This is a genomic window from Kribbella sp. C-35, assembly GCF_046549195.1.
Classification (GTDB): Bacteria; Actinomycetota; Actinomycetes; order Propionibacteriales; family Kribbellaceae; genus Kribbella.
On record NZ_JAJPWG010000006.1, the window covers coordinates 56,850 to 113,148 of the forward strand.

A 56,299-nucleotide genomic window follows, 5' to 3' on the forward strand; every position below is an offset into this window, starting at 1 on the left:
TGCGCATCGAGACCGCCCGGAACCTTGCGAAGTCCGCGCCCGACGAGGCGGACCGGATCCTGGTCCAGGCAACGACCGAGATGGCCGCCGCGGTGGCCGACGTACGGCGGCTCGTCCACGACCTGCGACCGCCGGCCTTGGACGAGCTGGGTCTGGTGCGGGCGATCCAGCAACAAGCCGAGCCTTTCCGGCTCGCGGGACTCTCGGTGTCCGTCGACGCGGACCCGCTCGGAACGTTGCCGGCCGGCGTGGAGGTGGCGGCGTACCGGATCGCGTCGGAGGCGCTGACGAACGTCGCCCGGCACGCCGCGGCATCCCGGTGCGCTATCGCCCTCCGGGTGGACGAGGCGGCGCTGGAGCTGTCGGTGCAGGACGACGGGATCGGGATCGGCGACGAAGTCGCGGCAGGCGTGGGGATGTTGTCGGTGCGGGAACGAGTGGCCGAACTCGGCGGAGTCTGTAGTGTCACGTGTCCACCGAGCGGCGGCACCGTCGTCCACGTGAGGTTGCCGCTGGACGCCGTACCGGAGGTTGCTCATGGATGAGCCAGTGCGCGTGCTGCTGGCCGACGATCACCCCGTCTACCGCGACGGGCTCGCCGCATTGCTCGGTTCGCTGGACGGCGTCGAGGTCGTCGGTACGGCGGCCGACGGGGTGGAGGCCGTGGACGGAGCGCGGGAGTTGCAGCCGGACGTCGTGGTGATGGACGTGCAGATGCCGCGGCTCGACGGGATCGAGGCGACGCGTGCGATCACCGCCGACAGTCCGCACATCGGCGTCGTCGTCCTCACGATGGCCGAGGAGGACCAGACGCTGTTCGCCGCGATGCGGGCCGGCGCTCGCGGCTATCTGTTGAAAGGCGCGAATCAGGGTGAGATCGTGCGGGCGATCACCGCGGTCGCCCAGGGCGAGGCGATCTTCGGTCCGGCGATCGCGCGCAGGGTGGCCGAATTCTTCGCCGCCGCGCCGGCTGCCACGCGCGGCAGTCCATTCCCGCAGCTCACCTCGCGTGAGCACGAGATCCTCGCCCTGGTTGCCGCGGGCCGCTCGAACGCCCAGATCGCGAGCGAGCTCTACCTGTCCCCGAAGACGGTCCGGAACAATGTCTCGAACATCTTCACCAAGCTTCATGTCGCCGACCGGGCCGAAGCCATCGTCCGGGCTCGCGAGGCGGGGCTCGGTCGCTGAGTCGTCAGTCTGATCTGGACCGAGTACGGCGGGCGTAGGCGCGGGCGGCTCGGACTCGGTCGCCGCAGCGGGTGGAGCACCAGTGGCGGCGGCCGTGGCGGATGAGGTAGCGGTTGCAGGGGGTGGATTCGCAGGCGGTGAGGGCCTCGGCGTCCTCGCTGGTGAGGAGGTCGGCTGCGCTGGCGGAGATGGTGGCCAGTGCGTGTTCGAGGATCTCGTTGGTGGGGCAGGAAGGTGCCCGGTACGGGCCGGTCTTGTCGTCCCAGCGCAGGAGCGCGGTGGTCGGGACGCGCGTGAGGGCGTCGTTGACGGCGTCGAGGGCCGCGGGGAGAGCGGGCGCTCCGGTGACTCGGGCGGCGAAGAGCGAGCGGACGTGTTCGCGGAGGGCGCGGAGCTGGGTCGCGCACATCTCCTGTACGTCGGCGTTCTCGGGCGCGAGGCCGCGTGTGGTGAGCCAGTTGTTGACGGCGGCGGGACTCCCGAGCAGGTCGACGTACTGACCGCCGGGGAGCGCGATCGCGGTATTCGCGAACTGCAGTGCGAGCCAGGCGTCGGCGCCGGGGGCAGGTGGCAGCGGCGAGGCGTCGGCAGCAGACGGAGCTGCGATCGGGTCCGGCATGGTTCTCATGGTACAGGTTGCGTCCATCCGTGAGAACGATCTACTGTCTCTCACGGATAGAATGCCACTTAACCGTGAGGATGAGATGAAGCTGACGGCGTTGCTGGTGTGCGTGTTCGGAGTGACCACGGGGGAGTTCGTGGTGGCCGGGATCCTGCCGGCCGTGGCGGGGGATCTGGGGGTCTCGATTCCGGCGGCGGGGCTGCTCGTCACGGCGTACGCGCTGGGCATGATCGTCGGCGGTCCGTTGCTGACGGCAATCACCGCGGGACGGCCGCGAAAACCTCTGGTCCTTGGGCTGCTCGCGATCGCGGTGACCGGCAACCTGCTGTCGACGGTCGCTCCCGGGTACGGCGTTTTGTTCGCGGCACGGATTGTGACGGCGCTGGTCACGTCCACGTTCTTCGCGAACGCGATCGTGATCGCGACCACCTCCGCGCCGCCGGACAAGAAGGCGTCCACCGTCGCGAAGCTTGCCCTCGGCATGAACCTGGCGATGATTCTCGGCGCACCGCTCGGTACCTGGATCGGCGACGTGTTCGGCTGGCGTACGACGTTCGCCGCGATCACAGCCTGCTGCGCGGCCGGCCTGATCCTGGTCGCCCGGTACATCCCGAACGATCAGCTCGGCGTGCGCACCCGCGCGCTGGGGGAGTTCGCCGTCTTCCGCAACCGTGAGCTGCTCCTCGCGATCGCCATCACCGCCGTCGCGAACATCGGCGTACTGATGGTGTTCATCTACCTCGCGCCACTGTTGACCGGCCCCGCGTCGTTCCCCGCGGAGGCGATCGCCCCGATGCTGCTGGTGTACGGCGTGGGCGCGACGATCGGCAACCTGGTGGGCGGCCGCCTGGCCGACCGTGCCCTGCTGCGTTCGCAACTCGGCGCGCTAGCACTGCTGGTTCTGCTGCTGACCGCTCTCCGACTCAGCCCGGCCGCGATCCTGACCGGTGTGCTCATCTTCGCCCTCGGAGCGGTCGGCTTCTCCGTGATCCCCGGCATGCAGGCCCATGTCCTCTCCACGGCCGCCGGGGCTCCGACGTTGGCGATCGCCGTCAACGCCTCGTCGTACCAGGTCGCGGCCGCGTTCGCAGGCTGGTTGGGCGGCCGGGTCGTCGCCGGTCCCGGCCTGCCCACGATCTACCTGGTCGCCGCAGCGACGACGGTCCTCGGACTCGCCCTCACCGGGCTGGCCTTAGCGCGCGAGACGACGTACGGCGAGCTCCGCCAGTAGGGCTGCGCCGTCGGGGAGGACCGAGTCGTCGAAGTTCGCCAGCGGGCTGTGGTTGTCGGCGGCTGCGTCGGGGTCGGGTGAGGCGCAGGCGCTGAGGTTGAGGTAGACGCCGGGGACCTCCTGCAGGATGTAGGAGAAGTCCTCGGCGCCGCAGCGTGGGTTCGGGCGTTCGCGGAACCGATCCGCGCCGAAGACGTCGACGATGGTCTCGCGGGCGAAGTTGTACTCCGCCTCGTTGTTGACCGTCACCGGGTACCCGACCCGGTACTCCGCCTCGACCTGCAGCCCATGTGCGGCCGCGAGCCCCTCGACCAGCTGGATCGACGCCTCCTGGATCTTCGCCTGGGCCGCCGCGGAGAACGTCCGTACGGTCGCGTCGAAGAACGCGTCGTCCGGGATGATGTTCTCCTTCGTGCCGCCCGCGATCCGGCCGACGGTCAGCACGACCGGGTCGAACACGTCGAACTGCCGCGTGACCATCATCTGCAGCGCGGTCACGATCTCGCAGAGCACGGGGATCGGGTCCTTACCGCGGTACGGCGTGGAGCCGTGCGTGCCCGCCCCGATGACGCGAACGCTGAGCTGGTCGGCCGCAGCCATGAACGACCCGGGCTTGCTGCTCCACATCCCCAACGGCTGCGACGACGACCCGACGTGCAGTCCGTACGCCGCATCCGCCCGCCGGCCGGCCGCGTCGAGAACCCCTTCGCGGATCATGATCGGCGCGCCGCCGGTCGTCTCCTCGCCCGGCTGGAACATGAACACCACGTCACCCGCGAGCTCGTCCCGCATCGCACTCAGCACCTTCGCGGCGCCGACGAGCCCCGCGACGTGCAGGTCGTGACCGCAGGCGTGCATCATCCCGGGATGCTGGGACGCGAACGGTACGTCGGTCCGCTCGGTCACCGGCAGTGCGTCCATGTCGCCGCGCAGGAGCACGACGGGACCAGGTCCGCCACCACCCCGCAGTACGGCGGTCACCGACGACAGCTCCTTGCCGAGCGTGATCTCCAGCGGCAACCCTTCGAGCGCGTCGAGGATCAGCTGCTGCGTCTTCGGCAGGTCGAGGTCGTACTCCGGGACCTGGTGCAGCGCCCGGCGCAACGTGACGATCTGCTCGCGGAACTGCTCCGCCAGCTCACGGGTCCTCACGCTTTCGGGCCCAGGTCGAGCGCCGCCATGACGCGTTGGGCGCTGCTGCCGAGCTCGAGCAGTTCGACGAGGTCCAGCCAGCGTTCCGGGTCCTTGATCTCCCGCGGCAGCGTCGCGTCGTACGTCCCGACCGGCGCGTCCTTCGCCACCGCGACCACCTTCGGCGCGACGTCGAGGTAGTCGGCCGCGGCCACGATCTTCTTCTTCACCCCTGGCGCCATCGGCGTACTCGGGTCGGCGGCCGCGGCGCGGATCGCGTCCAGATCGCCGTACGCCGTGACGAGCGAGGCGGCCGTCTTCTCGCCGACGCCCTTCACGCCGGGCAGGCCGTCGGACGCGTCACCACGCAGCGTCGCGAAATCGGCGTACCGCTGCGCGGGGACCTCGTACTTCGCGAGCAGCGCCTTCTCGTCGTACACCTCGGCCCGGCCGACGCCGCGGGCGGCCGTGTAGACGACCCGGATGCCGCGGCTGTCGTCGATCAGCTGGAACAGGTCGCGGTCCCCGGTGACGACGTCGACCGGCATCGTCGCCTGGTGGGACAGCGTGCCGATCACGTCGTCGGCCTCGTGGTCCGGCGCGCCGACGACGGTGATCCCGATCGCCTCGAGGCAAGCCCGGATGTACGGGATCTGCGCCTCCAGGCGGTCCGGCACGTCCTCGACCTGCTCGCCCTTCGCCGACACGAACTCGACCCGCTGCGCCTTGTACGACGGAATCAGCGCGACCCGCCACGACGGCCGCCAGTTGTCGTCCCAGCACGCGACCAGGTGGGTCGGGCGGTGGTTCTCGGCCAGCCGCGCGATGAAGTCGAGCAATCCGCGGATCGCGTTGGTCGGCGTACCGTCGGCGGCCTTCATGGTGTCCGGCACGCCGAAGAACGCACGGAAATAGAGCGACGCGGTATCGAGCAGCATCAAGCGCTGGGGTCTGTCGGCCATGCCCAGATGCTTTCACAGCCCACGGACAGCCCGCGAGATCGCATGCGGCGGGGGCGCTTGCTCCAGTAATGTCTTCAAGATGGAGGACCTGGACCGCAAGATCGTCGGGCTGCTCGCGTCCGACGGCAGGATGAGCTTCACCGACCTGGGCAAGGCGACCGGCCTGTCCACGTCGGCCGTACACCAGCGGGTGAAGCGGCTCGAGCAGCGCGGGATCGTCCAGGGGTACGCCGCCACCGTCGACCACACCGCGCTGGGTCTGCCGCTGACCGCGCTGATCTCGATCCGGCCGATCGACCCGTCGCAGCCGGACGACTCACCGGAGCGGCTCCGGGAGGTCCCGGAGATCGAGTCCTGCTACTCGGTCGCCGGCGATTCCAGCTACATCCTGGTCGTCCGGGTCGCGTCACCGGCCGCGTTGGAGAACCTGCTGGCCGTGATCAGGGCGCGCGCGAACGTCTCCACAACCACGACGATCGTGCTCAGCACGCCGTACGAACGCCGCCCACCGGCCCTGTGAAGGTCCTGCTCAGCGACCTGTTCAGCACACTGATCTCGGGCGGGGACGCTTCTCGGGACCTGGTGAACGCTCAGATGGGTGCTGTGCTGGGCGTCGACCCGGCCGCGTTCCAGGCGGCCTTCGACGCATCGTCGTACGAGCGATTCATCGGAGCGTACGGCGACCTGCCGAGCACACTGCGCGTGATTGCCGAGCGGTGCGGTGGCACACCGACCGACGAACAGGTGCAGGAGGCAACGGGCCTGCGCCGCGCCCTCGCCCAACGGCTGCTCGGCCGGGTGCCTGCGGCGACGCTCGAGACGTTGGCCGCGTTCAAGGCGGCGGGCTGGCGGATCGGGCTGGTCAGCAACATCACCGCCGAAACCCAACTCCAGTGGCCCACCAGCCCGCTCGCGCAGTACTTCGACGCGACCGCTTTCTCCGCGGAGGTCGGCGCCGCCAAACCGTCGCCCGCGATCTACGAGACCGCCTGCGCCGCCCTCGGCGCCGACCCCAGCGACTGCATCTACGTTGGCGACGGCAACGACAACGAGCTCCCGGCCGCCGCGTCCCTCGGTATGCACGCGATCCGCACCACCGAACACGCCGACAACGCCCCGACCTGGTCCGGCCCGACAATCACGACGTACGCCGAGCTCACGACGTACCTGATTCAGTAGCCGCCCGCGTCGACGACCTGGGACTCGAAGGACGCGACCTGGATCTTGCCCTTGCCCGTCGGCGGGATCAGTAGCACCGCGTCGTGGATCGTCTCCGAGGTCAGACGGTTGTAGTACTTGACGGACTTCGGGCTGAACGCGGTCTCCGGCATCCCGTCCCACCAGAAGTGCCAGTTGGGCCCCGGCACCAGCGTGTACTCGTGGGTGAGCGAGACGAACACCACCGCCGTACCGGATTTGGTCACGAACGCGGGCGACTGCGGCGGGGCCGTGAACACGTCGGTCATGCTGCGGGTCGATCCGCGCATCTTCGCCTTCTCGGCCCTGTTGCTCACGATGCCCGTGAGCATCTTCGTGATGTCAGCGTTCGGCTCGAAGGCGGCGGCGCGCGGTGATTTGGCGCCGCCGGTCAGGTACGTCGCCAGGCTGGTCGCGGCGACCTGTGGGGCGGCCGCGAGCTTGGTGTCGTCGGACTTGGTCGCCGCGCGGAGGCCGGTGACGTCCGGGAGCTTGACGGTCGTCTTCACACCGGCGGCGAACGTGATCATCCACGGGCTGCCGGCGGTGGCGCGCTCCCAGACGCCGAGGTGGCGGTAGGCCTTGTTGGTGGAGATCCCGGAGTTGCTGACGAAGCGCATCGGGTAGCTCGCGGACTGCGGCGCGCCGATCACCGGGTTGGTGTAGACGAACGGTCCCGTCGGCTTGTCCTTGGCGACGCGGTCGATCTCGTATCCGGCCTGGCTCTCACGGACAAGGTTGCCGCCTTCAACAGTCGCGATCAGCTTGTCGTCACGGATGCTGTTCGCCTTGTTGTTGACGACGTTGTAGTGCTTGATCACCCCCACCGCGGCCGCGTCACCGATCGCCGGGCGAGTCAGAGCCGACACACTGTCCGCCTCCGGAACCGCCGCACAACCAGACACCAACCCGAACGCCAGCCCACCAACCACCACCCGCCGAACCGCCCCACCACCCGAAGGCCGCTGAGGTGCCTGCTGCTGACCGGAGACGGGTGGGTACTGGACTGGCTGGCCTTGGCCCGGTTGGCCTTTGACAGGCGGGTGCTGGGTCGGTGGGTACTGCGGCTGCGGGAATCGCGGGTCGTTCTGTGGCTGCGGATGATGCCACTCCGAGCTGGCCGTCTCGCCCTGCTGGGGTGTGGTGGGGCGGCGGCGGATGAGGATAAGGAGGATGCCTAGGGCAAGGAGGACGAGGCCGGCGGCGAACACGCCCAGTGCGGTCGCGAACGCCTTCGGGATCTCGATGCCCAGGTCGACCTGTACGTCGGGAGCCGTCTTCCCGTCCGCGTTCATGATGACCACGTCGTACGGCCCGTCCTCGATCGGCCACGCGATCGACTGTGTACCGGCGCCGTTCGCCTTCGCGACCCACCAGTCGAGCGTGTCCGGCGCGGCGAGCGGACCCGCCGTACCCTTCTCGTCCTGCGTCGACAGCGCGATCGGGAACTGCACCTGTACGAGCTTCGTGTGCGCGATGCCCTTCAGATAACTGCTGACGTCGAAGTCCCGAGCCACCCCGACGAACACCGGCTGACCCTTCGTCGACCGTACGTCGACATGCAGCACCGGACCATGCCGGTTCAGCAGCTCCGGCGTACTCGCGATCGCCAGTCCTTTGCTCGCGAGATGCTGCTCACCGGACTGAACCGTGTCGTCCGGCCCGATCAACCAGAACGCCGCGGCCCCACCGACGACCGCGACGATCAACCCGATCAAAGCCAGCAGTACGCCGAATATCCTGCGGATCACCCGCACAAGAACTCCCGAGATCGCGGCATGCCCCAGACAAACCGCCCGACAAAGAGAGCCGTGATGCTAACCCCACCCCGAGCCACCGAACGCCCCGGGCCCCGCCACCTCCCACAAAAGCCCAGCCTCAGTACCCGCCCGCGTCGACGAGTTGGGAGCCGACGGCAAGGATCCGGACCTTCCCCGAGCCCTTCGGCGGGATGACGAGAACGACGTCGTGGAGGCTGACGTTCGTGAGGGCGTTCTCGTAGTACTTGGTCGCGGGACTGAAGGCGGAGAGTTCAGGCGACGTCCACGACACCTGGTAGCCCGAGCCGATGTCCACGCGGTACTCGTCGTTGAGGGTGAGCAGGACGAGCGCCTCACCGGACGGTGTCGCGAAACTCACGGGTTGACCCGTGACGGTGAAGGTGTTGCTGACCTTCCGGTACTGCTTCGGCTGCTGGACGGCCATCGACTTGGCGTCCGCGACCTGGGCGAGGATGTCGCTGATCGGCTTCGACGGCGCGAAGGTCGTGGCATCCGGCGACTTAGCGCCGATGGTGAGATAGCTGGCCAACTGATTCGCGACGGTGCCGGGTGCTGCACTCCATCGGGAGGCGTCGGTCGGTCCGATTTCCCGCAGACCGTTGAGGTCCGGAAGCTTGGTCGCCGTCGGGACCCATTGGGTGAAGGTGTGCATCCAGGGCTCGCCGGCGCTCCTGCGTTCCCACACCCCGACCTGAACGTAGTCATTGGAATTCGACGCCGCTGACTTGGTGACGAACCGCATCGGGTAGGTGCCGTAGGCCGGCGCGCCGACCACCGAGTCGGTGAGGAAGAACGGCTTGAAGTTCTTGTTCGCCTTGTCGACTGCGCGCTCGATCGTGAAGGCGGCGCGACTCTGCCGTAACAGGTTGCCGCCCTCGACCGTGGCGATGAGCATGTCGTCGCGACGGCGGTTGGCCGCGTTGTTGACGTCGTTGTAGTGCTTGACGACGGATTGGGCGGATTCGGTGGTGATGGCTGGGCGGGTGAGGGACTCGACGGTGTCTGCTTGGGGGATTGCGGAGCAGGCGGTCAGTAGGGCTGTGGTGGCGGCGAGGGGCCAGGGGGCAACACGCACTTTGCGGTCTCCGGATCGGGTGGGTGGTCGATCGGAGATGTTAACGGTTGCCGTGTGCATCTAGTGGGTCACGAAGAGCGAATTGCAGGAAGTTGCAGGCCTTCGGTGCCATCCCCTGCGTTGGTGGCACCGAAGGCGGATTGGGGTTAGTTGATGTCGAGGAGTTTTTGGGCCTCGGCTGCGGTGCGGGAGGCGGCGGCTCGGGCTTCGGCTTCGGCTAGGTGGTTGCCGGCGTGTTGGGTCCACCAGTTCTGGCCTTCGACGGGCAGGGTGTCGATCGGGTCGTAGTACTCGTAGGTGCGGTTCAGCGCCTCGGGGTCCTGCTGTTCGATGCCGGTGCGGTAGTTCTTCTTCCAGTACGAGATGCCGCGGACCTCGTCGTACTCGGACAGCTGGTGCACCCAGCGCTTGCCGACGTACGGGACGTCGCACACGATGCGCGGCGTCGCGAAGCCAGGCAGGTACCCGAGGATCCCGTGCTGCAGGTGCTGCGCGTCGCGGACCGAGACCCGCCAGTGCTCCGAGAAGGGGATCATGTCGCACATGTAGAAGTAGTACGGCGTGATGTTCGCGCCGTCGAGCAACGCGAAGGACAGGTCGAGCAGCTGCGGGATCGAGTCGTTGACGCCGCGCATCAGGACGCCCTGGTTCCGCACGTCCCGCAGACCGGCCTCGAGCATCGCCTTCGACGCCTCGGCGACCAGCGGCGTCATAGACTGCGCCGCGTTCACGTGGGTGTGCATCGCGAGCATCACACCTCGGCTGCGAGCGATCCCCGCGACTCGCTCGACACCCGACCGGACGTCGTCGGACAGCCAGTGTTGCGGCATACCCATCAAGGCTTTGGTGGCCAAGCGGATGTCGCGGATGTTCTCGATCTCCAGCAGGCTGGTGAGGAACGCCTCGAGCCGCGGCCAGGGCATGTTCGCCACGTCGCCGCCGGAGACGACGACGTCCCGGACGCCCGGCGTACGGCGCAGGTAGTCGAGCATGTCGTCGAGCCGGGTCTGCGGCTTCGCGACGAACTTCAGCTTGTCGATCACGGGGGTCGAGTTCCCGACCAGGTCCATCCGCGTGCAGTGACCGCAGTACTGCGGGCACGTCGGCAGGATCTCCGCGAGGACCTTGGTCGGGTAGCGGTGGGTCAACCCCTCTGTGGCCCACATCTCGTGTTCGTGCAGCGAATCCCGCGCCGCGTGCGGGTGCGACGGCCAATCGGTACGGCGGTCAGTGAACACCGGCAACATGTAGCGGCGGACCGGATCGGCGTAGAACGCCTCCGTGTAATCGGCTGCACCGGAAGGAACGATCGTGTTCAGCATCTGCGGCGGCAGCAGCATCGACATCGTCGCGCGCTCGGCCTGGTCGCGGGTGAGGTCGTCGTAGAACCGGTCCTCGAGCAGGTCGCCCATCACCTCGCGCAACTGCTTCACGTTCTTGACGCAATGCGACCGCTGCCACTGCACCGAGCGCCACTCCTCGGCCGTGACGTCCTTCCAGCCGGGCAGCCGGGTCCAGTCCGGCTCGACCAGCTCGGCACGCTGGTACAGGTAGGGCTGACCGTCGCGAGGCTGCTCCGAACGAGCCAGCTCCGGGGTGATCAGGTCGGTCACGGGTCCTCCGCGGGCCAGAGTAGGGATGCAGTGGGGGTATTACTGTCTCATGTGAGGATAGCGATAGAACTTCCCCTAGATCCAACAGTACGCCGCAAGAATTCTCGTCAAGCATCGATCTGAGTAGTATTTTGCCTGACCGCACAGCCTTGACCACGCAGCCTTGGCCGCACAGAGGAGGACCCGTGTCATCGAGCCCGGTAGGACTGCACCGTGTACTCGCGCCGTCCGGCGTGTTGCCGCAGGCGGCGGAGAAACTCGACGCACGTCCCGGGATCTGGCCCGACGAGGTTCGCATCGCGGTCGAGCGGCTGAACCTGGACGCCGCGTCGTACCGCCAGCTCGCCGAAGCGCACGGCGGTGACGGTACGGCGATCCGCCGCGCGGTCCTGGACATCATCGAGACCCGCGGCAAGATGCAGAACCCGGTCACCGGCTCCGGCGGCATGCTCGTCGGCGTGGTCGACGAGGCCGGCCCGGACTCGCCGCTCGGGGTCCGCAAGGGCGACCGCGTCGCGACTCTCGTTTCGCTGACGCTGACCCCGCTGCAGATCACCGACGGGCTGCGCGACTGGGACGGCAGGAGCGAGCAGGTGCCGGCGCAGGGGCACGCGATCCTGTTCGCGCGGTCGATCGTCGCGAAGCTGCCCGACGACCTGAAGCCGGAGCTGTCGCTGGCCGTGATGGACGTGTGCGGCGCCCCGGCGCTGACCGCTCGGGTGGTGCGATCGTATGTCGACAAAGGCATAAAGCCTGTCGTGTCAGTAATTGGCGGCGCAGGGAAATCCGGCTCGTTGTCGCTGGCCGCCGCCCGCAACGCCGGCGCGGCGCGGACGATCGGCGTCGTCCCTGTGCAGCAAGAGAAGGAGCGACTCGAGAGCTCGGCGCTGGCCGATGTCGTGGCGCTGGCCGACGCCCGCGATCCGGTGGCTCTGGCGAAGGCGGTCGAGGACGCCGGGGGACCCGCGGATATCACCGTGGTGTGCGTCGACGTACCGGGGTGCGAGCACGGAGCCGTCCTGTCGACGGCCGCCGGTGGCACCGTCATCTTCTTCTCGATGGCGACCTCGTTCTCCGCGGCCGCGCTGGGGGCAGAGGGGCTTGCCGCGGACGTCACGATGCTCGTCGGCAACGGGTACGTCCCGGGGCACGCGGACTATGCGATGGAGCTGTTGCGGACCGAGCCGGGTGTCCGTGGTCTGTTCGAGAGCAGGCTGGCGGAGGATTAGGGCGTGCGCACACTTCTGACGAACGGTTCCGTCTACTCACCCGCCGACCCCCACGCGACCGCGATCGCGTTCGACGACGGGGTGGTGACCTGGCTCGGTGACGACACGGGCGCGAGTTCGTACGCCGCAGGCGCGGACGAGGTGATCGATCTCGACGGCAAGCTGGTGACGCCGGCGTTCGTCGACGCCCATGTCCACACGGCCGGTGCCGGCGCGGTGCTGACCGGTCTCGACCTCGCCGGGACGACCTCGCTGACGGACGCTCTCGATCGGCTCGCAGCATTCGCGGCGAACCTCCCGGAGGACGCGGTCATCGACAGCGCCGGCTGGGACGAGACCGCCTGGCCGGAAGGTCGCCCGCCAACCGTCGAGGAGCTCGACCGTGCAGGCGGCGGCCGCCGTGTCTACCTGTCCCGCATCGACGGCCACTCGGGCGTCATCTCGTCGGCGCTCGTCCCGGTCGCGAAGGATCAAGAAGGGTACGACGAGACCGGCCGCGTGGAGCGCTCCGCTAATCACGCCGTACGGGATGCTCTCGGCGACCTGATCGGTGCGGATCAGCGGCGGCAGGACATCGAGGCCGCGCTGAAGGCCATGGCTGCCAAGGGAATCGGCGCGTTCCACGAGATGGCCGCGCCGCACATCGGGCCGCTGTGGGAGCTGCCGATCGTGCGCGAGGCGGCCGAGCAGCTCGGCCTCGCCGCGACACTGTACTGGGGCGAGCCGGGCGCCTTCGAGCACCTCGGCACCTACGGACTCGCCGGTCTTGCCGGTGATCTGAATGCAGACGGTGCCCTCGGTTCTCGTACGGCGGCTTTGCGGGAGCCGTACGCCGATCGCGCCGACCACCGCGGCCACGCGTACCTGACGGCGGAACAGATCGCCGAGCATGTGATCGCCTGCACCGAGCGGAACGTGCAGGCGGGGTTCCACTGCATCGGCGACCAGGCGCTGGACAACATCGCGCGCGGGTTCGAGCTCGCCGCCGAGAAGGTCGGCGTCCAGGCGCTCGTCGCGGCGCGGCACCGGCTCGAGCACGTCGAAATGGTGGACGAGGCAACAATCGCGGTCCTTGCGCGCTGCGGCGTGGTGGCGAGTGTGCAACCGAGGTTCGACGCCCTCTGGGGCGGTCCGGACGGCATGTACGCCGAGCGCGTCGGCGACCGCTGGCGGGGGATGAACCCGTTCGGTTCGCTGGCCCGCGCGGGCGTCGTACTCGCGTTCGGCTCGGATGCGCCGGTGACGGAGGTTGGTGGCTGGGAGGCCGTTCGGGCGGCCGCGTTCCACCACGAGCAGTCCGAGCGGATCACGGTACGGGCGGCCTTCCAGGCGCACACGCGGGGAGGCTGGCGGGCGGCGGGGATCGATGACGCCGGAGTACTTGCGTCCAGCACGGCCGCGACGTACGCGATCTGGCAGAGCGATGCCGACCTCGTCGTGCAGACGCCGGACACCCGCGTCGCCGCGTGGTCGACGGACCCGCGGGCCGGCGTACCGGTGCTGCCGGATCTGAGCCAGGGAACACCTACCTGCCTGCGAACTGTCGTCGGTGGTCGTGTGGTTTATGAAGCCGAGGGATGGTCCCAATGAACAAGAAGCTGGACCTCGATCCGGTCACCGTCCGCAAGGCGCGCAGTCTGGCGCGCAAGGCCGGGAAGCCGATCGTCAACCTGGCCCGGCAGCACACCACGGTGTCGGTCGAGCGAGCGGTACTGCGGCTCGCCGGGCTGACCGGCGCCGACACCGAGGGCATCCCGTGGGTGAACCGGCTCGCGGACACTGTGCGCGCGGACGTAGGTCTCGAGCACGGTCTCGCGCTGCCGGTGTGGGACGCGCTGCTCCGTGGCGAGGCCGAGGACCTAGCAGTGCTAGCGCAGAAGGCCGCGTCGGGTTCCGTGACGTTCCGGATGCCTGAGGGACGCGACGCCGTACGGGCACGGTCCGCAGCACGCAAGGCGGCGACTGCCGGGATGAAGCGGATCGACGGGCGGCGGCGGGAGCGGGACCGGCTGATCAAGCGGCACGGTGATCCGGAGCAGCGCCCTTGGATCTACCTGATCGTTGCCACCGGCGACATCTACGAGGACATCCCGCAGGCGCAGGCGGCCGCGCGTGAAGGCGCCGACATCATCGCCGTGATCCGGTCGACGGGGCAGTCGCTGCTGGACTACGTGCCGGAGGGCGCGACCCGCGAGGGGTTCGCCGGTACGTACGCGACGCAGGAGAACTTCCGCCTGATGCGGGCCGCGCTGGACGAGTCGTCTCGCGAGTTGGGCCGGTACGTCCGGCTGACGAACTACGCGTCCGGGCTGTGCATGCCGGAGATCGCGACGCTGGCCGGGCTCGAGCGGCTCGACATGATGCTGAACGACTCGATGTACGGGATCCTCTTCCGCGACATCAACCCGATCCGGACGTTCGTCGACCAGCGGTTCAGCCGCCAGATCCACGCCCGCGCCGGGATCATCATCAACACCGGCGAGGACAACTACCTGACCACCGCGGACGCGGTCGAGGCCGCGCACACGGTGACGGTCTCGCAGCTGCTGAACGAGTACTTCGCCAAGGAGGCCGGGCTCGAGGACTGGCAGCTGGGGCTCGGGCACGCGTTCGAGATCAACCCGGACATCCCGGACTCGTTCCGGCTCGAGCTCGCGCACGCGATGCTGGCGCGGCAGCTGTTCCCGAACGCGCCGCTGAAGTGGATGCCGCCGACCCGGCACATGACCGGTGACGTGTTCCGCGGGTACCTGCTGGACGGGTTCTTCAACCTGGTCGGTGCGATGACCGGGCAGGGCATCCTGCTGGTCGGCATGATGACCGAGGCGGTCGTGACGCCGTGGATCTCGGACCGCGACCTGGCGCTGCAGAACGTCCGCTACGTCTTGGGTGCCGCGGGCAACCTTCACGAGGACTTCCGGCCGGAGCCGAACGGCTTCATCGCACAGCGTGCCCGGCAGGTACTGGGGGAGTCGGTCGAGCTGCTGGACCGGATCGTCGACGACGGCCTGCTGAACGCGATCGGCGACGGCACCTTCGGCCTGATGAAACGGCCGCAGGACGCCGGTCGCGGTCTGGACGGGGTCGCGCGCAAGTCCCCGGCGTACTACAACCCGGCGATCGAGTTGTTGGAGGAAGGCCAGTGAGCATCATCCGGCCGTACGGCGACACCACCGGGGACGGGATGGTGCAGCTGTCGTTCACGTTGCCGGTCCCGCATGACAAGCGCGCCGAGGGCGCCGCGGTCCAGCTGGCCAACAAGATGGGCATGGATCCGGCCCTGGTCGTGCACTCGAAGCCGATCGGCCCGGACTTCACGTTCTTCGTGGTCTACGGCCCCGTGAACCACCTCGTCGACACGTCGAAGGTCGAGGTGATCGAGCGCGACTACCCGTTGCTGTCGCCGAAAGAGGTCAACCTCGCGATCCGCAAGGGCCTGCGCCGCCGGCTGACCGTCGTCGGCGCCTGCATCGGCACCGACGCGCACACGGTCGGTATCGACGCGATCCTCAACATCAAGGGGTTCGCGGGGGAGAAGGGCCTGGAGTACTACCGCGAGGTGAAGGTCGTGAACCTCGGCGCGCAGGTCGCCGTACCCGAACTCGTCCGGCGGGCCAAGGCCGACAAGGCCGACGCGATCCTGGTGTCGCAGGTGGTGACGCAGCGCGAGGCGCACGTCCTCAACACCAAGGAGATGTCCGCGGCGTTCCGGGAGGCGTACGCCGAGGACGCGCGACCCGTACTTGTTGCCGGCGGCCCCCGTTTCACCGAGCAGATGGCCGGCGAGCTCGGCGTCGACCGGGTGTTCGGCCGCGGGACGACCCCGGGGGAAGTGGCCAGCTATCTCGTTGACGCGCTAGTGACTCGCCGGCATAACTACAGGCTGCATTCAATGAAGAGCGGGGTTGCATAAAGGTGTCTAAGGCAACCATCGGACTGACCGTCACGCACCGGCGCTACGTTCCGTACAGCCACGCGCACTACGCCGGGAACCTGGTCGACGGCGCCTATGTGCTCGCGCTGTTCGGCGACGTCGCGACCGAGGTCTGTATCCAGGCGGACGGTGACGAAGGCCTGTTCGCGTCGTACTCGGATGTGCAGTTCCTGCAGCCGCTGCGGGCCGGCGACGTCGTCGAGGTGAAGGCAACGATCACGCGCGTCGGGAACCGCAGCCGCGACGTCGACTTCAGCGCGTACGTCGTGTGCCGCGGACGTCCGGACCAATCGGAGTCGGCGGCCGAGGCGCTCGCCGAACCGCTGGAGATCACCCGGGCCAAAGGAACCGTCGTCGTACCGGTTGGGTGACGATTGGTTGCCCTGGGTAACGATCACGTGGAGTGCCGATATCGCTCTGTAACGTGACTCGACTGAGGGATCTTCGTTTTCCCTTGTAGGGCAGGCGATAGTGTTACAACGGGCTCAAAGAGCCGGGGGAGAGGTTGACACCGTCGCCGCCAGCGAGCATCGTTTTGGGAGTCGTCATATCCCGTTTGTTCAACGGTCACACGAAGTTCGGCCGCCGGATGATCCCGCGACGCTGACCAGGCCAAAGCCAGGCTTGAGTCGACGGGGGCTGAGATCACCGGAGGTTAGCCCCCCGCGGGGCAGAGGTGGAAGAGGCTCGGCGGCCAGTAGACAACAGCCTGACAGTGCGCAGCCAGCGCATCGACGGTTGGTCCGAAGGCACGCCGAGCCTCTTTCCTCTGGCCGGACCACGGACTGTCGATACTCCTTCACTTTGCGCGATCGGTGCCGAATGGCTACCGGCCGGATACATTTGCGTGTCCGGGACGTTGTACGGTCGTTCGACCGGCGTCCGTCGGTGCGTGAGGCAGAGGGGTTACCGCGTGGACCGGTTGAAGGCTCTTGGGCGGATCATGCCCCGGGTGGCGGTGGCGGTGGCCGCCGGTGCGCTGCTCGGGTTCGCGTTCGAACCGCATGATCATCCCTGGCTGACGATCGTCGCCGTACCGCTGTTCCTGGCCGCCCTGAACGGGATCTCGATGAAGGCCGGCTTCCTGGTCGGCGCCGGGTTCGGGATCGCGTACTACGCCGTCCTCGTGCCGTGGCTGAGCATCATCGGCGGCGACGCCGCGATCGCGCTGGCGATCCTCGAGGGTCTGTTCTACGCAGTGTTCGGATTGTTCGCGACACAGGTGCTGAAGCTTCGGCTGTGGGCGCTGTGGATCCCGTGCCTGTGGGTGGCGACCGAGTTCGCGACCGCGTCGGTGCCGTTCGGCGGGTTCCCGTGGGGCCGGCTCGCGTGGGCGTGGTCCGACGACCCCCTGGGCAGGCTGGCCGCGTACGTCGGCATTCCGGGCCTGAGCTTCGTCATCGCGTTCGTCGGCGTCCTGCTGTACGCCGTACTGCGCCGGGGAACCGCGCTGCGCCTGCGGGCCGTGGCGCTCGTCGCGGGGCTGGCGATCGTGTTCGGGACTGCGCTGATCCACCGGTCGATCGAGGGCGACGGGCAGACCGTGCGGGCCGCGATCGTGCAGGGCAACGTGCCGGGCAAGGGGCTCGAGTTCCTGGGCCGGGCGCGGACCGTGACGCGGAACCACCTGCAGGCGACGCTCGACCTGCAGAAGCGGGTCGAGGCCGGGACCGAGATGAAGCCGGACCTGGTGATCTGGCCGGAGAACTCGACCGACATCGACCCGTACAAGGACGCGGAGACCCGCGCGGACATCGAGACCGCGGTGAAGGCGGTCGGCGTACCGATCCTGGTCGGCGCCGTCACCGAGGGACCGGGGAACAACGAGCGGCAGACCACCGGCATCGTCTGGGATCCCGTGACCGGGCCCGGGCAGCGGTACGCGAAGCGGCACCCGGTGCCGTTCGGTGAGTACATCCCGTTCCGCGACCAGTTGCTGCCTTACATCAAGCGGCTGGAGATGATCGGCGCGCAGACCGTGCCGGGCGTGGGGCCGGGCGTCATGCCGATCCGCGGGGTCACGTACGGCGATGTCATCTGCTTCGAGCTCGCGTACGACAACGTCATCCACGACGTGGTCAAGGGCGGCGCACAGGTGCTGATCGTGCAGACCAACAACGCGACGTACGGCGGAACCGGCCAGCCCGAGCAGCAGTTCGCGATCACCCGGATGCGCGCGATCGAGACCGGACGCACCGTGCTGATCGCGTCGACGAGCGGGATCTCCGGGGTGATCCGCCCGGACGGCTCGGTCGAGCACAAGTCGGCGCAGTTCGTGCCGGACGTGTACGTCGCGACCGTCCCCGTGCAGAACGGCCAGACGCTGGCCATGACCCTCGGCGGCTGGCCGGAGTGGATCCTCACCGGGCTCGGCCTGCTCGGTCTGGTCCTGGCGCTGGTCGACCGCCGCCGCGGCCGCACGGACAAGACCCTGCCGCCGCCGGCCGCGACGCCGAGCCGCGAGAAGGTCCCGGTCTGAGTCAGGGTTCACTCAGGGTTGGTCGTGCCCACTCGTTCCGTACGCTGGTGTCTCAGGCAGGAAGGGGTAGGACATGCCGTGGTTCGTGGCGCTTGCGTTGCTGGTAGTTCCGATTGCGGAGATCTTCGTGATCATCCAGGTCGGTCAGGTGATCGGCGGGTGGCCGACGGTCGCGCTGCTGCTGGTCGAGAGTGCGCTCGGCGCGTGGCTGATCAAGCGCGAGGGCCGGCGGGCCTGGCGCGCGCTGCAGAGCTCGTTCGAGACCGGCAAGATGCCGGGCAAGGAGCTGGCTGACGCCGGCTTGGTCCTGGTCGGCGGCACACTGCTGCTCACCCCGGGTTTCATCACCGACATCTTCGGCTTCTTCTTCGTCCTCCCCTTCACCCGCCCGCTGGCCCGCCGCGCCATGACCGCCTTCTTCGGCCGCCGCGTCGCCACCCAGTTCAGCGGCCCCGGCCTCGGCACCTTCATCCCCGGCCCCGGCACCCCCGGCCCCCCACGCCCCACAGACGACGTCATCCAGGGCGAAGTAATAGACCCCGACAAGAAGTAACCCGACGCGGGCTACGCGCCCTGATGATCGAGCGCCACCCCGACTGGCGCCTACCGGAATGGATCGACCGCCGAGTCGGCTGCCTCTGCGCAGAACACGCCCAGCGCTGAGAGCCGGCACAGCGAAGGGGCGTGACCGGAGGCGTTGGTTGGAGGACACTGGCGCAGTCGGCTTCGGGGCTTCGGGCGAGAGGCGGGTTGCGGGGTGGAGCGACTCGGTCGGCGTCTCGTCGCCTGGTTGCGAGGACGGGATCCGGGGCTGGGTGCGACGCGACGCGCGGCGCGGACCGCCGTCGTGATGCCGGTCCTGTTCGCGTTCTGCGCTGCGGTTCTGCACGCTCCGACGGTGGCGACGTTCGCGGCGTTCGGGGCGTTTGCGATGTTGCTGCTGGTCGACTTCACGGGGCCGACGGTTCAGCGGATCCGGGCGCAGATTCAGCTGGCGCTGGCCTGGCTCGTGCTGGTCTCGCTGGGCACGTTCGCGGGCCGGACCGTCTGGACGGCGATCGCGGCCACGGCCGTCGTGGGCTTCGGCGTACTGTTCTCCGGGGTCGTCAGCTCGGTCCTGGCCGGCGCAGGTACGTCGCTGCTGCTCGCCTTCATCCTCTCGGTCGCCACGCCGGCCCCGCTGTCGACGTTGCCGGATCGACTGGCCGGCGTCTCGATCGCTGCCGTGGCAGCGGTCTTCGCCGTCTGGCTGCTCTGGCCGAGGGCGTGGGTCGACCCGCTCGCGGCACCGGCGGCACGAGTGTGTCGAGCGGCGGCGGCGCAGTTGCGCTCGGAGGCGCGGGACTCGATCGAGGTCTGCGCTGTACGCACGGAACGGACCGCGGCCCTGATCGACGAGTTGCGGCGTACGTTCACCGCCACGCCTTATCGGCCGACCGGCCTCTCGACCGGTTCCAGAGCACTGGTGCGACTGGTCGACGAACTGACCTGGCTGAGCGCGATTCTCGACGATCCCGGGCCTGCAGCCCTGTCCGAGAGCGACACCGAGTCAGCTGCCGTCCACCTCGCGGCCGCTGAGGTTCTGGAACGCTGCGCGGAGATACTCGAGGACCCGAAGCTTGACGGGCTCTCCGCAGCCACGGACCTACTTCGTGATGCCGTGGCAACCCTGGAGAAGCGGGCAGGTGCTCGGCTGCCGTCGACGTACGGATCGCCGGCCGATCTTCTCGGAAGACTCCACGCGTCGTTCCGGGCTCAGGAGATCGGCTTCGGCGTGATGCTGATCGCCCAGAACGTCGAGACAGCCCGGATTGCGGACCAGCGCAGATGGACGGACCGCCTGCTCGGCCGCGAACCGCAGTCGCTGACCGGACCGTTGGCCAGCGCCGCCGAACGGGCCGCTGCCCATCTCGAGCCGCATTCGGTCTGGCTGCACAACAGCATCCGCGGCGCGGCCGGTCTTGCCGCCGCGGTGGCGCTCGCGAACTTCACCGGGGTCCAGCACGGCTTCTGGGTCATCCTCGGCACGCTGTCGGTACTGCGTTCGAACGCGCTCAACACCGGGCAGAACGCATACCGCGCAGTCGGCGGCACAGTGGCCGGCTCGCTCGTCGGCGCAGGCCTCCTGCTCCTCATCGGCGACAACCACGTGATCCTGTGGGTCCTGCTCCCGCTCGCGGTCCTCGTCGCAGGCATCGTGCCCGCGGCGATCTCGTTCGCGACCGGGCAGGCCGCGTTCACGGTCACGCTGGTGATCCTCTTCAACATCGCCCAGCCGGAAGGCTGGTCGCTGATCCTGTTTCGCATCGAGGACATCGCGCTCGGCTGCGCGGTGAGTCTGCTCGTCGGCCTGCTGTTCTGGCCGCGCGGCGCGTCCACCGCGGTCGGGAAGGCGCTGGCGGAGGCGTACGTCGACAGCGCGCAGTACCTCGTCAGCGTCGTCGGGTACGCCGTCTCGTGCTGCGCCCCCGGGCCCGCGGCGCCACCGGACGGCCGACGGGCAGCCGCCGCGGCGCGCCGGTTGGACGACACGTTCCGCACGTACCTCACCGAGCGTGGCGCGAAGCCTGTACCGCTGAGCGAGATGACGGCGCTCGTCACCGGCGTCGTGGGCATCCGGTTGGCTGCGGACGCCGTACTCCAGCTCTGGGAGCGGTACGCCGACGCCCGGCCGCCGTCCGACGACCGGGCCGCCGCTCAGGCCGCGCTCGTCGCGTCGGCGGACCGGCTGCTGCAGTGGTACTCCGCTCTCGCCCGCGCCCTGGAGAGCCGTGGCCAGGTGCCCGAGCCACTGCGGCACGATCTTGTCGCCAAGGGCCGTCTGGTGGACGCCGTACGGCAGGACCTGTACGACGCGGACGGGCAGGCCACTCCCACAGCCATCCGGATCCTGTGGACGAACGCCCATCTCGAGGTGGTCCGCCGCCTGCAACCGAGCCTCACGCTCGCAGCCGGCCGAACCAGCACAGCGCCTGCCGAGCACCCCGCTGCATTGGTCAGGCCGTGAAGGGTCCCTTCGGCGTGAAGACGTGCTGGGTGAAGCGGTCTGCGATGAGTTCGTGGGTGGCGGCGTCGGGGTGGAGGTCGTCCGGGAGCGGGTGCGCGACGTTGTCTGCCTCGCCGTACAGCAGCAGGCCGTCCAGGTAGTGGAGATTGGGGTCGGTCAGGGCACGTTGGGCGAGGATGCGGGCGAGCTCGGTGCGGATGACCGACAGGGTGAGTTTGCCGGCGGGGATCTCGTCGGGGTTGCCCGTGGCGGTGAAGCGGAGTTCGCCGGCGGCCAGGGCGGAGAGGTCCCAGTTGGTCGGGCCGGGGGTGTTCTCGTGGATCGGGCAGAGGATGGGGGAGACGACCAGCAGCGGCGTGTCGGGGTGGCCGTCGCGGATGGTGTCGAGGAAGCCGTGGACCGCGGGGGTGAGGCTGCGGAGGCGGAGTCCGTCGCTGTTGACGATGTTGATGCCGAGTTTGAGGCTGATCAGGTCGGCGGGCGTGTCGCGGATGGTGCGGGCGATGAACGGCTGCAGGTACGAACTGCCGCCGAAGCCCAGGTTGACGAGTTCGACACCGGCCTGAGCGGCCGCCAGGGCCGGCCAGGTGCCGGTCGGGTGGGTGGCGTTGGACCCGTGGCTGATCGAGCTGCCGTGGTGCAGCCAGATCCGGCGCGTGACCGGAGCCGGCTCGACCGGAGCATCGGTGCGCAGGGCAACGAGTTCGGTGGTCTCGTCGTGCGGCAACCAGATCTCGACAGTCTTCGGTACGGCGGCCAGCCCGGCCACTCGCAGCGTCTCAGGTTGCCCTGCCCGGGTCGAGGTGGCGCCCGTCATCAGGTCGATGGTGATGACGTCGCCGCCGGACGCGGTGAGCTGTGTCACCAGCTGACCGTCCACGAGTACGTCGTACACGCCGTCCGGGCGCGGGGGAGCGCCGATGTAGTCCCGCTTCGTCGGCACCGTCTCGAGCTCGACGACGGTGGCCGACGTACGGAAGACGAGGCGTACGCCGGAGGGTTGTGACTCGACCATCGACATCTGACCGTCGTCGTACTGCGTTCGCGCCCACGCCGGCAGGCGGTGCGGAAGGAAGCCGCGGTCGGTCTGCTCCAGTTCGAGCGCACCGCGGAGGAGGCGGGGGGAGATGGGGGTGGTGATGGGGGTACCGATCATGTCAGCTCCAGCTGCGGAGGAGGGTGTCGAGGGCGTCGATGATGCGCGGCCAGCTGTCGGCGGCGCTCGGCTCGCTGTGGGAGAAGGAGCCGGCGAGCTCGAGGGTGATGTAGCCGTGGATCGTGCTGCCGAGGAGGCGTACGGCGTCGGTCTGGGCGGGCTCGCCGAGGTCGTACCCACGGAGGACCGCGCGGACGAGCTCCGAGTGCTTACGCCCGGCAGCGACGTACTGCTCACCCAGAACTGAGGCAGCAGCGGCATGGCGGGTGGCGGCGTAGCGGCCCGGATGGGTTCGGGCGTAGTCGCGGTAGACGTCGGCGAGGGCATGCAGGGCATCACGGCCGGCGCGCCCGGCGAGGGCGGCGGCAGCCTGGTCGGCCAGCTCGGTGAGGGCGACCGTGGCGATCCGGGCCTTGAGGTCGTCGGAGCTGCGGACGTGCGAGTACAGGCTCGCTACCTGGACGCCGAATTGCCGCGCCAGCGCCGACACCGTGACCTGTTCGAAGCCGACCTCGTCGGCCAGCTCGGCACCGGCCTGCGCCAGCCGCGCGCCACTCAACCCGACTCTTACCATACCTAATTATGTATTTACCTAAAGCCTTTAGGCAAATCAGACCAAGAAGAAGCCCTCACCGCGCCTTTGCGGTGAGGGCTTCCCAGTGGATCAGGCGGTGCGCTTGGTCCGGTGCAGGTGCGCCGGGCCGATCTCGCCCTTGCGGAGCAGATCGACCCGCTCGGCCAGCAGCTCCTCCAGCTCCGAGATGCTCCGGCGCTCGCGCAGCATGTCCCAGTGCGTACGGGCCGGCTTCTCCTGCTTCGGCTCCGGCTTCTCGCCGGTGGACCGGGCGGCCTCGCTGCCGCAGTGCGGGCACTCCCAGATCGCGGGCACCTCGGCGTCGTGCGCCATCGTGACCTCGACCACGTGGCCGCGGGGGCAGTCGTACGTGATCATCTGGCGCGGCGCGAACTCCACACCGCGGTCATCCTCGAAGCTGACCCCACCCAGCCCCGAACCACGCAGTACGCGATTAGACATGTCAAACCTCCGAGATCGTCATCCGTGCCAACGGTCGGCCGGCCCGGATCATTCCCATTTTGGCATGCCCGAGCCGTATGTACGCACCTGACACAGGCGCCGTGACCTGCTGTCATCGACTGTTCACAGATCCTGCTGTATCACCGCGTTTCGCGAGCCGCCCGATGTACGACGCACCAAATCGGTACCTGGTTCACAGCCTGTTGCCAGGAATCGAGGATCTCCTCCTCAGCAATCGTCCCTAGCCTCAGCGTCCATGGTGCTACCCCGCCACAAGCTCCGTGGCCTCAGTTTCGTGAACGTGGCCCTGGTGGCCATTGTCCTCGCCATCGCCGTCACTGCCTACTTCCTGTTCTTCAAGAAGGATCCGCCGGCCGCCAGCGCGACCCGGCCCTCGGTGGCCGTGCAGCGTGGTGAGGTGACCGCGAGCGTCAGCTCGAGCGGCACCCTGCAGAGCTCCCAGACCGCGTCCCCGCAGTTCGAGACGTCCGGCACGGTGACGCAGGTGCTCGTGAAGGTCGGCCAGGTGGTGGCGAAGGGCGCCGCGATCGCGAAGGTCGACCCGGCCGCCGCAGAGCGGCAGCTGCGGATCGCCCAGCAGAACCAGATCGCATCGGCGAACTCGGTCACCGCGGCCGACGAGACGCTCAGCGACGCGCAGGACGCGCTCGAGGAGGCCGAGGAAGCCTCGGCCTCACCTTCGCCGACACCCACCCCGAGCAACGGCCAACAGCAGACCCAGCAAGAGACTCAGCAGTCTCAAGGTCAAGGTCAGAGTCAGAGCCCGGAAGTTGCCGTCAGCAACGCCGAGGCGAGCCTGGCGAAGGCGAAGGCGGACAAGGAACAGTCCGACCAGGACGTCGAGGCGGCGCAGGCCGCGGTGGACGCGACCACGCTGAAGGCGCCGATCGCCGGCACGATCACGGCGGTCAACGGCTCGGTCGGCTCGGTGGCCGGCGGGTCCAGTGCGAGTTCCAGTTCAGGTACCGGCGGGCAAGGCTCGACCTCAGGTCAAGGTTCGGGCTCAACCTCCAGTACGTCGACCACGTCCGGCACCGGCTTCGTCGACATCGCCGACCTGAAGGCGCTCCAGGTCGTGGCCGCGTTCGCCGAGGCCGACGCGATCAAGATCAAGGCCGGCCAGGCCGCGACGGTCACGCTGAACGCCGAGCCCGGTACGACGCTCACCGCATCGCTGGCGACCGTGTCCCCGACCCCGACCACCACCAACGGCGTGGTCTCGTACTCGGCCACCTTCAGCCTCGCCAAGCTCCCGGCCAACGCCCGGATGGGCCAGACCGCGAACGTCACGGTGCAGACCGCGAAGGCCGCCAACGCCCTCTACGTCCCGAGTACGGCGATCGCGACGAGCGGTACGACGTACACGGTCACGATGGCCGACGGCAGCGGGACGCGTGAGGTGCAGGTCGGCGTACGGGGTGACAGCTACACCCAGATCACGTCGGGCCTGAACGAAGGCGACCAGATTGAGCTGCTGCAGGGCGCGATCGGCGGCACCGGGACCCAGAACGGCCAGAACCGGCAGCAGCCTGGCGGTGGGCAGTTCCCGGGCGCGGGCGTCGGCCAGGGAACCGGCGCCGGAGGCTTCCGTGGCCGCTGAGTCCCTGATCGAGATCCGGGAGGTCACCAAGACGTACGGCCAGGGCGAGACCGCGGTGCACGCTCTCCGGGGCGTGTCGCTGCGGGTCGAGGCCGGCGAGTACGTCGCGGTGATGGGCTCGTCCGGATCCGGCAAGTCGACGTTGATGAACATCCTCGGCTGCCTCGACGTACCGTCCCGGGGGGAGTACTGGCTGGACGGGAGCAACGTGGCCCGGCTGAGCGAGGACCAGCAGGCCCTCGTCCGCGGCCGGAAGATCGGGTTCATCTTCCAGTCGTTCAACCTGATCCCGCGCACCACCGCGCTCGCGAACGTCGAACTGCCCCTCACCTACGCCCACCTGCGCCGGGGCGAACGCCGCAAGCGGGCCAACCGGGCGCTCGAACTCGTCGGTCTCGCCGACCGCACCGGGCACCGGCCGAACGAGCTGTCCGGCGGTCAGCAGCAGCGGGTCGCGATCGCCCGGGCGCTGGCGACGGGTCCGCGGATCCTGCTCGCCGACGAGCCGACCGGCAACCTCGACGCCCACTCGACCGACGAGGTGCTCGGCATGTTCGACGACCTGCACGCCGACGGCCGCACGATCATCGTGATCACCCACGAGCACGACGTCGCGGCCCGCGCCCGGCGGCTCGTGCAGGTCTCCGATGGCCGGATCGTCGCCGACGAGGTGACCCGCTGATGTCCCCACGCGACCTGATGGGCGCCGCGCTCCGCGGCCTCACCGCGAACAAACTGAGATCCCTCCTGACCGTCCTCGGCGTCTCGATCGGGGTCGGCGCGGTGATCGTGCTGGTTGCGGTCGGCAACGGCTCGGGGAAGGCGGTGCAGGACCGGCTGGAGGCGATGGGCACCAACCTGCTCACGGTCTCGACCACGGGCGGTGGCGGCGGCTTCGTTCGTGGTCAGGCCGGCCCTGCAAACCAGCAGTACAGCCTGACGCTCGACGACGCCGAGGCGCTCGCCGACAAGAACCTGGCCCCGGACGTCTCCTCGGTCGCGCCCGTGATGACCAGCACTGGTACGGCGACCAACGGCGACACCAGCTACACGGTCAACCAGGTGATCGGCACCACGCCGGCGTACATGCCGGCCACCAACACGCCGGTGCAGATCGGCAGCTCGTTCACGCAGGCCGACGTGGACAACTCGCAGCGGGTGATCCTGCTCGGGCAGACAGCCGCGACCGAACTGTTCACGCGGCCCGCGAGCGCGGTCGGTCAGACGATCAAGCTCGGCGCCGTCGACTTCACCGTCCTCGGCGTACTGGCGAGCAAGGACAGCACCGGGTTCAATGACCCGAACGCGACCGCGATCGTCCCGATCACCACGCTCCGGGCGACCCAGGCCGGGTACGGCGCCCTGAACCAGATCGTCGTACAGGCGGCCGGTCAAGATCGGGTCGACACCGCGCAGGCGGAGGTCACGCAGCTGCTGACCGCTCGTCACCAGGTGCCTGCCGACGAAACGTCGCCGTTCCGGATCACGAACTCGGCGCAGATCCTGCAGACCAGCCAGGACACCGCGGCGACATTCACCGCGCTCCTCGCGACCGTGGCCGCGATCAGCCTGGTCGTGGGCGGGATCGGGGTCACCAACATCATGCTGGTCACGGTCACCGAGCGGACCCGGGAGATCGGGATCCGCAAGGCGCTCGGCGCCCGGCGCCGGACGATCCTCGGCCAGTTCCTGATCGAGGCCACGCTGCTCAGCCTGATCGGCGGCGCGGTCGGGGTCGGGGCCGCGCTGATCGTCACCCGCTTCCAGCTGGCCGGTGTGCAGCCGGTGCTGGTGCCGTCGTCGATCGGACTCGCGCTCGGCGTGTCCGCGGCGGTCGGCCTGTTCTTCGGCAGCATGCCGGCGCACCGAGCCGCCGGTCTCCGTCCCATCGATGCACTACGTCACGAGTGAGAGGCACTTTCAGATGAGCAACCAGACGCCGGACGAGTTCGCCCAGATCGGGTCCGACGAGGAAGTCGACGCGGCGCTGAAGCCGAAGAAGACCCTCAACCTGCCGCTGGCGACGGCGATCCTGACCGGGATCGTGGTCCTCGCCATCGGCCTCGGCGGCGGCGCCGGGCTGCATGCGGCGTTCGCCTCGGACAGTTCGTCGAACCAGCCGCAGGCCGGCGGTCGCGGCGCCGGCGGGTACGGCGGGTTCCGCGGCCAGAACGGGTACGGCCAGAACGCGCCCGGGCAGGGGCCAGGCGGTGCGCAGGGCGGTGGCGGGACGGTGGGCACGGTGGTCTCGGCGACGAGTTCCGAGTTGGTCGTGAAGACCCAGTCCGGCAACGTCACGGTGAAGCTCACCGGCGACACGACGTACGAGATCACCTCGAAGGGGACCGCGGCGGACCTGAAGGCGGGGGAGCAGGTCGTCGTCAGCGGGCAGAACGCCAACGGCACGATCACCGCGAACACCGTCCGCCAGGGCGCGTTCGGAGGCTTCCGCAACCCGAGCGCAACCCCGTCCTCCCGCTGAAGATTCCCAGGCCGCGTGATCCGGTCAGGTTCGGGTGGCGGTGAGGGCTACGGCGACGGAATCGAGGGTGAAGCTGCCGCCGGCGGCGTCGATGGCAGTGGCTGTGCCTTCGAGGACGACGTCGAGCTTGCCGGCGGTGGCTAGGGGTTTGGCTATGCCGCTGGTGCGGAGTTGGTCGAGCCACTCGTAGCGGGTGTAGGTGCGGGATCAGGGGAAGGTTGCGCGCGAGATGTCGGTGAAGGCGAAGGTGCGGCCGGCTGGATCCCAGGTTTCGAAGGGGGAGACTTCGGCTTCGACTCCGGTGGAGCGTGCGTACGCCGCCATTCGGTCGTCCACGTCGACGCCGAGTACTTGGCATCCCGCCGCCTGGAGCTGACGAGACAGGATGCCGGTCCCGCATCCGACGTCGAGGAAGTCGCGACCGGGGGCCGAGCCGACGACCGCCTCGATCAAGGCGGACGGGTACGACGGTCGCGCCCGGTCGTAGAGCGCCGCCGACGCGCTGCTCACCTGGTTGCTCGACCGCAAGTCGGGCGACTGCGGGAGGCCGTGCCCACCGGCGTACCGATCCTCAGCAAGGCCGGCCAAGCCATCCGGGACTACCTCGCCGCAGAGCAGACCTACGGCCGCATCCAGCCGGACGCCAACACCGACGCACTCGGCCTGACGCTGATCGGCTCGACACACATGATGTACGCCGACCGCACGGGCACTCGCCCGACGGCCGCCGAAGTGCGCGCCTTCGTGAACTCCGTCGTGAGTCATTGACGGCTGCGCCTGGAAAGCGCTATCTTCCGACGAAATCGGTCTCAAAAAGTACAAATCTGGGGATGAGACATGGATCGTCGTACCTTCCTCGCAGCCACCGGTCTGGTCGGAGTGGGCGTGACCGCGGCGCGGCCGGCCATGGCGGGCACCCGCGGCCGCCTCGTGCACTCGCTCGACGAACTCCGGGCCGCGATCGTCCGCGCGACGCCGGGCACTGTGATCACGATTGCCAACGGCACCTACGACGTGGCGGCCCCGATCACGATCACCGGCAAGCGCGGCACCCGCGACGAGCCGATCGTCGTACGGGCGGAATCGGTCGGCGGTGTCGTGCTGACCGGCGAGCAGAGCTTCGTGCTGAGCGGATCGGCGGACGTCACGATCAGCGGGTTCGCGTTCCGGCAGCGTACGACGCTGGACGTACCGCCGGACTGCCGTCGGATCCGGCTCACCCGCAACGACTTCCAGTTGGCCGACATCGAGGGTGTGCACTGGGTGATGGTGCGCGCGGACTACTCGAAGGTCGATCGCAACGAGTTCCACGGCAAGTCCACGCTCGGCATCTACCTCGGCATCGAGGGCGCCGGGACGGACGGGATGGCCCAGGGGGTGCACATCACCCGCAACTACTTCCGCGACCACACGTTCGCCGGCGACAACGGCGGCGAGCCGATCCGGCTCGGGGTCAGCCCGCGGGCGCTGTCGACGGCCGGTGCGGTCGTCGAGTTCAACCTGTTCGAGCGCGCGAACGGCGACCCGGAGGCGATCTCGGTGAAGTCGTCGGGCAACACGATCCGGCACAACACGATCCGGGACAGCCTGGGCGGCATCGTGCTGCGGCACGGCAACGCGACCCGGGTCGAAGGCAACTATCTGCTGTCGGGGGAGAACGGGATCCGGATCTACGGCAACGACCACCTGATCGTCAACAACTACGTCGAGCGGATCAGCGGCGCCGGCGTCGTACTGGGCAGCGGCAGCGTCCGGGACCACTACCCCGGCGAGCCGGCCGACTCCCGGCGCGGCAACGATGCGCCGGATCGGGTGCGGATCGCGCTGAACACCGTGCTCGACTGCGAGTCCGCCCTCAGCGGCGAGAGTCACCGGACCCTCCCGCCGCTCGACTGCGCGGTGACCGACAATCTGTTGGTGGCAGCGAACGGGCAGTTGGTGAACATGCCGTTCCAGGACGGCATCACCTGGTCAGGCAACATGCACTGGGGACAGGGCGCGGACGGCAACACACCCGCCGCCGGGTTCACCCGAGTCGACCCGCGGCTCGCGCCAGGACCGGACGGGGTACGTCGACTCACGGCAGGAAGTCCCGCGATCAACGCGGCCTCGCAGTCGTATCCGGAGGTCGCCGACGACCTGGACGGGGACCACCGGACCGGTCGCGCAGCGGATGTCGGCGCGGACGAGTACTCGGCCAGTCGTCCGACGTACCGTCCCTTGACCTCGGCCGATGTCGGACCGCAGGCCCGATGAGCACGAAGCTCGCTGTAGGCGAGCAGGAGATCATCCGGTCGTATCTGGACCGGCTCCGGCTGGACCTGGTCGTCGCGGCCCGGATCACCAAGGTGCACCGCGAGTGGTCCCGGGGTCTGATGCCGGATCCGTTCTCCCGCCTCTACCTGATCCTGGAGGGAGAGGGGCGGCTCGTCGCAGGGGATCAGGAACTCTTCCCGCGGCCCGGTGAGCTCGTCTATCTGCCGGCCGACGTGCCGGTGTCGTACGAGACGATCAGCGACAACGTCTTCCGCAAGCACTGGCTGCATTTCAACGCGCTGATCGGCGACCGGGACATCGGCGAGATGCTGACGCTGCCGTACGTCGTCCCGAGCAAGGCTCCCGAGGAAGCGGCGGCCCTGTTCGAGCAGGTCGGTGCGGCCGACCGGGACCCGCCCGGTCTCGCGACGCCGTTGCGGCTGCGGTCGGCGCTGACCGCCCTGTTCGCGCACTACCTGGACAGTGCGCCGCCCGGCTCGGTGCGGTTGTCGGAGCGGCAGACGAGCGAGCCCGGGATCGTGCAGTACATCCAGGACAATCTCTCCGCGCTGCCGAGCGTCGAGGAGCTCGCGGCCGTCTTCGGTTATGACCTGGCCGGCTTCATGCGGCATTTCCGGACCGAGTTCGGGTTGTCGCCGAAGCAGTACATCAAGCGTGCCCGGATCGAGTGGGCCCAGCGCGAGCTGACGGCGACCGCGCGCCCGATGGAGGAGATCGCGGCCGCTGTCGGGATGGATCAGTCCTACTTCTCGAAGGTGTTCCGCCAGGTGAGCTCGGTGACCCCGAGCGAGTACCGAAAGCTGTACCGGCTTTAGACCACGGTCGGTTGGGTGTTGCCGGCTTCGTCGATGCCGCGGCGCATGTCGACGCGGACCAGGAGTGCGAGGCCGACGATGAAGAAGAGGCCGAGGGCGACGATCGCGGGACGGTACGAGCCGGTGAGCTGGTGGACGAGACCGAACACGAGCGTGCCGAGCCACGACGTCCCGCGTTCGCCCGCCTGGTAGAGCGAGAAGTACTCCGCCTCGCGGCCCTTCGGGATCAGCTGGCTGAACGCCGACCGGGACAGCGCCTGCGTGCCGCCGAGCACGATCCCGATCGCCATCCCCATCGCCAGGAACGGGACGATCTGGCGCTCCGGCAGCAGGAACCCGGCGATCACGATCAGGATCCAGATCACCAGACCACCGGAGATGGTGCGATGGGCGCCGTACCGCTGGGCGAACCGGCCGAACGCCAGCGCCCCGAAGAACGCGACGAACTGGACCAGCAGGATCGTTGCGATCAGCACCTGCGTCTCGAACCCGAGCTGCTTCTCGCCGTACGTCGACGACACCGAGATGACCGTCTGGATCCCGTCGTTGAAGAACAGGTACGCGATCAGGAACAGCATCGTCATCTTGTAGCTGCGGAGATGTTTCAGCGTGGCGGCCAGCTGACCGAAGCTCTGGCGCACGAGGCTGCCGCTGCGCACCTGCACGACGTTCGTCGGCGGCCGGTTCCGCAGCCGGAGGAACGGGAAGAACGTGAAGATTCCCCACCAGAGCCCCGCACTGAGCAGGCTGAGGCGCACAGCTGTGCTCTGACTCAGACCGAGCGCGTCGTGGGCGGTGACGACCGCCAGGTTGACCAGGAGCAGCAGGAAGCCGCCGGCGTACCCGAATGCCCAGGCGCGCGACGAGACGGCGTCGCGCTGATCCGGTGGAGCGATGTCGATCAGGATCGAGTCGTACACGACCAGGGAGGAGCCGAGACACAGGTTCCCCATGAACAGCAGCAGCGCACCGAGTTGCCAGCGCCCACCGTCGACGAACACCATGCAGCACGCCGCGAGGGCACCGGCCCAGGCGAAGCCGCACATCAGCAGCTTCTTGTGCGACATCCGGTCCGCGATCGCACCGACCACCGGCAGGAACAGCGCCGACACCAGGGTCGCGACCGTCACGACGTAGAACGCGAGCGAGCCGGGGGAGATCCCGAGCCCGAGTACGTCCAGGTTCGTGTGGCACGGGTTGTCTGAGGTGCCGACGTACCCGCAGGCGGCTCTCTCCGCGACCGATGTCAGGTACGGCGCGAACAGGACGGTGCCCGTGGTGGTGACGTAGCCCGAGTTGGCCCAGTCGTAGAGACTGAATCCCCAGTACTCGCGCTTGTCGACCGCCGGCGGGGCGGAGAGGAATCCCATGCGCGGAAGTGTGTCAGGTCCGGGGTACGAAGCAACGTACCCGCGGATAACACTTCAACTCCACTGACCGCGCTCCACCAGAACGTCCTTGAGCAGGTCGGTGCGGTCGGTGATCAGGCTGTCGACACCCGCGTCGAGCATCCGGCGCATGGCGTCCGGGTCGTCGACCGTCCAGACGTGCACCTGCTTGCCGCGGGAGTGCGCGCGCTTGATCAGGCCGGGCGTGAGCACGTGGAACGCGCCGTACCGCTCCGGGATCTGCAGGCAGGCGCCACGGGCGTTCAGCGCGAACGGCAGGAAGCGGATCAGGACGATCTCCCACTCGCCGTACCCGGTGCACAACCGCGGACCGAGCAGCTTGCGGATCCGGCGTACCCGCGACTGGGAGAACGAGGACACGCAGACCCGGTCGACCGCGTTCGCCGCCCGCAGCACGTTGGCGGCCGGCTCGAGCCCGCCCTCGGCCTTGATGTCCAGGTTGAACCGGACGTCCGGGAAGTGCTCGAGCAGCTCGTCCAGGCGGGGGATCGGCTCGTGACCGTTGATCTTCGCCTTGCTGACCTCCGACCACGGCAGCTCCGCGATCACGCCGGTCCGGTCGGTGACCCGGTCGAGCTTGTTGTCGTGGAAGGCGATCACGACGCCGTCGCTGGTCGCGTGCAGGTCGGTCTCCAGGTACCGGTACCCGAGGTCGACGGCGTTCTGGAACGCGTGCAGCGAGTTCTCGTAGCCGACGTTGTCCGGGTGCTTGGCGCCGCCTCGATGAGCCATGGCGATCGGTCCGTCGTGGTCGAGGTAGGGGTACACGACTGAAAGTATGTACCGTTGCCTGGTGCTCAGTCCCCGCCCCGACCTGTGGACCCTCGATCCCGATGTGCTGCACCTCAATCACGGTTCGTACGGCGCTGTGCCGCGCCGCACGCAGGAGGTGATGGCCGGTCTCCGCGCCGAGATGGACGCCAACCCGATGGTCTGGTTCCGTACCGTCGCCGACCGGCTCACCGCGAGCCGCCTGGCGCTGGCGGCGTACCTGCAGACCGACCCGGACGGGTTCGCACTGGTCGCGAACGCGAGCGCCGGCGTGACCGTCGCGCTCCAGACGCTGCCGATCCCGGCCGGCAGCCGGATCGTGCTGACCGATCACGCGTACGGCGCGGTGCGGTTCGCGGCCGAGCGGTTCGCGAAGGCGCACGGTGCTGAGGTGGTGATCGTCGAGATCCCGATCGAGGCCGACGACGAGACCGTGGTCGCGCTGATCGCGGACCGCCTGGACGGCGCGTCGGTCCTGATCGTGGACCAGATCACCTCGGGTACGGCGAAGGTGTTCCCGATCGATGCGCTGGTGGCGGCCGCCCACGAGCGCGGCGTACCGGTCGTGGTCGACGGCGCGCACGCACCGGCGCTGATCGACGCACCCGCCGCTGCGGGCGCCGACTTCTGGACCGGCAACTTCCATAAGTGGCCGGCCGCGCCACGCGCCACGGCCGGCCTGGTCGTCGCCGAGCAGTGGCGTACGGCGTCGATGCCGCTGATCGTGTCGTGGTCGGAGTACGACGAGCGGATGCCGGAGCGCTTCGACATGCTGGGCACGTACGACTACGTGCCGTGGATCGCTGCGCCGGAGTCGCTGCGGGTCCTGGCCGACCTGGACTGGCCGACCCGTCGCCCGCAGCTGACCACGTTGGTCGAGGAGGGTGCGAAGGTCCTGGCGAAGGCGCTCGGGACCGGCGTTGCCGAGGTGGCGCACCCGCCGGCGACGATGCGCCTGGTGGAGCTGCCGTCCTCGGTCGACCTCAGCGGCGGCGACGCGCTGAAGCTGCGCGTGTCTCGCGAGCTGAAGGCCGAGATCACCCTCACCGGCTTCGACGGCCGTGGATTCATCCGGCTCTCGGCGCACGCCTACAACTCGCTCGCGGACTACGAGAAACTGTCGGAGGGCCTTCCTAAGGTTCTGGCGTGAACGATATCCAAGGGTCGTACAACGCCGCTGCCACTGACTACCACGCGATTCTGCGCGACTATCACCGCGCGGATCCGTTCGAGAAAGGTGCTCTGGACTACTTCGGGCAGCTCGTCTCGGACGGGCCGGTGGGGGATCTCGGGTGCGGCACCGGGCGGATCACGACGTACCTGGCCGGCCGGGGGATGGACGTGTTCGGGGTCGATCTGACGCCGGGGATGATCGAGGTGGCCCGGCGGGAGTACCCGGAGCTGCGGTTCGAGGTCGGGTCGCTGTTCGACCTGGACCTGAAGGACGGTGAGCTGGCCGGGGCCCTCGCGTGGTATTCGCTCGTCCACAGTCCACGCGAGGACCTTCCGGCGGTGTTCGCGGAGCTGTTCCGCGTACTGCGGCCCGGCGGCCACCTGGTGCACGGCTTCAAGGTCGGTGCCGGCAACCGCCACCTGACCAACGCCTACGGTCACGACATCGACCTCGAGGTCTACATGTACGACGTCGCGGACGTCGCCGGGCTGCTCGCGAGCGCCGGGTTCGCCGAGGTGGCGACCCTGACGCGCGCGGCGCTACCCGGCGAGAAGGACGCGGGCCAGGCGGCCCACATCGTCCGCAAACCAGCTAACCCTTGACCGCTCCGGAGGTCATACCCGCCACGATCTGCCGGTTGAAGAACAGGAACATGATCAGCGGCGGGATCGTGATCAGCAGGATGTTCATGAACAGCAGGTTGTACTGGGTCGAGAACTGGCTGTTGAAGTTGTAGAGCGTCAGCTGGACGGTCGCGTTCTGGTCCCCGGGCAGGAAGTACAGCGGGTTGGTGAAGTCGTTGAAGACGGCGACGGACTGCACCACGATGACCGTGACGATCACGGACTTCAGCAACGGGAAGATGACCCGGAAGAACAGGCCGAGCGGGCCGGCGCCGTCGATGACGGCGGCTTCGTCGAGTTCGCGCGGGATGGTGGCGACGAAGGCCCGGAAGAGCAGGATGCAGAAGGAGAGCCCGAACGCTATCTCTATCAGGATCAGGCCCGGCATCGTCTTGAACAGGCCGAGCTTCTGCAGCACCCAGATCGTCGGCACGACGGCCGGCGGGATGATCAGGCCGGAGAGGACCAGGAAATTGATGAGCCCGTTCCAGCGGCTTCTGCGGCGCTGCAGGACGAAGCCGGCCATGGCGGCCAGGATCACCATGCCGGCGACGCTGACGACGGTCAGGATGGTGCTGTTGATGAAGGCGATCACCAGCATGTAGTCGCGGGCCTTGATCACCTCGACGAAGTTCTGCACGATCCGGAACTGGTGCGGCCAGGCGAAGTTCAGGTCCGCGGACTGCTGCCGGTCCTTCACGGCGGTCAGCACGATGAACGCGAACGGGATGACGAACACCACGACCGAGGCCAGGATCGCGACCGCGCTGAGCGCCCACTTCCGGGCCGGCCGGTGGTTGACGAGCTCCGCCGTACTCACATGTCCACCTCCTTCCGGTTCAGGAACCACGACAGCGGGAGGACGATCGCGGTGACGGTGATGAACAGCACCACGTTGCCCGCGGTCGACAGACCGTAGAAGCCGGCCTGGTACTGCTTGTAGATCACCGACGCGATCACGTCCGAGGTGAATCCTGGACCGCCCTGCGTCATCGCCCAGATCAGGTCGAAGGACCGCAGCCCGCCGATCAGCGACAGGATGATGACCGTCACGGTGGCCGGCCTGGACAGCGGCAGCACGACCCGCCGGAACGTTTCCCAGGATCCGGCCCCGTCGACCCGGGCCGCCTCGATGTACTCGCGCGGAATCGACACGATCCCCGCGATGTAGATCAGCGTGGCCAGGCCGACGCCCTTCCAGACGTCGACCGCCGCGACCGACAGCAACGCCCACTTCGGGTCGGTCAGCCAGCCGGGACCGTCGATCCCGACCACGCTCAGCGCGCCGTTGATCAGGCCGCGCTCGGGGTTCATCAGCACGGTGAAGGTGAGGCCGACGCCGATCGTGGAGACCAGGACAGGGAAGAACACCACCGACCGAAGGTAGCCGCGAGCAACGATCTGCGAGGTGAGCAGGACGGCGAGCAGCAGCCCGAGCACCACCTTCGAGCCGGACGTGACGACGGCGTAGAGCAGGGTGTTGGTGAAGCCCTTGACCAGCGCGGGCTCCTGGAAGAACAGCTTGAAGTTGTCCAGCCCCACGAACTTCGAGTCGAACAGACTCCAGCGGGTCAGGCTGAAGTACAGCGAGGCGAACGTCGGGACGAGGAACAGGACGCTGTAGATGATCGCGGACGGGAGGAAGAACCAGTTCGAGTACGGGCGGTACACCTTCGCCCCGCCCGCGGCGACGGCCTTGGCGGCGTCGCCGCGGGCACGCGGGCGGATCGAGGTGATGGCCACGGACCTCACCAGCCTGCCAGTCCGAGCTGCTGCGCCTGCTTCTTCACGTCCTCGTCGTACCGGGCGGCGCCGTCCTTCGCCTTCCGGATCCCCGAACCGACCTCGACGGTGATCTGCGAGAGCGACGGGCCCTTGACCGGCGACACGAACTCCAGCGCGAGGCTGGACGCGCCCGGCTTGTCGAGGTACGGCTGCATGTCCTTGATGGCTTGCGGTACGTCGGCCGGCAGCGTGCATCCCTTGATCGCGTACGGACCGGTCGGTGCCCCGGACGTGGCCTGCGACTTGCAGCCGTCGGGGCTGGCGATGAAGGCGAGGAACTTCTTGGCCGCGTCCAGTTTGGCGCCGGTCGTGGTCTTCGGGATGTAGTTGGCGCCCGGGGTCCACACGGTCAGGCCGTTCTTGCTCGCGTCGTCACCAGGCAGCGCGAACAGCCCGACGTTCTCTTTCGCGTCGGGGTAGGTGGCCATCATGTTGTCGACCACGCCGGACAGGATCGGGTACTGCGCGCCTTTGCCGGTGGCAAGCATCTTGAGCCCGTCCGGCAGCTTGGCCGAGGCGAAGTCCTTGTTCTCGAATCCGGCGTCGTGGACGGCCTCGGTGTGCTCGAAGCCCTTCAGCGCGGCCGGCGACGTCGCGTACTTCGCCTCGTTCTTGGTGTACTTGTCGGCGAAGTCCGGCTCCGCGGCCGCGACGTTGTGGAAGTCGCCGAGGACGAACAACTGCGCGGTCCAGGTCTCGCCGTACGTCTGGATCACCGGCGCGATCCCGGCCGCCTTGATCTTTGCGCTGTTCGCCATGAACTCGGCCCACGTCTTCGGCGGCGTCAGCCCGAGCCGTTTGTAGATCGGGATGTTGTACAGCACCGCTCCGCCCATGAACCCGCCGACGGGCACGCCGTACACCTGGCCGTCGGCGGTCACAGTGTTCTTGAAGTTGTCGTCCATGGTGCCGATGTAGGGCTGGTCGCTGAGGGAGACCAGGTTCTTCTGCGGCGCGATCGCCTGGAAGAGCGACCCGGTGTTGTAGTTGAACACCTCCGGCATGTCGCCGGTGGACAGCCGGGTCTTGACGATGTTGTCGCCCTCGGTGCCGGCCGGCCGGGTCTCGATCTTGATCGTGATGCCGGCGTTCTTCGCGGTGAAGTCCTTCACCAGTTGCTTGGCGTCCTTCAGATCTTGATCCTGATTGCCGATCAGGTAGGTGATCTCGACCGCGCCGTTGCCACCGGCGTCGTCGCTGGATCCGAGACTGCCCGCGCTGCACGCGGCAAGGGTTAGGGAACAGACAGCCAGCAGTGCGAGTCCGCTGGCTCCTGGGCGGAACCTCATCATGACCTCCAAGGGATGTGAATCGCGGCAGCGGGGCGGTCGGTGAGTGGGCTAGTGGTTGAGTCGCGCGTCGAGCTCGGCCTGCAGGGCCTGGGCGTTCGGGTTCTTGCGGAAGCGGCCGAGCACGGGGATGAGCTCCGCGGCCGGCTTGTCGAGGTAGCGCTCCAGACGGACGGCGAGATCGGTGTCGGCGGCAACCACCTCGTCCTTGACGGCGGCCGCGACGATCGCGGTCCACGCCGGTGCGTTGTCGACGAGCTGGCGGATCGTGGCGTCGGCGGGCACGCCCGGCGTCTCGGCGTACGGGTCGTCGGCGGTCCACTCGTGGGTTCCGTGACCGACCTCGACCGGTTCGTCCTGTCCGGGTACGGCGACACTGGCCTTGGACCCGACCGGCACCGTCACGGAGAGGGTGACCTGACCGTTGTCGCGGGCCCACGCCACGGCCGCCTCGCCGTACGGCGTGAGGTGTTTGGCCGATGCCTTCGTCAGGTGCTCGGTGACGAGCGGACGTACCTCGAAGGTCCGGTAACCGGGATCGACCGCGGCCAGGCCCGCCACCCGGCGGTGCATCCAGTCGGCGACCGCGCCGAGCGCGTAGTGGTTGAACGACGTCATCTCGCCGGGGTTGATGCTGCCATCGGGCAGCATGCTGTCGTAGCGTTCCCAGACCGTCGTGGCTCCCATCGTCACTGCGTACAGCCAAGACGGGCAACCTGTCTGTAGCAGGAGGCGGTATGCCAGGTCAGGATGTCCGGTATCGGCCAGCGCGTCCGAGATCAGCGGCGTTCCGACGAAACCGGTACTGATCCGGAAACTCGACGTCCGGACGAGATCGGCGAGGCGCTCGCCGGCGCCGCGCCGCTGGGTGTCGGTCGGCAGCAGGGCCCACTGCAGGGCGAGTGCGTAGGTCGTTGCCGCGTCGCTCAGTACCCGGCCGCCGGCGGTGACGTACTCGGTGGCGAACGCCTGCCGCACGCCGTCGGCCAGAGTGGCGTACTGACGGGCGACGTCGGGCTGGCCGACGATTTCGGCGGCCTGCGCGACGACCTCGGCCGAGCGGGCCAGGTGCGCGGTCGCGACCACGTCGGCGTCGGCCTTGGCCTTGAACGCGTTCTCCGGGGGAGCCGTCGGGTCCAGCCAGTCACCGAACTGGAAGCCGCCGGACCAGAGCAGGTTGCTGCCGGCCAGGTCGGCCATCTTGTCGACCCACGCGCGCATGCTCGGCAGCTGCCGAGCGAGCAGGCCGGCGTCGCCCGTGCGCTGGTAGATCACCCAGGGCACGATCGTTGCCGCGTCACCCCAAGCCGCCGTGGCCGGGTGCTCGTCCCTCAGGACGTCCGGGATGACGTACGGGACGGATCCGTCCTTTTGCTGCTCGGCCGCCAGGTCGGCGAGCCAGTTGGTGAGGAAGCCGGCGGTGTCGAACAGGAAGGTCGCGCTCGGCGAGAAGACCTGAATGTCGCCGGTCCAGCCGAGGCGCTCGTCGCGCTGCGGGCAGTCGGTCGGTACGTCGACGAAGTTGCCGCGCATTCCCCAGACCACGTTCTCGTGGAACTTGTTGAGCAGCTCGTCGGACGATTCGAACCAGCCGGTGCGGCGCAGGTCGGTGCCGACGACGACGGCGACGATGTCGTCCTTCGAGAGAGCGCTCACTCCCGTGACTTCGGCGTACCGGAAGCCGTGGAAGGTGAGCGGCGAGTCGAGGGTCACCTCGTCCGGTCCGGCGAGGATGTAGGTGTCGGTCGCCTTCGCGGTGCGCAGCGGGCGGACGCCGAGCTCGCCGTTCTCCAGCACCTCCGCGTGCCGCAGGACGATCTCGTCGCCCTCGGCCTGGCCGCGGACCGTGAGGCGGACGCGGCCGACGAGGTTCTGGCCGAAGTCGACGAGGGTCTTGCCTGCTGGGGACGTGGTGATCTCGATCGCGGGCAGGACGTCGGTGATCCGGACCGGCGGGCCGTCGGGAGCGACGAGCAGGTTCAGGTCGGCGTCGAGAACGTCCACCAGAGAGCGCTCTCCGGGTTTCTTGCGCAGATCGGTGGTCTGGCCGTCGTACAGGTCGTCGGCGAGGACGTTGCTCTCCCGGGAGGTCCAGGTGCCGTCACTCGCGAACGTGTGGACCTGCCCGTCCTCGGTGGTGACCTCGAGCTGGGCGAGGACCGCGAGGCGCTCGCCGTACAGCTGCTTCTGGTCCTGGAAGCCGATGCGGCCGCGGTACCAGGCGTTGCCGACGAGGAACTCGAGCGTGTTCTCACCAGGTCGAACAAGCTCGGTCACGTCGTACGTCTGGTAGCGGAGCCGGAACTGGTACGACGTCCAGCCGGGCGCGAGCTCCTCGGTCCCGACCCGCTGCCCGTTGAGCTCGGGGATGTAGATGCCGTACGACGTCGCGTACAGGCGGGCCTTCACGACGCCGTCGGGGAGGTCCGCGGTGCCGGCGATCAGGGGAGCGGGGGAGCCGTGCGGGTTGTTCTTCGGGCTGACGAACCGGGCGGTCCAGTCGTCCGGCGAGAGCAGCCCGGTCTCGAGCGTTGCGGGCTCGCTCCATTCGCTCCAGTCTTCGTTGCCGCGGACGCGGACCCGTACCTGCGCGGATTCGCGCGACGTGAGCGCCGCACCCGGCCAGGGCACCAGGACCTGGTCGGGGGACTGGACGGTGAAGACTTCAGTGGTTCCGGTGGTGATCTCGACCTCGTACGCCGTCTGCGCGTAGCCGGCGTCCGCGGCCGGGACCTGCCAGGAGATCCGCGGGCTCGCGGTGCCGATGCCCAGTACGGGTGCGGGCTGATGCTCGAAGCGGAGGGCGGTGGGTGCAGCGAGATGCGACATGAGACTCCAACCAGGGCGCTGATCAGGACGGTATGTGAAACGATTCATAAGGTGCTCTGACAAAACGCTCGATCTTTGGCTGATGGACCGGCGAGGACGTTTCGCCTGTTCCCCGATCCTGCGACCGGTAGTCGCCGGCTACTAGCCCGATGTGCACTCGATCTAGCACGATCTGCACTTCGGCTCGTATCGTGACCTATGGCCGATGAGCCGGTGAGGACCCGCGGGACCGTGCTGCACTTCGTCGAAGGGACGGTGGTGCACGCGGGTCCGCACCTGCACGAAAAGGCGCACCCGCTGCACACGCACAGCTTCTTCGAGCTGGTGCTCGTCACCGGCGGTGAAGGCGTCCATCACAGCCTCGCCGGACGCCAGCGGTTGCAGGCCGGCGACGCGATCCTGCTGCGTCCGGGGGTCTGGCACGAGTACGTCGACTGCGACGGACTCGAGGTCTACAACTGCTGTTTCTCCGCCGACCTGGTCCGGCGTGAGCTCGCCTGGGCGCGCGAGGATCCCTTGCTGGGTTACCTGTTGTGGACCGGGCCGTTCTCGGCGCAGCGCCGCGGGATGATCGGCACGCATCTCGATCCGGCGACCGTGCAGGAGGCGGTCGGCCACCTCGACGGATTGCGCCGGCTACGGAACCAGCCGTTGAGCCGGCACCGCGGCGAGGTGATCGGCTGGCTGTCGTTGTATCTCAGTTGTGTCGCGCGAACGGTCGCGGAGACCGAGGAGCGTGGCGAGTACACCCATCCGGCCGTCGTCGACGCGATGCGGATGATGGAGGCCGATCCGGCCCGGCACTGGACGCTGACCGATCTCGCGGGGGAGTTGCACCTCGCGCCCGGGTACCTGGTCCGCCTGTTCAAGTCGGTCACCGGACTGCCGCCGATGGCGTACCTGTCGCGGCACCGCGTCGAACTCGCGGCCGACCGCCTGCTGCACACCGACCTGCCGATCAACCGGATCGGGGAGTCGGTCGGCTGGCCCGACCAGAACTACTTCGCCCGCCGGTTCAAGTCGCACTACGGGCTGTCCGCATCGGTCTATCGGCAACGTTTCAATGGAATCCGGCTCAGCCCGTCCGGTCACTGATCAGCAGCTCCAGGCCGTCCAGGATCCGCGCCAGGCCGAACTCCAGACCCTGGTTCTCGCTGCCCGCCGACGTACGCATCGCGGTGGTCAGATGGGGGAACCGGTCGGCCTCGGTGGCGAGGATCTCGGCGAGCGACTGCTGCATGTCCTCCTCGGTCAGTCCGGTCGTGTGCCCGGGGAAGGTCGTGGACTGCTGCGCGATGTTCCGGACGTGACTCGTGATCACCAGGATCGAGTCCAGTTGCTCGCCGCCGCTCAGTTCGGCGCCGGCCAGCGCCGCGACGCCGCGCTCCATCCAGGCGAGTTCGTTCGGGCCGAGCAGGCGGCGACCGATGGTGGACTGCAGCAGCCACGGGTGCCGCGTGAATCCGTCGTACAGGTCGATGGCCCACATGCGCAGGGCCTCGCGCCACGGTAGGTCGGGACGGTCCGGCGGGCCGCCCATCGCCAGGTCGCTCATCACCGCGACCAGCTCGGTCTTGCCGGGGACGTACCGGTAGAGCGCCATCTTCGTGACCGGGAGCTCGCCGGCGACGCGTTGCATCGAGACCGCGTCGAGGCCCTCGGCGTCCGCGATCGTGATCGCGACCTCGGCAATGGCGGTCAGCGTGATGGCCGGCTTCGGGCCGCGCGTCCGGGCCGGTTCCTTGCCCCAGAGCAGTTCGGTCATCGCGTTCCTTACTCAATCGACTTGAACTGTGTCTACCATACACATTACTGTGTCCGGCAGACACAGTTACTCTCGATGGAGGCGACGATGAAGGTTCTGGTTTCGGGTGCGAGCGTGGCGGGCCCCTCGGTGGCGCTCTGGCTGGGCCGTGCGGGACACGACGTGACAGTGGTCGAGATCGCGCCCGCGCTCAGGAAGGGCGGGTATGCGGTGGACTTCCGCGGTGAGGTGTTCACGACCGTCCTGGAGCGCATGGGCGTGCTCGAGGACCTGCGGTCACTGCAGACCGGCGGGAACGCAATGCGGTTCGTCGACGAGTCCGGACGGAAGCTGATGCGGCTGCCGGCCGAGTTCGCCGGCGGTGAGCTGGAGGTACTGCGGGCGGATTTGTCGCGGGTGTTGTACGAGCACAGCCGCGAGCAAGCGACGTACCGCTTCGCAGACTCGATCGCCTCGCTGCACGAGCACTCCGACGGCGTGGACGTGCGGTTCGAGAGTGGCATCGAGGAGACGTACGACCTGGTGATCGGCGCGGACGGGATGCATTCCGTCGTACGGCGGCTGGCGTGGCGGGCGGAGCAGGTCGTGGAGCGGCACCTCGACTACTACGTGGGCGGCTGGGAGGTGCCGAACACGCTGGGGATCTCCGGTGACACGCTGATGTACAACGTGCCCGGGAAGCTCGCGAGCGTCGGCCCGGACCGTCGCGATCCGGCGCTGGCGGGGACGCTGTTCGTGTTCAAGTCGCCGAAGCTGGAGTACAACCGGCGGGACCTGGACCAGCAGAAGGCCATCCTGCTGGAGCAGTTCAGCGGCCTCGGCTGGCACGTCCCGGAGCTGCTCGCAGCGTTGCCGGCGGCAACGGAGCTGTACTTCGACTCGATCAGTCGGGTCCGCGTGGACCACTGGTCGACCGACCGGATCGTGCTGCTCGGCGACGCGGGGTACGGCGCGACGTTCGGAGCGCTTGGCACCGGTACGGCGGTGGTCGGCGCCTACGTACTGGCCGGAGAGCTGGCGCAGGGCGACTTGCGGACCGCGTTCGACCGGTACGAGGAGCGGCTTCGGAAGGCCGTCTCGAAGACGCAGGACGGCAGCCGCTCGGGTCAGTTCATGGCGCCGGCGACCCGGTTCGGGATCGCGGCGCGGAACAAGATCCTCGACCGGCCGTTCTTCCTGAACCAGATGCTCAAGATGGCCCAGAACATGAGTGAACTCGTCGAACTGCCGCCGTACTCAGTGCAGCAGGGGCAGTTTGTGCAGGAATGACTCCCACGAGTCGGGCAGCCAGCCCGGCACGCCGAGCACGGCCATGTACAGCCAGATCGCGACGAGCACGCAGAGGAACAGCGCCAGCGTCCCGAGCGCCTTCAGCCAGGCGGGCCGTTTGCCGGTCCAGGCGGTGAGCGCCTTCACCCAGTCCTTGACCCGGTACAGCAGTCGCTGGGCCCACTCGAACTCGCTCGCGAGCACGGCGAGACCCGCGATGAACAACGGGATCCCACCCGGTCCCGGCAGCCAGCCGGTCAACGGCGCGGCAATGATCAGCAGTCCGCCGAGAACGCCCACGCCGATGCGGTAGAACAGCAACTTCTTCGGATTCTCGCGAATCCGCCTCCGCCATTCCCACCGGTCGTCCGCTGCATCGAGCGTGATGTTGTGATCGGTGCGGTCGGGACTCTGTTTCTCGGCCACGCCACCAGACTACCGGGCGCCTAGGCAGCGGCCGGGTTGCCGAACTCCCAATGCCACGGCTCTTCCCGGTTACCGCCCTGGTCGGCCCAGGCCGGGTGCAGCCAGCCGTACGCCGACGCGTGCGACTTCATCCACTGGTATTGGGTGGTGTTGTACTTGTCGACGCCGCCGCACAGGTCGACCGCGACGCCCCAACCGTGGTTGGACGTGCCCGGGAGCGCGGCCAGGGAGGGCTTGCGCTGGTAGAGGCTGACCTGGGACGCGTACGAACGGTAGGAGTCGGTGATGCACAGTGACTTGCCGAACTGCGCTCGGTAAGCACCGGCGAGCTTGAGGTACGCCGCAGCGGCGTCGCACCTGAGGCTGTGACCGGACCCGATCGCGCACAGCTTGCCGGACGGAATCATGCCGTTGCTGTAGCCGCCCCACCCGGTGCTCGCGGACCCGGTCGCCAGGAACGGCATCGGGTTGACGGGATCGCCGCCGAGCCGGACCTCGAAGTGCAGGTGCGGCCCGGTCGAGTTGCCTTCGGTGCCGACGGCACCGATCTGCTGCCCGGCCGTCACCTGTTGCCCGTCCGCGACGTCGACCCGGCTCAGGTGGGCGTAGAGCGTCTCCAGCCCGTTGCCGTGGTCGATCCGCACCAGGTTGCCGGCCCAGGCGGGGTGCTCGACGCGTACGACGCCGGAGGTCACCGCGCGGACCGTCGTACCGACCGCGGCCGGGAAGTCCTGGCCGGTGTGGAATCCGGTCGACCACATGGACCCCGACTGACCGAACGGCGTACCGATGTCGTAGGTCCCGTCCGGCAGCGGCCAGGTCCAGGAGCCGGAGCCGACGTCGTACGACGTGGCCGTGTTGCCGCACCGGAACGCGTACGCCTCGGATGTGGCGACCGGCGCGACCTGGGGCTTGGTCGGGGCGCCGAGGGTCGGGCGGAGCGCGGCGTACAGGTTGTCGGGGACCGTGGTGACGACGACCGAGCCCTTCGACTCGTCGGCGGCGATCATCTCGCCGTTGTCGAGCGCGATGCCGATGTGGACGAGGCCGAGCGACTTGCTGCCCATGACGAGCAGGTCGCCGGGCTGGATCTGCGCGTTCGGGACGGCCTGGTAGTCCGGGTAGACCTTGCCGACCAGGTTCGGCAGGGTCGTGTACGGCTGCCACGCGACGCGGGCCGCACCGAGGCAGCCGTACGTGTCCGGGCCGGTGGCGGCAACGCCGTACGGCTTCCCGACCAGGCTGAAGGCCTGATTGACCGCCCGGATCGTCTCGGCCGACATCACGCGCACAGTTCGGCCGGCGACAGCCACCGACGCGACACCAGGGACGGCTGCACCGCGGCGCGTCAGCGGTGCGAGCCCGGTCGGCAGTTTGCTCGGGTTCTTGAGTACGGCGGCGGCCGGGGGAGTGACCTTCGTTGCCGCGAGCTCGGTCAGGTAGGTCTGCCAGCGTCCGAGCGCCTGCTGGTTACGCGCGATCTGGAGTTGCTTCGAGAGCGCGGAGGCGACATCGAGATCGGCGGTCTGGTCGGCCATCGCCGCGGATGCGCTGGCGGCCTTGTGCTGCACCTGGTTGCTGAGCTCCTGAGCCTTGGCGGCGGCCTCGTTCGCGGCGGCGCGCTTCGTGGTCGCGTCCGCCTTGAGCCGGTTGGACTCGGCTTCGGCGGCCATGGCCTTGTTGTACTGCGACACCTGGGTGCTGCCGAGCTGGGTGATCGCGGTCTGCCGGTCGGCGATCTCCTGGAGGTTCTCGGCGACCGGGGCGAGCGACCAGAGCATCGACTCGGTGCCCATCACGGTAGGGATGCCCAGCTGGTACGCCTGCGCGGTGATCACGCCGAGCCGGCGGCGCTCCTCGTCGGACAGGCCCTTGGAGGCCGCCGCACTGGCTTCCGCCTTCTTCGCGGCCGTCTCGGCGGCTTGGGCCTCCTTCAGCGCCTTCGTGTAGGCGATCGTCGCCTTGGCGAAGTCGGCCTGAACGGCCGCAGCCTCGGCCTGGAGCTGCTCGAGCGAGCGGTTGACGTCGGTCACGGAGGCAGGCGGCGGCTGAGTGGTCGAGGGCGTGGGATCGTCGGCGTACGCGGGCAGCGCCACCACTGCCAGCAACGTGCCGAGTGCCGCGAGTCGCAGCCCACGGCGTCTGCCCAGATCCATCCGTCCCCCATGCCGCATTTGTCCGTACGGCGCCTCACGCGCCAGCCCAGCGTAGGCGGCGTACGGTCCTTACGGAACCCCGGCTAAAATCCAGCTCATGGCCTCGCACTTTGACGTTGTTGTCCTCGGCGCCGGTCCCGGTGGGTACGTCGCGGCGATCCGCGCCGCCCAGCTCGGGCTCAAGACCGCCATCATCGAGAAGAAGTACTGGGGCGGTGTCTGCCTGAACGTGGGCTGTATCCCGTCCAAGGCGCTGCTGCGGAACGCCGAGCTGTCGCATATCTTCCGGACGGAGGCGAAGACCTTCGGCATCAGCGGCGAGGTGACCTTCGACTTCCCGACCGCGGTGCAGCGCAGCCGAAAGGTCGCGGACGGCCGGGTCAAGGGCGTCCACTTCCTGATGAAGAAGAACAACATCACCGAGTTCGACGGCTGGGGCTCGTTCACCGACGCCAACACCCTCGACGTGACGCTGAACGACGGCTCGTCGGAGACCGTCACGTTCGGCTCCTGCATCGTGGCGACCGGCGCGACCACCAAGCTGCTGCCGGGCACGCAGCTCAGCGAGCGCGTGGTGACCTACGAGGAGCAGATCCTCACCGAGGACCTGCCCGGATCGATCGTGATCGCCGGCGCCGGTGCGATCGGTGTCGAGTTCGCGTACGTGCTGGCGAACTACGGCGTGAAGGTGACGATCGTCGAGTTCCTCGACCGGGTCGTCCCGCTGGAGGACATCGAGGTCTCCAAGGAGCTCGCGAAGGCGTACAAGAAGCTCGGCGTCGACGTGCTGACCGGCACCCGGGTCGACTCGATCGACGACTCCGGTGACAAGGTCAAGGTCACCGTCACGGGTAAGGACGGCGCCCAGAAGACGCTGGAGGCCGACAAGGTCCTGCAGGCGATCGGCTTCCAGCCGCGGGTCGACGGCTACGGCCTGGACAAGATCGGCGTCCAGCTGACCGAGCGCGGCGCGATCGGCATCGACGGCTTCTGCCGGACCAACGTGCCGAACATCTTCGCGATTGGCGACGTGACGGCGAAGCTGATGCTCGCGCACGCCGCTGAGGCGATGGGCGTGATCGCGGCCGAGACCATCGCCGGGCACGAGACGATGGAGCTCGACTACAAGATGATCCCGCGGGCGACGTTCTGCCAGCCGCAGATCGCCAGCTTCGGGTGGACCGAGGAAGAGGCCCGGCTGGAGGGCTTCGACGTCAAGGTCGCCAAGTTCCCGTTCACCGCGAACGGCAAGGCCCACGGCCTCGGCGACCCGACCGGCTTCGTCAAGGTGATCAGCGACAGCAAGTACGGCGAACTCCTCGGCGCGCACCTCATCGGCCCCGAGGTCACCGAGCTCCTCCCCGAGCTCACCCTCGCCCAGAAGTGGGACCTGACCACCAAGGAACTGGCCCGCAACGTCCACGCCCACCCGACACTGAGCGAGGCGTTGCAGGAGGCCTTCCACGGCCTCGAAGGCCACATGATCAACTTCTAGCCGGAGTGGGGAGGATTTCGTGCCGTTCTGGGTACAAAATCCTCCCCAACACTTAGGCGACTGCGGTTGCCTCGAGTTCGACCAGTTGGCCGGGGATGGCTAGGCGGGTTACGCCGAGCATTGTGGTGGTGGGGGCGACGCCGGCGGCGGCCAAGCGGGACGCCAGTACGCCGTAGTGGGGGAAGAGCAGGTCGACGTCTGTGGTGTAGACGTTGAGGCGGACGAGGTTTGTGAGGGACATGCCGGCCTCGGTGAGTACTGCCTCCAGGTTGTCCAGGCTCAGCTTGAGCTGCGCGGGGAGGTCGCCGTCGTGCTCGGGTTTGCCGTCGGGGTTCATCGCGGTCTGACCGGAGCAGTACAGGGTTCGGGTGTGGCCTTGAACCAGTTCGCCTTGGTTGAAGCCCAGCTCCAGGGACCACGGCACCGGGTTGACTGCGGTTCGTTCAATCGTCATGGCGGCGAGCTTTCCAAGAAATCACGACATCCTTGGTCAGGTATTGTTTTCGCGTGCGCGCCGACCGGTTGGTCTCGCTGGTGCTGCTCCTGCGTCAGCGGGGTCGGCTGACGGCGGATGTGCTGGCAGCCGAGCTGGAGGTGTCGACCCGCACCGTGCTGCGGGACATCGAAGCGTTGTCGGCGGCCGGCGTACCGGTGTACGCCGAGCGCGGGCGGCACGGCGGATTCGCGTTGCTGCCAGGCTTCCGGACCGAGCTCACCGGGCTGAATCACGACGAGGCGCTGGCTTTGCTGACGGCCGGGTCGGGGGTTTTCGGTCTGGGCTCGGCGCTTGCCTCGGCAATGCGCAAGGTGGTCGACGCGCTTCCCGAAAGCCATCGGACCACCGCGAGCGAGGCAGCCCAGCGAATCCTCGTCGACCCCGAGACCGATCTGCTCTCCCGTCGCCTCATCACGCAAGAGGTGCCCGACGTCACGATGCTCGAGGTTCGCCGCGCGGTGCTGGCTGGCCACAAGCTGCGCATCCTGTACGCCGCCACCGACCAGGAGCCGCAGTGGCGCACGGTCGACCCGATCGGCCTGGTCACCGTCCGGGACCGGGGCTACCTACTGGCGCGAAGATCCGGCGAGGACCGCACCTACCGACTCTCGCGAATGCAAGCCGCCGAAGAACTCCCCGAACCCGCCGAGCGCCCGAACCAGGTCGATCTGGACCGCATCTGGCGCGACCGCTCCGCCCAGTTCCTCGCCGACGGCCACCTCACCGTCCTGGTCCGGGTAAATCCGGTACGCCGCGAAGACCTCCTGAACGCGGCAGTGGCTGTCCGAGCCGAAGCGCCTGACCGCGACGGCTGGCTCCGCCTCGAACTGACCTTCGAAGACTCATGGCACGCCGAATGGGCTCTATGGCAACTGGGCGCCAACGCTGAAGCCCTGGCGCCCCAATCCCTCCGAACCGCCCTGCACAGCCGAGCCGCCACTATGGCTACCCGCTACGAGACACCGATTGACAACCCGGATATCCCTTGTGGATAAGGCGTCTGGGCTCGATCCGATTTGAACGAGACCCATTCGTGATCTAGAATAGAACACATGTTCGAAGGAGATCTGGAGGAGCTCGACACCGCGGACCTGCTGACCGCGGCGTCGGGGTTCGGCCGGGTCCAGGACCGGGCTGGGGTGCGGGTGCTGGAGGCGGCGCTGGTTTATGCCGATCGGCATGCGGTGGTGTTGGGTGAGCCGCGGCCGGGCTACGAACAGATCCATGTGTACGGCGGTGACGGTTGTCCGGGGGTGGCGGAGTTTGCGCCGATCGAGTTCGGTGCGGTGATGCGCATGTCGAGCGGTGCGGCCGCGGCGCTGATCGGGGAGGCGTTGGCGTTGCGGCATCGGCTGCCGCGGATTTGGGCCGCGGTGCTGGACGGGAACGCGGTCGCGTGGCGGGCTCGCAAGGTCGCGCATGCGTGTTTGGCGTTGTCGCTGGAGGCGGCCGCGATCGTGGACCGGCGGGTGGTCGGGATCGTCGACACCGTGACGCCCGGAGCGCTGGCCAAGATCGTCAAGGCGGCGGTGTGGGAGGCCGACCCCGAGGCGGCGAAGGCTCAGGCCGAGGCGGCGGCGCGGACGCGGGGTGTGTTCGTGGCCCCGTCTGATGACCAGGGCACGAAACGGATTTGGGTCCGGGCCGCGGCCGGTGACGTGATCCGGTTCGACGCCACCATCGACGACCTGGCCCGCGCATTGAAAATCCTGGGTGACACCGACGACCTGGACCAGCGCCGCGCAAAGGCGATCGGCTGGATCTCCGACCCCGCAGCAGCCCACCAACTCCTCGAAGTCGCCCGCTACCTCGCTCGCATCCAGCCGACGTCCACCCAGCCCACCGATACCCAGCCCACCGACACCCAGCGCACTGGCGGCCAGCCTGGCCATGCCGCCGCGCCGGGCGGACCTGCGGACGCGGGCGCGTCGGAGGAGCCCGAGCTCAGCGTGCCGGCTCCGGTTCGAGGCAAGCCCGCTGAGGACACAGCGGACCACCCGACGAACGGCACGCCTGATCCGTGGACCGAACTCACACCCGACTGCGATGACCCCGCGAGCGGCTGGGGCAGCCCGGATGACTTGGCCGACGCGGAGGGATGCGTCGACGGGGAGTGGGGGGCGGCGGTCGGTCTGCCGTCCGAGAGCGGTGGGGGACACGGAGACGCGTTCACGCGGCGGATACTCGCGGGCGAGCTGCCTGCGCGGTTGGCCGCGATCAAGCAGGAGGCGTACAGGACCGGCCTCGGCGCGGGGAGTGGGCGGCGGAACCGGCACACGCTGTACGTGCACCTGACCGATCGGACGCTTGCTACTGGCAACGGTGTGCTGCGGGTCGAGGAGCTCGGGCCGCTGCTCGCGGGCCAGTTGGGCGAGCTGCTCGGGCACGACCAGATCAGTGTGAAGCCGGTGATCGATCTTCAGGATCAGGTCAGCGTGCACAGTTACGAGATCCCGGATCGGATCCGCGAACGGGTGCGGCTTCAGCATCCGGTGGACATGTTCCCGTACAGCGGGGCCGAGGCCACGGTGCGGATGGATCAAGATCACATCACGCCGTACGACCGCACCGGTCCACCCAGACCGACCGGGCAAACGACCACCGACAACCTCATACCGCTGGGCAGACTCCATCATCGCGCCAAGACCTTCGGCGGCTGGCGAAGCCGACGCCTGCCCTCCGGAGCTGTCGACTGGACCAGCCCCCACGGATTCCGGTTCGTCGTCGACCACACCGGCACGCATCCATTCCCGCGCGTCTCCACCGCAACCGAGCTCGACGCGGAGAGTCTTCTGAGGTGAGGATGTGCCAGCCGGGTCACGTCAGTCGTCGCGGTTGTCAGCCATTCGCTTGAGAAAGCGATCGAGCTGCACGATGGTCGCGTCACCTGTGGCTGCACCGGGCGGAGGCATCCGGGGGCCACGTCTCGCGCTGCCGGGTCCCGATCGCACGTCGGGTCTCGGCGATTTCAGCGTTCGGGGATCTCGCCGAGGACAGGCTTTACGTCGACGATCGGTGTGCCGTCGAGGGCCTCCAGGTTGTTTACGTGGAGGCGGAGTTCGTCGACGGCCAGGACGGTGACTCGGTGGAGGCCGAGGGGGTTGGGGCGGTCCGGGGAGCGGGTGCTGAAGACGCCTGTTGCCGGGCGGGACGTGTCGCCGCGTGGGTGGACCGCCTGTACGGCGCGGTCGGCTCGGTCGAACCAGGTGATCAGGATGAGTTCGTCGCCGGCCGTGATGTCGGCGAGGGCAGCGCGGACCGACTCGTCGAACACCACCCATGCGTCGGGAGCGCCTTCGTCGCCCTGACGGGGAGCGTCGGCGCGGTCCCGCAGGCTGGACTCGACCCGTGCGATCGGGTGCAGGACCAAGGCATCCGTCATCGCGGGTACCGGTAGACGGTTTGGAGGGGTTCGCCGGGGACGTGGATGTGGAGGGCGAAGCCGGGTTCGGTGGTGGGGTCTACCAGGGTTCCGGTGGGGCTGGCGGGTTCGAAGGGGAGGGGGATCGAGGAGCGGATGCCGGGGGCGACGCGGAAGGGGATGCCGGCGAAGGTTGCTGTGATGGCGTTGTGGACGTGGCCTGCGAGGAGCGCGGTGACCGGCTTGTCCTGGAGGACGGCGGCGAAGGGTTCGCGGGTGCGGAGCATCCACTGGTCCATCTTCGGGTGATGCAGGTTGAACGGGGGCTGGTGGAACGCGACGAACAACGGTCCGTCGAACGGTTCCCGCAGTACGCCGTCCAGCCAGGCCAGTGACTCCTCCGGCAGCAGACCGTGGTTCTCGCCGGGGACCGTCGTGTCGAGCAGCACGAAGCGGGCCTCCCCGACGTCGCGAACCTGGTGTACCGGATGCCCCTCACCTGGCGCGTCGACGAACGCCGTGAGCCCGGCGCGGAACGGCGTACTCACATCGTGGTTGCCCGGCAGGACCAGCACCGGCATGGGCAACGCAAGCTCCGCGGCAAGCTCGGCGTACTCGGACTCCAGTCCGTGATCCGCTAGGTCGCCGGTGACCAGGACGACGTCGACCGGCCGGCTGAACTCTCCCAGGTACGACGTGATTCGCCGGAGCCGCGACCGCGCCTCGTCGGAGCCGTCGAGGTGCGGGTCACTGAGGTGCGCGATGACGTACATGTCATCACACTAGAGGTCAGGCCGGGTGCCGGAAGATGGTTTGGAGCGGTGCGCCCGGGGTGTGGATGTGGAGTGCCAGTCCGGGGTGGGCGGTAGTGCTGTCGACCAGGCCGCCGCCGGGGGCCGGGGGCTCGAAGGGGAGTGGCGGGGTCGAGCGGACCCCTGGTGCGACCAGGAACGGCAGCCCGGCGAAGGTGGTTGCGAGGCCGTTGTGCACGTGCCCGGCGAGCAGGGCGGTGATTGGTTTGCCCCGGAGAACGGCCTCGAGTTCCGGGCCCGAGCGGAGCAGCCACTGGTCGAGGACCGGATGGTTCAGCTCGAACGGCGGGTGATGGAACGCCACGAACAACAGACCGCCGACGGGTTCCGCGAGCACACCGTCGAGCCACGCGAGCGACTCGGTAGACAGCAGGCCGTGGTCGGCGCCTGGCACCGACGTGTCGAGCAGGACGAACCTCGCGCCGCCGATGTCGTGCACCTGGTGCACCGGATGCCCGTCGCTGGCCGAGTCGACGAACGACGCCAGGCCAGCGCGCAAGGGCGCGCTGACATCGTGGTTGCCCGGCAGCACCAACACGGGTACGTCCAGCTTCAGCTCCGCGGCGAGTTCGGCGTACTCGGACTCCAGACCGTGATCCGCCAGGTCGCCGGTGACCAGGACGACGTCGACCGGGCGGCGGAACTCTCGCAGGTACGACGTGATTCGCCGGAGCCGCGATCGCGCCTCCTCCGAGCCGTCGAGATGCGGGTCACTGAGGTGCGCGATCACGTACATGGGCAGCAGATTAGCCGCAGAACCCGGCCGGCAGATCAGCGCAGGGAACGAGGCCGCCCCGCTCCAGCATCGGCCGTGCCTGCGTCGACCGTACGTAGTCGAGGAACGCCGCGGTGAGCGACTTCGGATCCGGTGACTTGTAGGTGTAGGCGTGCTCGACTTCCCAGAACTTGTACGAGCGGTCGGCGATCTTCGACGTGTCCGGTACGACGCCGTCGAGGGTCGCAGCGACGATCTCCGGGTACTTCCGGGCCGCGCCGAGCTCGGCGTACCCGATCGCGCCGTCGATGTCGTTCACCCGGGTGAGCAGTTCCTCCGTCGTGCCGACCTCGCAACGGTGGTACTTCGCCGCGGTGGCGTCGTCGTCGCGACGGCAGTCGTCGGAGGTGATGCCGAGTTCCTGGATGCCGCCGAGCACCTTCTCCCGGAACACCCGCCGTGAGCCGGAGTTGGGTCCGACCCGGCTGACCATCCGGATCGGCAGGTCCTTACCGCCGACCTGGTTCCAGTTCGTCGCCTTCCCGCTGTAGATGTCCCGCAGCTGGGCCGCCGTCAGGGCGGTGACGCCGGCCGCCCGGTTGACGACGACCGCGAACATGACGACCGCGACCGACTCGCCGCTGAGGTTGGGCGCGTCGGCTGCGGCGCCGTCCGACATGGCGATCACGTTGCTCGCCGCCTTCGCGTCCTTGGCGCCCAGCTCGACGAGCTCCTGCACGCCGCTCAGGCTGCCGTTGGCGGCGATCGTGATGTCCGCGCGGGTGCAGTCGGACGCATACGCGCTACGCAGCTCGGTCATGGTCGGCTCGACCGCGGTCGACCCGATCACCCGCAGCTGACCGGACGCGCAGTCGTCCGGCGGCTGCACGACGTCGACCAGGAAGAAGGCGACGAGTGCGCCGACGAGTACGAGCGTCGTCGCACCGAAGATCAACGTACGGCGGCCCGGTCCGCGCGGTCGCGGCTCGTGGTAGACGCCGCCGTTCGCTCCGCCGGCCAGGTAGCCGGAGTGCGTGACGCTCTTGCCCCGGCCGGACAGCACCAGCAGGAACTTGAAGTGGTCGCCGTGGTTGATCGCGAGCTTGGGCAGCACCAGCGTGTCCTGGTCGACATAGCCGGCCGGCTTCATCTCCTTCTCGATCATCGCGCCCAGCTTGGGCGGGTGCGACTCGACCACCTTCATCCGGACGATCTTCCGGTCCGGGAAGCTGAACTCGACCTCACCCTGCATATCGCGCGCGTCGATGTCGGTGCCGGTGTTGTCGACCCGGAGCAGCACGATGCTCGGCTCCTGCACCGGGCTGCCCTGGTGCACGACCTCGATGTCGACCATTTCCCGGGCGCGGTGCTGCCGCGGGTGGACGCCGATCTGCGCGTCCACCTGGACCCGGTACACGAGTCGTTTGCGCCGCCAGAGATACCGGTCGAGCAGCCACACGATCGACGTACCGATCAGGGAGACGAGGGCGATGACCGTGCCGAGATCGATGGTGCCGAGTCCTGAGAAATCGAACAACTCTGTCCTCACTTCTACGAGTGCGGGAGCCTAGTGGCGGGTGGTGAACGCCTGCTTACGGTGCGATGACGCGCCGGGTGGCGACTTGGCCGGTTCCGGCTGCTCTGGGAGATTGGGCGGCATGGCTGAACAGGTGGATGTCGTCGTGGTGGGGCTCGGGGTCGGCGGAGAGGAGACGGCGGGGAGGCTGGCGCAAGCCGGGCTGCGGGTGGTCGGGATCGAGTCGCGGCTGGTCGGCGGCGAGTGCCCGTACTACGGGTGCATCCCGAGCAAGATGATGATCCGGGCCGCGAACCTGATCGCCGAGACCCGTCGTGTCGACGGCATGGCCGGTACGGCGACCGTGCAGCCGGACTGGACGCCGGTCGCGAAGCGGATCCGCGAGGAGGCGACCGACACCTGGAACGACCAGGTCGCGGTCGACCGGCTGGTGAACAAGGGCGCGACCGTCATCAAGGACGTCGCCACCGTCACCGGCCCGAACACGGTCCGCGCCGGCGACACCGAGTACGAGGCGGCCCGCGGCATCGTGATCGCGACCGGGACGGTCCCGTCCGTCCCGCCGATCGACGGCCTGGCGGGTACGCCGTACTGGACGAACCGCGAGGCGATCGAGGCCGAGACACTGCCCGCGTCTCTCGTCGTCCTCGGCGGCGGCGCGATCGGCATGGAGCTGGCGCAGGTGTTCGCCCGCTTCGGCGTCCAGGTGACCGTCGTCGAAGGCGCTCCTGAGGTGCTGTCGATGGAGGAGCCGGAGTCGGGTGTGCTGGCCCGCGAGGCGCTCGAGCGCGACGGCGTGACGTTCCGCCTCGGCGCGCACGCGCAGCAGGTCGGGTACGCCGACGGCACGTTCACCGTCACGCTCGCGGACGGGGCGACGGCGAGCGGCGAGAAGTTGCTGGTGGCAACCGGTCGCAGGGTGGCGACGGCGGACCTGGGGCTGGACAAGCTCGGTCTGGACCCGACGGCGCGCCGGGTCGAGGTCGACGAGCACGTCCGCGCGGGCGACAAGGTCTGGGCGGTCGGTGACGTCACCGGGGTCGGCGCGTTCACCCACAACGCGATGTACCAGGCCGACATCGCGGTCCGCGACATCCTGCAGGAGGCGGACGCTCCGACCGCGAGCTACCACGCGATGCCGCGGGTCACGTTCACCGACCCGGAGATCGGTGCGGTCGGGCTGACCGAGCAGCAGGCGCGCGACGCGGGGCTGAACGTGCGGACCGGGTCGACGCCGATCCCGGCCTCGACGCGCGGCTGGATCCACAAGGCCGGCAACGAGGGCTTCATCAAGGTCGTGATGGACGCCGACCGGGGCGTGCTGGTCGGCGCCACGAGCGCGGGTCCGACGGGTGGCGAGGTACTCAGTGCGTTGGCGGTCGCGGTGCACGCCGCTGTACCGGTGAACACGCTGCGTCAGATGATCTATGCGTATCCGACATTCCACCGGGCGATCGGTGAGGCACTGAAGGAGCTTTGAGACTTCTTGTTGCGATTCGGTCGCAACAAGAACAAGAATGAGCGAGTGCATGTCCCTGACGGCTTCTTCAA

At 68.5% G+C, this 56,299-nt stretch carries 54 protein-coding genes (2 of these 54 only partly in view); 30 read left to right on the plus strand and 24 right to left on the minus strand.

The window, feature by feature from the left end:
- Together ACLJOO_RS34875 and ACLJOO_RS34880 are read left to right on the plus strand one after the other, a co-directional pair.
- Positions 1-545: the end of a sensor histidine kinase gene (locus tag ACLJOO_RS34875; protein ID WP_410791937.1), read on the plus strand. Its footprint begins 1,510 nt before the window's first position; the window shows 545 of its 2,055 coding nt (coding positions 1,511-2,055); its start codon lies off the left edge, out of view; the stop codon is at positions 543-545.
- Positions 538-1,188 (plus strand): response regulator, encoded by a 651-nt coding sequence (locus ACLJOO_RS34880; protein ID WP_410791938.1) that lies wholly within the window; start codon positions 538-540, stop codon positions 1,186-1,188. Before ACLJOO_RS34875 ends, ACLJOO_RS34880 begins: the two co-directional genes overlap by 8 nt.
- 4 nt (positions 1,189-1,192) lie before the next feature.
- Here the strand turns inward: ACLJOO_RS34880 and ACLJOO_RS34885 are convergent, their stop codons facing one another.
- Positions 1,193-1,807: a CGNR zinc finger domain-containing protein gene (locus tag ACLJOO_RS34885; RefSeq protein ID WP_410791939.1), complete on the minus strand. Its 615-nt coding sequence runs from the start codon at positions 1,805-1,807 to the stop codon at positions 1,193-1,195.
- Between the two features lie 85 nt (positions 1,808-1,892).
- Here ACLJOO_RS34885 and ACLJOO_RS34890 point away from each other — a divergent pair, with 85 nt between their 5' ends.
- Positions 1,893-3,041 (plus strand): MFS transporter, encoded by a 1,149-nt coding sequence (locus tag ACLJOO_RS34890; RefSeq protein WP_410791940.1) that lies wholly within the window; start codon positions 1,893-1,895, stop codon positions 3,039-3,041.
- Here the strand turns inward: ACLJOO_RS34890 and ACLJOO_RS34895 are convergent.
- On the minus strand, positions 3,003-4,193 hold the full coding sequence (locus ACLJOO_RS34895; protein ID WP_410791941.1) for a M20 metallopeptidase family protein: 1,191 nt from the start codon (positions 4,191-4,193) through the stop codon (positions 3,003-3,005). The genes ACLJOO_RS34890 and ACLJOO_RS34895 overlap by 39 nt on opposite strands.
- Entirely contained in the window at positions 4,190-5,110 is a 921-nt protein-coding gene (locus ACLJOO_RS34900; RefSeq protein ID WP_410792469.1) for a 5'-3' exonuclease H3TH domain-containing protein, read from the minus strand. Before ACLJOO_RS34900 ends, ACLJOO_RS34895 begins: the two co-directional genes overlap by 4 nt.
- 103 nt (positions 5,111-5,213) lie before the next feature.
- Between ACLJOO_RS34900 and ACLJOO_RS34905 the strand changes: the two genes are divergently transcribed.
- Positions 5,214-5,654, plus strand: a complete 441-nt coding sequence (locus ACLJOO_RS34905) for an Lrp/AsnC family transcriptional regulator (RefSeq protein WP_410791942.1) — start codon at positions 5,214-5,216, stop codon at positions 5,652-5,654.
- The gene (locus tag ACLJOO_RS34910) at positions 5,651-6,313 is read left to right on the plus strand and encodes an HAD family hydrolase (protein ID WP_410791943.1); all 663 of its coding nucleotides are present in this window, start codon (positions 5,651-5,653) and stop codon (positions 6,311-6,313) included. The genes ACLJOO_RS34905 and ACLJOO_RS34910 overlap by 4 nt, the downstream gene beginning before the upstream one ends.
- On the opposite strand, the gene ACLJOO_RS34915 is transcribed toward ACLJOO_RS34910, so the two are convergent.
- From ACLJOO_RS34915 to ACLJOO_RS34925, 3 genes are all read right to left on the minus strand, one after another.
- The gene (locus tag ACLJOO_RS34915; protein WP_410791944.1) at positions 6,307-8,082 is read right to left on the minus strand and encodes a hypothetical protein; all 1,776 of its coding nucleotides are present in this window, start codon (positions 8,080-8,082) and stop codon (positions 6,307-6,309) included. The two genes, ACLJOO_RS34910 and ACLJOO_RS34915, sit on opposite strands and share 7 nt — an antisense overlap.
- Before the next feature lie 127 nt (positions 8,083-8,209).
- Positions 8,210-9,187: a hypothetical protein gene (locus ACLJOO_RS34920; protein ID WP_410791945.1), complete on the minus strand. Its 978-nt coding sequence runs from the start codon at positions 9,185-9,187 to the stop codon at positions 8,210-8,212.
- 146 nt (positions 9,188-9,333) lie between these two features.
- Positions 9,334-10,800: a KamA family radical SAM protein gene (locus ACLJOO_RS34925; RefSeq protein WP_410791946.1), complete on the minus strand. Its 1,467-nt coding sequence runs from the start codon at positions 10,798-10,800 to the stop codon at positions 9,334-9,336.
- 185 nt (positions 10,801-10,985) lie between these two features.
- Here ACLJOO_RS34925 and ACLJOO_RS34930 point away from each other — a divergent pair, with 185 nt between their 5' ends.
- The 8 genes from ACLJOO_RS34930 (at position 10,986) to ACLJOO_RS34965 (ending at position 21,449) form a co-directional block, all read left to right on the plus strand.
- The gene (locus ACLJOO_RS34930) at positions 10,986-12,029 is read left to right on the plus strand and encodes an L-erythro-3,5-diaminohexanoate dehydrogenase (RefSeq protein ID WP_410791947.1); all 1,044 of its coding nucleotides are present in this window, start codon (positions 10,986-10,988) and stop codon (positions 12,027-12,029) included.
- 3 nt (positions 12,030-12,032) lie between these two features.
- Positions 12,033-13,619, plus strand: coding sequence for an amidohydrolase (locus ACLJOO_RS34935; protein ID WP_410791948.1), 1,587 nt, complete (start codon positions 12,033-12,035; stop codon positions 13,617-13,619).
- Complete coding sequence (locus tag ACLJOO_RS34940) at positions 13,616-15,175, plus strand: lysine 5,6-aminomutase subunit alpha (protein ID WP_410791949.1); 1,560 nt, start codon at positions 13,616-13,618, stop codon at positions 15,173-15,175. Before ACLJOO_RS34935 ends, ACLJOO_RS34940 begins: the two co-directional genes overlap by 4 nt.
- Positions 15,172-15,942 carry an OAM dimerization domain-containing protein gene (locus tag ACLJOO_RS34945; RefSeq protein ID WP_410791950.1) on the plus strand — a complete coding sequence of 257 codons (771 nt, stop codon included), beginning with the start codon at positions 15,172-15,174 and terminating at the stop codon, positions 15,940-15,942. Before ACLJOO_RS34940 ends, ACLJOO_RS34945 begins: the two co-directional genes overlap by 4 nt.
- Positions 15,943-15,944: 2 nt before the next feature.
- Complete coding sequence (locus ACLJOO_RS34950) at positions 15,945-16,334, plus strand: hotdog domain-containing protein (RefSeq protein WP_410791951.1); 390 nt, start codon at positions 15,945-15,947, stop codon at positions 16,332-16,334.
- Between the two features lie 542 nt (positions 16,335-16,876).
- Positions 16,877-18,442, plus strand: a complete 1,566-nt coding sequence (gene lnt, locus ACLJOO_RS34955; protein ID WP_410791952.1) for an apolipoprotein N-acyltransferase — start codon at positions 16,877-16,879, stop codon at positions 18,440-18,442.
- 73 nt (positions 18,443-18,515) lie between these two features.
- Positions 18,516-18,995: an FxsA family protein gene (locus ACLJOO_RS34960; protein WP_410791953.1), complete on the plus strand. Its 480-nt coding sequence runs from the start codon at positions 18,516-18,518 to the stop codon at positions 18,993-18,995.
- Positions 18,996-19,199: 204 nt separating this feature from the next.
- On the plus strand, positions 19,200-21,449 hold the full coding sequence (locus tag ACLJOO_RS34965) for an FUSC family protein (protein WP_410791954.1): 2,250 nt from the start codon (positions 19,200-19,202) through the stop codon (positions 21,447-21,449).
- Here ACLJOO_RS34965 and ACLJOO_RS34970 read toward each other — a convergent pair.
- The 3 genes from ACLJOO_RS34970 to ACLJOO_RS34980 form a co-directional block, all read right to left on the minus strand.
- Entirely contained in the window at positions 21,439-22,605 is a 1,167-nt protein-coding gene (locus ACLJOO_RS34970) for a GDSL-type esterase/lipase family protein (protein WP_410791955.1), read from the minus strand. The two genes, ACLJOO_RS34965 and ACLJOO_RS34970, sit on opposite strands and share 11 nt — an antisense overlap.
- 1 nt (position 22,606) lies before the next feature.
- Positions 22,607-23,179, minus strand: a complete 573-nt coding sequence (locus ACLJOO_RS34975; RefSeq protein ID WP_410791956.1) for a WHG domain-containing protein — start codon at positions 23,177-23,179, stop codon at positions 22,607-22,609.
- A gap of 90 nt (positions 23,180-23,269) precedes the next feature.
- On the minus strand, positions 23,270-23,641 hold the full coding sequence (locus ACLJOO_RS34980; protein WP_130385606.1) for an RNA polymerase-binding protein RbpA: 372 nt from the start codon (positions 23,639-23,641) through the stop codon (positions 23,270-23,272).
- A gap of 256 nt (positions 23,642-23,897) precedes the next feature.
- On the opposite strand from ACLJOO_RS34980, the gene ACLJOO_RS34985 reads away from it, so the two are divergent.
- From ACLJOO_RS34985 to ACLJOO_RS35005, 5 genes are read left to right on the plus strand one after another with little or no spacing between them, the layout of a single operon-like run.
- Positions 23,898-25,262: an efflux RND transporter periplasmic adaptor subunit gene (locus ACLJOO_RS34985; protein WP_410791957.1), complete on the plus strand. Its 1,365-nt coding sequence runs from the start codon at positions 23,898-23,900 to the stop codon at positions 25,260-25,262.
- Positions 25,252-25,944: an ABC transporter ATP-binding protein gene (locus ACLJOO_RS34990; RefSeq protein ID WP_410791958.1), complete on the plus strand. Its 693-nt coding sequence runs from the start codon at positions 25,252-25,254 to the stop codon at positions 25,942-25,944. The genes ACLJOO_RS34985 and ACLJOO_RS34990 overlap by 11 nt, the downstream gene beginning before the upstream one ends.
- Positions 25,944-27,173: an ABC transporter permease gene (locus ACLJOO_RS34995; protein WP_410791959.1), complete on the plus strand. Its 1,230-nt coding sequence runs from the start codon at positions 25,944-25,946 to the stop codon at positions 27,171-27,173. Before ACLJOO_RS34990 ends, ACLJOO_RS34995 begins: the two co-directional genes overlap by 1 nt.
- Positions 27,174-27,186: 13 nt before the next feature.
- Positions 27,187-27,744, plus strand: coding sequence for a hypothetical protein (locus ACLJOO_RS35000; protein ID WP_410791960.1), 558 nt, complete (start codon positions 27,187-27,189; stop codon positions 27,742-27,744).
- Positions 27,745-27,759: 15 nt separating this feature from the next.
- The gene (locus ACLJOO_RS35005) at positions 27,760-27,888 is read left to right on the plus strand and encodes a hypothetical protein (RefSeq protein WP_410791961.1); all 129 of its coding nucleotides are present in this window, start codon (positions 27,760-27,762) and stop codon (positions 27,886-27,888) included.
- A 63-nt stretch (positions 27,889-27,951) separates the two neighbouring features.
- Here ACLJOO_RS35005 and ACLJOO_RS35010 read toward each other — a convergent pair whose 3' ends face one another.
- Positions 27,952-28,254, minus strand: coding sequence for a class I SAM-dependent methyltransferase (locus ACLJOO_RS35010; protein WP_410791962.1), 303 nt, complete (start codon positions 28,252-28,254; stop codon positions 27,952-27,954).
- 39 nt (positions 28,255-28,293) lie between these two features.
- On the opposite strand from ACLJOO_RS35010, the gene ACLJOO_RS35015 reads away from it, so the two are divergent.
- The 3 genes from ACLJOO_RS35015 to ACLJOO_RS35025 all read left to right on the plus strand — a co-directional run bounded on the left by ACLJOO_RS35015 (position 28,294) and on the right by ACLJOO_RS35025 (position 30,836).
- Positions 28,294-28,512: a hypothetical protein gene (locus tag ACLJOO_RS35015; protein WP_410791963.1), complete on the plus strand. Its 219-nt coding sequence runs from the start codon at positions 28,294-28,296 to the stop codon at positions 28,510-28,512.
- A gap of 69 nt (positions 28,513-28,581) precedes the next feature.
- Positions 28,582-30,000: a polysaccharide lyase 6 family protein gene (locus tag ACLJOO_RS35020; RefSeq protein ID WP_410791964.1), complete on the plus strand. Its 1,419-nt coding sequence runs from the start codon at positions 28,582-28,584 to the stop codon at positions 29,998-30,000.
- Complete coding sequence (locus ACLJOO_RS35025) at positions 29,997-30,836, plus strand: helix-turn-helix domain-containing protein (protein WP_410791965.1); 840 nt, start codon at positions 29,997-29,999, stop codon at positions 30,834-30,836. Before ACLJOO_RS35020 ends, ACLJOO_RS35025 begins: the two co-directional genes overlap by 4 nt.
- Here the strand turns inward: ACLJOO_RS35025 and ACLJOO_RS35030 are convergent.
- Both ACLJOO_RS35030 and ACLJOO_RS35035 read right to left on the minus strand, forming a co-directional pair.
- Positions 30,833-32,206 (minus strand): MFS transporter, encoded by a 1,374-nt coding sequence (locus ACLJOO_RS35030; RefSeq protein ID WP_410791966.1) that lies wholly within the window; start codon positions 32,204-32,206, stop codon positions 30,833-30,835. The genes ACLJOO_RS35025 and ACLJOO_RS35030 overlap by 4 nt on opposite strands.
- 54 nt (positions 32,207-32,260) lie before the next feature.
- On the minus strand, positions 32,261-33,013 hold the full coding sequence (locus ACLJOO_RS35035; protein WP_410791967.1) for a glycerophosphodiester phosphodiesterase: 753 nt from the start codon (positions 33,011-33,013) through the stop codon (positions 32,261-32,263).
- Positions 33,014-33,038: 25 nt separating this feature from the next.
- Between ACLJOO_RS35035 and ACLJOO_RS35040 the strand changes: the two genes are divergently transcribed.
- On the plus strand, positions 33,039-34,166 hold the full coding sequence (locus ACLJOO_RS35040) for an aminotransferase class V-fold PLP-dependent enzyme (RefSeq protein WP_410791968.1): 1,128 nt from the start codon (positions 33,039-33,041) through the stop codon (positions 34,164-34,166).
- Positions 34,163-34,792, plus strand: a complete 630-nt coding sequence (locus tag ACLJOO_RS35045; protein WP_410791969.1) for a methyltransferase domain-containing protein — start codon at positions 34,163-34,165, stop codon at positions 34,790-34,792. The genes ACLJOO_RS35040 and ACLJOO_RS35045 overlap by 4 nt, the downstream gene beginning before the upstream one ends.
- On the opposite strand, the gene ACLJOO_RS35050 is transcribed toward ACLJOO_RS35045, so the two are convergent.
- From ACLJOO_RS35050 to ACLJOO_RS35065, 4 genes are read right to left on the minus strand one after another with little or no spacing between them, the layout of a single operon-like run.
- The gene (locus ACLJOO_RS35050; protein WP_410791970.1) at positions 34,782-35,633 is read right to left on the minus strand and encodes a carbohydrate ABC transporter permease; all 852 of its coding nucleotides are present in this window, start codon (positions 35,631-35,633) and stop codon (positions 34,782-34,784) included. The genes ACLJOO_RS35045 and ACLJOO_RS35050 overlap by 11 nt on opposite strands.
- Complete coding sequence (locus ACLJOO_RS35055) at positions 35,630-36,556, minus strand: carbohydrate ABC transporter permease (protein ID WP_410791971.1); 927 nt, start codon at positions 36,554-36,556, stop codon at positions 35,630-35,632. The genes ACLJOO_RS35050 and ACLJOO_RS35055 overlap by 4 nt, the downstream gene beginning before the upstream one ends.
- A 5-nt stretch (positions 36,557-36,561) precedes the next feature.
- Positions 36,562-37,890 (minus strand): ABC transporter substrate-binding protein, encoded by a 1,329-nt coding sequence (locus ACLJOO_RS35060; RefSeq protein ID WP_410791972.1) that lies wholly within the window; start codon positions 37,888-37,890, stop codon positions 36,562-36,564.
- A 48-nt stretch (positions 37,891-37,938) separates the two neighbouring features.
- The gene (locus ACLJOO_RS35065; RefSeq protein ID WP_410791973.1) at positions 37,939-40,716 is read right to left on the minus strand and encodes a family 78 glycoside hydrolase catalytic domain; all 2,778 of its coding nucleotides are present in this window, start codon (positions 40,714-40,716) and stop codon (positions 37,939-37,941) included.
- 198 nt (positions 40,717-40,914) lie between these two features.
- Between ACLJOO_RS35065 and ACLJOO_RS35070 the strand changes: the two genes are divergently transcribed.
- Positions 40,915-41,811, plus strand: coding sequence for an AraC family transcriptional regulator (locus ACLJOO_RS35070; RefSeq protein ID WP_410791974.1), 897 nt, complete (start codon positions 40,915-40,917; stop codon positions 41,809-41,811).
- On the opposite strand, the gene ACLJOO_RS35075 is transcribed toward ACLJOO_RS35070, so the two are convergent.
- Positions 41,792-42,481, minus strand: a complete 690-nt coding sequence (locus ACLJOO_RS35075; protein ID WP_410791975.1) for a TetR/AcrR family transcriptional regulator — start codon at positions 42,479-42,481, stop codon at positions 41,792-41,794. The genes ACLJOO_RS35070 and ACLJOO_RS35075 overlap by 20 nt on opposite strands.
- Before the next feature lie 87 nt (positions 42,482-42,568).
- Here ACLJOO_RS35075 and ACLJOO_RS35080 point away from each other — a divergent pair, with 87 nt between their 5' ends.
- Positions 42,569-43,750 carry an FAD-dependent monooxygenase gene (locus ACLJOO_RS35080; protein ID WP_410791976.1) on the plus strand — a complete coding sequence of 394 codons (1,182 nt, stop codon included), beginning with the start codon at positions 42,569-42,571 and terminating at the stop codon, positions 43,748-43,750.
- On the opposite strand, the gene ACLJOO_RS35085 is transcribed toward ACLJOO_RS35080, so the two are convergent.
- Positions 43,718-44,176, minus strand: a complete 459-nt coding sequence (locus tag ACLJOO_RS35085; protein ID WP_410791977.1) for a PGPGW domain-containing protein — start codon at positions 44,174-44,176, stop codon at positions 43,718-43,720. The two genes, ACLJOO_RS35080 and ACLJOO_RS35085, sit on opposite strands and share 33 nt — an antisense overlap.
- 20 nt (positions 44,177-44,196) lie before the next feature.
- Positions 44,197-46,332, minus strand: coding sequence for a peptidoglycan DD-metalloendopeptidase family protein (locus ACLJOO_RS35090; RefSeq protein ID WP_410791978.1), 2,136 nt, complete (start codon positions 46,330-46,332; stop codon positions 44,197-44,199).
- A 97-nt stretch (positions 46,333-46,429) separates the two neighbouring features.
- Here ACLJOO_RS35090 and lpdA point away from each other — a divergent pair, with 97 nt between their 5' ends.
- Positions 46,430-47,827, plus strand: a complete 1,398-nt coding sequence (lpdA, locus tag ACLJOO_RS35095) for a dihydrolipoyl dehydrogenase (protein WP_410791979.1) — start codon at positions 46,430-46,432, stop codon at positions 47,825-47,827.
- 52 nt (positions 47,828-47,879) lie between these two features.
- Here lpdA and ACLJOO_RS35100 read toward each other — a convergent pair whose 3' ends face one another.
- Positions 47,880-48,275: a RidA family protein gene (locus ACLJOO_RS35100; protein WP_410792471.1), complete on the minus strand. Its 396-nt coding sequence runs from the start codon at positions 48,273-48,275 to the stop codon at positions 47,880-47,882.
- 59 nt (positions 48,276-48,334) lie between these two features.
- On the opposite strand from ACLJOO_RS35100, the gene ACLJOO_RS35105 reads away from it, so the two are divergent.
- The gene (locus ACLJOO_RS35105) at positions 48,335-49,318 is read left to right on the plus strand and encodes a helix-turn-helix transcriptional regulator (RefSeq protein ID WP_410791980.1); all 984 of its coding nucleotides are present in this window, start codon (positions 48,335-48,337) and stop codon (positions 49,316-49,318) included.
- 57 nt (positions 49,319-49,375) lie between these two features.
- Positions 49,376-51,124, plus strand: coding sequence for a DUF222 domain-containing protein (locus ACLJOO_RS35110; protein WP_410791981.1), 1,749 nt, complete (start codon positions 49,376-49,378; stop codon positions 51,122-51,124).
- 167 nt (positions 51,125-51,291) lie between these two features.
- On the opposite strand, the gene tsaA is transcribed toward ACLJOO_RS35110, so the two are convergent.
- Genes tsaA through ACLJOO_RS35130 form a run of 4 tightly spaced genes read right to left on the minus strand, consistent with a single transcriptional unit; the run spans position 51,292 to position 54,760 of the window.
- On the minus strand, positions 51,292-51,705 hold the full coding sequence (gene tsaA, locus ACLJOO_RS35115) for a tRNA (N6-threonylcarbamoyladenosine(37)-N6)-methyltransferase TrmO (RefSeq protein ID WP_410791982.1): 414 nt from the start codon (positions 51,703-51,705) through the stop codon (positions 51,292-51,294).
- Positions 51,702-52,457, minus strand: a complete 756-nt coding sequence (locus tag ACLJOO_RS35120; protein WP_410791983.1) for a metallophosphoesterase — start codon at positions 52,455-52,457, stop codon at positions 51,702-51,704. Before ACLJOO_RS35120 ends, tsaA begins: the two co-directional genes overlap by 4 nt.
- A 16-nt stretch (positions 52,458-52,473) precedes the next feature.
- Positions 52,474-53,232 (minus strand): metallophosphoesterase, encoded by a 759-nt coding sequence (locus ACLJOO_RS35125; RefSeq protein WP_410791984.1) that lies wholly within the window; start codon positions 53,230-53,232, stop codon positions 52,474-52,476.
- A 10-nt stretch (positions 53,233-53,242) separates the two neighbouring features.
- On the minus strand, positions 53,243-54,760 hold the full coding sequence (locus ACLJOO_RS35130; RefSeq protein WP_410791985.1) for a PstS family phosphate ABC transporter substrate-binding protein: 1,518 nt from the start codon (positions 54,758-54,760) through the stop codon (positions 53,243-53,245).
- Between the two features lie 109 nt (positions 54,761-54,869).
- Between ACLJOO_RS35130 and ACLJOO_RS35135 the strand changes: the two genes are divergently transcribed.
- Both ACLJOO_RS35135 and ACLJOO_RS35140 read left to right on the plus strand, forming a co-directional pair.
- On the plus strand, positions 54,870-56,228 hold the full coding sequence (locus ACLJOO_RS35135; RefSeq protein WP_410791986.1) for a dihydrolipoyl dehydrogenase family protein: 1,359 nt from the start codon (positions 54,870-54,872) through the stop codon (positions 56,226-56,228).
- Between the two features lie 45 nt (positions 56,229-56,273).
- Positions 56,274-56,299 carry the 5' end (the start) of an energy-coupling factor ABC transporter permease gene (locus ACLJOO_RS35140; protein ID WP_410791987.1) on the plus strand. The gene runs 994 nt beyond the window's last position, so 26 of the gene's 1,020 nt are visible here — the first part of the coding sequence; the start codon lies at positions 56,274-56,276; its stop codon lies beyond the right edge, outside the window.

Bases quoted from the DNA above. Each gene is read 5' to 3' on its own strand.
- ACLJOO_RS34880 (WP_410791938.1), top strand. From the start codon at position 538: ATGGATGAGCCAGTGCGCGTGCTGCTGGCCGACGATCACCCCGTCTAC.
- ACLJOO_RS34885 (WP_410791939.1), bottom strand. From the start codon at position 1,807: ATGCCGGACCCGATCGCAGCTCCGTCTGCTGCCGACGCCTCGCCGCTG.
- ACLJOO_RS34890 (WP_410791940.1), top strand. From the start codon at position 1,893: ATGAAGCTGACGGCGTTGCTGGTGTGCGTGTTCGGAGTGACCACGGGG.
- ACLJOO_RS34900 (WP_410792469.1), bottom strand. From the start codon at position 5,110: ATGCTGCTCGATACCGCGTCGCTCTATTTCCGTGCGTTCTTCGGCGTG.
- ACLJOO_RS34905 (WP_410791942.1), top strand. From the start codon at position 5,214: ATGGAGGACCTGGACCGCAAGATCGTCGGGCTGCTCGCGTCCGACGGC.
- ACLJOO_RS34940 (WP_410791949.1), top strand. From the start codon at position 13,616: ATGAACAAGAAGCTGGACCTCGATCCGGTCACCGTCCGCAAGGCGCGC.
- ACLJOO_RS34960 (WP_410791953.1), top strand. From the start codon at position 18,516: ATGCCGTGGTTCGTGGCGCTTGCGTTGCTGGTAGTTCCGATTGCGGAG.
- ACLJOO_RS34970 (WP_410791955.1), bottom strand. From the start codon at position 22,605: ATGATCGGTACCCCCATCACCACCCCCATCTCCCCCCGCCTCCTCCGC.
- ACLJOO_RS34975 (WP_410791956.1), bottom strand. From the start codon at position 23,179: ATGGTAAGAGTCGGGTTGAGTGGCGCGCGGCTGGCGCAGGCCGGTGCC.
- ACLJOO_RS34980 (WP_130385606.1), bottom strand. From the start codon at position 23,641: ATGTCTAATCGCGTACTGCGTGGTTCGGGGCTGGGTGGGGTCAGCTTC.
- ACLJOO_RS34985 (WP_410791957.1), top strand. From the start codon at position 23,898: ATGGTGCTACCCCGCCACAAGCTCCGTGGCCTCAGTTTCGTGAACGTG.
- ACLJOO_RS34995 (WP_410791959.1), top strand. From the start codon at position 25,944: ATGTCCCCACGCGACCTGATGGGCGCCGCGCTCCGCGGCCTCACCGCG.
- ACLJOO_RS35000 (WP_410791960.1), top strand. From the start codon at position 27,187: ATGAGCAACCAGACGCCGGACGAGTTCGCCCAGATCGGGTCCGACGAG.
- ACLJOO_RS35020 (WP_410791964.1), top strand. From the start codon at position 28,582: ATGGATCGTCGTACCTTCCTCGCAGCCACCGGTCTGGTCGGAGTGGGC.
- ACLJOO_RS35025 (WP_410791965.1), top strand. From the start codon at position 29,997: ATGAGCACGAAGCTCGCTGTAGGCGAGCAGGAGATCATCCGGTCGTAT.
- ACLJOO_RS35030 (WP_410791966.1), bottom strand. From the start codon at position 32,206: ATGGGATTCCTCTCCGCCCCGCCGGCGGTCGACAAGCGCGAGTACTGG.
- ACLJOO_RS35060 (WP_410791972.1), bottom strand. From the start codon at position 37,890: ATGATGAGGTTCCGCCCAGGAGCCAGCGGACTCGCACTGCTGGCTGTC.
- ACLJOO_RS35065 (WP_410791973.1), bottom strand. From the start codon at position 40,716: ATGTCGCATCTCGCTGCACCCACCGCCCTCCGCTTCGAGCATCAGCCC.
- ACLJOO_RS35070 (WP_410791974.1), top strand. From the start codon at position 40,915: ATGGCCGATGAGCCGGTGAGGACCCGCGGGACCGTGCTGCACTTCGTC.
- ACLJOO_RS35075 (WP_410791975.1), bottom strand. From the start codon at position 42,481: ATGACCGAACTGCTCTGGGGCAAGGAACCGGCCCGGACGCGCGGCCCG.
- ACLJOO_RS35080 (WP_410791976.1), top strand. From the start codon at position 42,569: ATGAAGGTTCTGGTTTCGGGTGCGAGCGTGGCGGGCCCCTCGGTGGCG.
- ACLJOO_RS35090 (WP_410791978.1), bottom strand. From the start codon at position 46,332: ATGGATCTGGGCAGACGCCGTGGGCTGCGACTCGCGGCACTCGGCACG.
- lpdA (WP_410791979.1), top strand. From the start codon at position 46,430: ATGGCCTCGCACTTTGACGTTGTTGTCCTCGGCGCCGGTCCCGGTGGG.
- ACLJOO_RS35110 (WP_410791981.1), top strand. From the start codon at position 49,376: ATGTTCGAAGGAGATCTGGAGGAGCTCGACACCGCGGACCTGCTGACC.
- tsaA (WP_410791982.1), bottom strand. From the start codon at position 51,705: ATGACGGATGCCTTGGTCCTGCACCCGATCGCACGGGTCGAGTCCAGC.
- ACLJOO_RS35120 (WP_410791983.1), bottom strand. From the start codon at position 52,457: ATGTACGTCATCGCGCACCTCAGTGACCCGCACCTCGACGGCTCCGAC.
- ACLJOO_RS35125 (WP_410791984.1), bottom strand. From the start codon at position 53,232: ATGTACGTGATCGCGCACCTCAGTGACCCGCATCTCGACGGCTCGGAG.
- ACLJOO_RS35135 (WP_410791986.1), top strand. From the start codon at position 54,870: ATGGCTGAACAGGTGGATGTCGTCGTGGTGGGGCTCGGGGTCGGCGGA.